The sequence below is a fragment of the Serratia sp. HRI genome, assembly GCF_010119335.3.
Taxonomy (GTDB): Bacteria; Pseudomonadota; Gammaproteobacteria; order Enterobacterales; family Enterobacteriaceae; genus Serratia; species Serratia nevei.
In genome coordinates, this window is record NZ_CP083690.1 from 3,206,159 (window position 1) to 3,263,372 (window position 57,214).

General features: G+C 56.4%; 58 protein-coding genes and 1 pseudogene (2 of these 59 cut by a window edge). 36 read left to right on the top strand and 23 right to left on the bottom strand.

The window, feature by feature from the left end:
* Positions 1-4,847, top strand: partial view of a non-ribosomal peptide synthetase gene (locus GF111_RS15340; RefSeq protein ID WP_224217729.1) — the final stretch only. 13,006 nt of this gene lie to the left of the window's left edge; only the last 4,847 of its 17,853 coding nucleotides appear in the window; the start codon falls outside the window, past its left edge; its stop codon occupies positions 4,845-4,847.
* A 53-nt stretch (positions 4,848-4,900) separates the two neighbouring features.
* On the opposite strand, the gene GF111_RS15345 is transcribed toward GF111_RS15340, so the two are convergent.
* The 5 genes from GF111_RS15345 to lpxO form a co-directional block, all read right to left on the bottom strand.
* Positions 4,901-6,106 carry an ISL3 family transposase gene (locus GF111_RS15345; RefSeq protein WP_071845341.1) on the bottom strand — a complete coding sequence of 402 codons (1,206 nt, stop codon included), beginning with the start codon at positions 6,104-6,106 and terminating at the stop codon, positions 4,901-4,903.
* A gap of 108 nt (positions 6,107-6,214) precedes the next feature.
* Positions 6,215-6,913 carry a CTP synthase gene (locus tag GF111_RS15350; protein WP_224217730.1) on the bottom strand — a complete coding sequence of 233 codons (699 nt, stop codon included), beginning with the start codon at positions 6,911-6,913 and terminating at the stop codon, positions 6,215-6,217.
* An 86-nt stretch (positions 6,914-6,999) separates the two neighbouring features.
* Positions 7,000-8,205 carry an ISL3 family transposase gene (locus GF111_RS15355; protein WP_071845343.1) on the bottom strand — a complete coding sequence of 402 codons (1,206 nt, stop codon included), beginning with the start codon at positions 8,203-8,205 and terminating at the stop codon, positions 7,000-7,002.
* Between the two features lie 141 nt (positions 8,206-8,346).
* The gene (gene lpxP, locus GF111_RS15360) at positions 8,347-9,267 is read right to left on the bottom strand and encodes a kdo(2)-lipid IV(A) palmitoleoyltransferase (protein ID WP_038879756.1); all 921 of its coding nucleotides are present in this window, start codon (positions 9,265-9,267) and stop codon (positions 8,347-8,349) included.
* Between the two features lie 297 nt (positions 9,268-9,564).
* Complete coding sequence (gene lpxO / locus GF111_RS15365; RefSeq protein ID WP_038879755.1) at positions 9,565-10,470, bottom strand: lipid A hydroxylase LpxO; 906 nt, start codon at positions 10,468-10,470, stop codon at positions 9,565-9,567.
* A 247-nt stretch (positions 10,471-10,717) separates the two neighbouring features.
* On the opposite strand from lpxO, the gene GF111_RS15370 reads away from it, so the two are divergent.
* The 5 genes from GF111_RS15370 (at position 10,718) to GF111_RS15390 (ending at position 14,800) form a co-directional block, all read left to right on the top strand.
* Positions 10,718-11,059 (top strand): hypothetical protein, encoded by a 342-nt coding sequence (locus tag GF111_RS15370; protein ID WP_016930249.1) that lies wholly within the window; start codon positions 10,718-10,720, stop codon positions 11,057-11,059.
* Between the two features lie 315 nt (positions 11,060-11,374).
* Positions 11,375-12,601, top strand: coding sequence for a site-specific integrase (locus tag GF111_RS15375; RefSeq protein ID WP_047729750.1), 1,227 nt, complete (start codon positions 11,375-11,377; stop codon positions 12,599-12,601).
* Between the two features lie 91 nt (positions 12,602-12,692).
* Positions 12,693-13,481, top strand: a complete 789-nt coding sequence (locus tag GF111_RS15380; protein WP_154235525.1) for a hypothetical protein — start codon at positions 12,693-12,695, stop codon at positions 13,479-13,481.
* Positions 13,482-13,595: 114 nt separating this feature from the next.
* The gene (locus GF111_RS15385; protein WP_071845345.1) at positions 13,596-13,880 is read left to right on the top strand and encodes an AlpA family transcriptional regulator; all 285 of its coding nucleotides are present in this window, start codon (positions 13,596-13,598) and stop codon (positions 13,878-13,880) included.
* 143 nt (positions 13,881-14,023) lie between these two features.
* Positions 14,024-14,800 (top strand): antA/AntB antirepressor family protein, encoded by a 777-nt coding sequence (locus tag GF111_RS15390; RefSeq protein WP_047729753.1) that lies wholly within the window; start codon positions 14,024-14,026, stop codon positions 14,798-14,800.
* 241 nt (positions 14,801-15,041) lie between these two features.
* Here GF111_RS15390 and GF111_RS15395 read toward each other — a convergent pair whose 3' ends face one another.
* Complete coding sequence (locus GF111_RS15395) at positions 15,042-15,221, bottom strand: hypothetical protein (RefSeq protein ID WP_071845347.1); 180 nt, start codon at positions 15,219-15,221, stop codon at positions 15,042-15,044.
* 139 nt (positions 15,222-15,360) lie between these two features.
* On the opposite strand from GF111_RS15395, the gene GF111_RS15400 reads away from it, so the two are divergent.
* From GF111_RS15400 to GF111_RS15440, 9 genes are all read left to right on the top strand, one after another.
* A complete protein-coding gene (locus GF111_RS15400; protein ID WP_224217854.1) occupies positions 15,361-15,624 on the top strand; it encodes a host cell division inhibitor Icd-like protein in 264 nt (87 codons plus the stop codon).
* A complete protein-coding gene (locus tag GF111_RS15405) occupies positions 15,614-15,814 on the top strand; it encodes a hypothetical protein (protein WP_047729754.1) in 201 nt (66 codons plus the stop codon). Before GF111_RS15400 ends, GF111_RS15405 begins: the two co-directional genes overlap by 11 nt.
* On the top strand, positions 15,807-16,043 hold the full coding sequence (locus GF111_RS15410) for a hypothetical protein (RefSeq protein ID WP_047729755.1): 237 nt from the start codon (positions 15,807-15,809) through the stop codon (positions 16,041-16,043). The genes GF111_RS15405 and GF111_RS15410 overlap by 8 nt, the downstream gene beginning before the upstream one ends.
* Complete coding sequence (locus GF111_RS15415; protein ID WP_047729756.1) at positions 16,036-16,224, top strand: hypothetical protein; 189 nt, start codon at positions 16,036-16,038, stop codon at positions 16,222-16,224. Before GF111_RS15410 ends, GF111_RS15415 begins: the two co-directional genes overlap by 8 nt.
* Positions 16,217-16,471 carry a hypothetical protein gene (locus tag GF111_RS15420; RefSeq protein ID WP_047729757.1) on the top strand — a complete coding sequence of 85 codons (255 nt, stop codon included), beginning with the start codon at positions 16,217-16,219 and terminating at the stop codon, positions 16,469-16,471. The genes GF111_RS15415 and GF111_RS15420 overlap by 8 nt, the downstream gene beginning before the upstream one ends.
* Positions 16,468-16,806: a hypothetical protein gene (locus GF111_RS15425; RefSeq protein WP_047729758.1), complete on the top strand. Its 339-nt coding sequence runs from the start codon at positions 16,468-16,470 to the stop codon at positions 16,804-16,806. Before GF111_RS15420 ends, GF111_RS15425 begins: the two co-directional genes overlap by 4 nt.
* Complete coding sequence (locus GF111_RS15430) at positions 16,803-18,533, top strand: DUF5906 domain-containing protein (RefSeq protein ID WP_047729759.1); 1,731 nt, start codon at positions 16,803-16,805, stop codon at positions 18,531-18,533. The genes GF111_RS15425 and GF111_RS15430 overlap by 4 nt, the downstream gene beginning before the upstream one ends.
* 584 nt (positions 18,534-19,117) lie before the next feature.
* On the top strand, positions 19,118-20,260 hold the full coding sequence (locus GF111_RS15435) for a Fic family protein (RefSeq protein WP_047729760.1): 1,143 nt from the start codon (positions 19,118-19,120) through the stop codon (positions 20,258-20,260).
* A gap of 221 nt (positions 20,261-20,481) precedes the next feature.
* Positions 20,482-21,258 carry a serine dehydrogenasease gene (locus tag GF111_RS15440; protein WP_224217731.1) on the top strand — a complete coding sequence of 259 codons (777 nt, stop codon included), beginning with the start codon at positions 20,482-20,484 and terminating at the stop codon, positions 21,256-21,258.
* Between the two features lie 45 nt (positions 21,259-21,303).
* Here GF111_RS15440 and GF111_RS15445 read toward each other — a convergent pair whose 3' ends face one another.
* Entirely contained in the window at positions 21,304-22,272 is a 969-nt protein-coding gene (locus tag GF111_RS15445) for an IS5-like element IS903B family transposase (protein WP_000654805.1), read from the bottom strand.
* Positions 22,273-22,473: 201 nt separating this feature from the next.
* Here GF111_RS15445 and GF111_RS15450 point away from each other — a divergent pair, with 201 nt between their 5' ends.
* Positions 22,474-22,647: a hypothetical protein gene (locus GF111_RS15450; RefSeq protein WP_154235527.1), complete on the top strand. Its 174-nt coding sequence runs from the start codon at positions 22,474-22,476 to the stop codon at positions 22,645-22,647.
* A gap of 114 nt (positions 22,648-22,761) precedes the next feature.
* Here GF111_RS15450 and GF111_RS15455 read toward each other — a convergent pair whose 3' ends face one another.
* Complete coding sequence (locus GF111_RS15455; protein WP_047730834.1) at positions 22,762-23,217, bottom strand: hypothetical protein; 456 nt, start codon at positions 23,215-23,217, stop codon at positions 22,762-22,764.
* 112 nt (positions 23,218-23,329) lie between these two features.
* On the opposite strand from GF111_RS15455, the gene GF111_RS15460 reads away from it, so the two are divergent.
* From GF111_RS15460 to GF111_RS15490, 7 genes and pseudogenes are all read left to right on the top strand, one after another.
* Complete coding sequence (locus tag GF111_RS15460) at positions 23,330-23,671, top strand: hypothetical protein (protein WP_154235528.1); 342 nt, start codon at positions 23,330-23,332, stop codon at positions 23,669-23,671.
* An 8-nt stretch (positions 23,672-23,679) separates the two neighbouring features.
* The gene (locus GF111_RS15465) at positions 23,680-24,450 is read left to right on the top strand and encodes a hypothetical protein (protein WP_224217732.1); all 771 of its coding nucleotides are present in this window, start codon (positions 23,680-23,682) and stop codon (positions 24,448-24,450) included.
* 21 nt (positions 24,451-24,471) lie between these two features.
* The gene (locus tag GF111_RS15470) at positions 24,472-24,966 is read left to right on the top strand and encodes a hypothetical protein (protein ID WP_047729762.1); all 495 of its coding nucleotides are present in this window, start codon (positions 24,472-24,474) and stop codon (positions 24,964-24,966) included.
* Positions 24,959-25,165 (top strand): annotated as a pseudogene (locus tag GF111_RS26760) (phage tail protein); the annotation flags it as partial. The gene GF111_RS15470 and the pseudogene GF111_RS26760, both read left to right, overlap by 8 nt.
* Before the next feature lie 277 nt (positions 25,166-25,442).
* Positions 25,443-25,946 carry a hypothetical protein gene (locus tag GF111_RS15480; protein WP_154235530.1) on the top strand — a complete coding sequence of 168 codons (504 nt, stop codon included), beginning with the start codon at positions 25,443-25,445 and terminating at the stop codon, positions 25,944-25,946.
* Between the two features lie 2 nt (positions 25,947-25,948).
* Entirely contained in the window at positions 25,949-26,479 is a 531-nt protein-coding gene (locus GF111_RS15485) for a tail fiber assembly protein (RefSeq protein ID WP_047729763.1), read from the top strand.
* Between the two features lie 371 nt (positions 26,480-26,850).
* The gene (locus GF111_RS15490; protein WP_047729764.1) at positions 26,851-27,435 is read left to right on the top strand and encodes a hypothetical protein; all 585 of its coding nucleotides are present in this window, start codon (positions 26,851-26,853) and stop codon (positions 27,433-27,435) included.
* 170 nt (positions 27,436-27,605) lie between these two features.
* Here the strand turns inward: GF111_RS15490 and GF111_RS15495 are convergent, their stop codons facing one another.
* The gene (locus tag GF111_RS15495) at positions 27,606-28,055 is read right to left on the bottom strand and encodes a P22AR C-terminal domain-containing protein (RefSeq protein ID WP_162420262.1); all 450 of its coding nucleotides are present in this window, start codon (positions 28,053-28,055) and stop codon (positions 27,606-27,608) included.
* Positions 28,056-28,269: 214 nt separating this feature from the next.
* On the opposite strand from GF111_RS15495, the gene GF111_RS15500 reads away from it, so the two are divergent.
* Positions 28,270-28,575 (top strand): DUF1889 family protein, encoded by a 306-nt coding sequence (locus tag GF111_RS15500; RefSeq protein ID WP_047729765.1) that lies wholly within the window; start codon positions 28,270-28,272, stop codon positions 28,573-28,575.
* Positions 28,576-28,739: 164 nt separating this feature from the next.
* On the opposite strand, the gene fis is transcribed toward GF111_RS15500, so the two are convergent.
* The 11 genes from fis to GF111_RS15555 form a co-directional block, all read right to left on the bottom strand.
* Positions 28,740-29,036 (bottom strand): DNA-binding transcriptional regulator Fis, encoded by a 297-nt coding sequence (gene fis / locus GF111_RS15505; protein ID WP_000462905.1) that lies wholly within the window; start codon positions 29,034-29,036, stop codon positions 28,740-28,742.
* Positions 29,018-30,022: a tRNA dihydrouridine synthase DusB gene (dusB, locus tag GF111_RS15510; RefSeq protein WP_004936856.1), complete on the bottom strand. Its 1,005-nt coding sequence runs from the start codon at positions 30,020-30,022 to the stop codon at positions 29,018-29,020. The genes fis and dusB overlap by 19 nt, the downstream gene beginning before the upstream one ends.
* Positions 30,023-30,415: 393 nt before the next feature.
* A complete protein-coding gene (prmA, locus tag GF111_RS15515; protein WP_033636181.1) occupies positions 30,416-31,297 on the bottom strand; it encodes a 50S ribosomal protein L11 methyltransferase in 882 nt (293 codons plus the stop codon).
* 11 nt (positions 31,298-31,308) lie between these two features.
* A complete protein-coding gene (gene panF, locus GF111_RS15520) occupies positions 31,309-32,754 on the bottom strand; it encodes a sodium/pantothenate symporter (protein ID WP_038879752.1) in 1,446 nt (481 codons plus the stop codon).
* Complete coding sequence (locus GF111_RS15525; protein ID WP_147190903.1) at positions 32,744-32,986, bottom strand: YhdT family protein; 243 nt, start codon at positions 32,984-32,986, stop codon at positions 32,744-32,746. The genes panF and GF111_RS15525 overlap by 11 nt, the downstream gene beginning before the upstream one ends.
* A gap of 152 nt (positions 32,987-33,138) precedes the next feature.
* Positions 33,139-34,488, bottom strand: coding sequence for an acetyl-CoA carboxylase biotin carboxylase subunit (accC, locus tag GF111_RS15530; RefSeq protein ID WP_004936886.1), 1,350 nt, complete (start codon positions 34,486-34,488; stop codon positions 33,139-33,141).
* 12 nt (positions 34,489-34,500) lie between these two features.
* Positions 34,501-34,968 (bottom strand): acetyl-CoA carboxylase biotin carboxyl carrier protein, encoded by a 468-nt coding sequence (gene accB, locus GF111_RS15535; RefSeq protein ID WP_038879746.1) that lies wholly within the window; start codon positions 34,966-34,968, stop codon positions 34,501-34,503.
* Positions 34,969-35,000: 32 nt separating this feature from the next.
* Entirely contained in the window at positions 35,001-35,453 is a 453-nt protein-coding gene (aroQ, locus tag GF111_RS15540; RefSeq protein ID WP_004936891.1) for a type II 3-dehydroquinate dehydratase, read from the bottom strand.
* A 287-nt stretch (positions 35,454-35,740) separates the two neighbouring features.
* Positions 35,741-36,340, bottom strand: coding sequence for a protein-methionine-sulfoxide reductase heme-binding subunit MsrQ (gene msrQ / locus GF111_RS15545; protein WP_004936895.1), 600 nt, complete (start codon positions 36,338-36,340; stop codon positions 35,741-35,743).
* Complete coding sequence (gene msrP / locus GF111_RS15550; protein ID WP_047729767.1) at positions 36,341-37,342, bottom strand: protein-methionine-sulfoxide reductase catalytic subunit MsrP; 1,002 nt, start codon at positions 37,340-37,342, stop codon at positions 36,341-36,343.
* Positions 37,343-37,497: 155 nt separating this feature from the next.
* On the bottom strand, positions 37,498-38,475 hold the full coding sequence (locus GF111_RS15555) for an MDR family oxidoreductase (protein ID WP_047729768.1): 978 nt from the start codon (positions 38,473-38,475) through the stop codon (positions 37,498-37,500).
* A 204-nt stretch (positions 38,476-38,679) separates the two neighbouring features.
* On the opposite strand from GF111_RS15555, the gene csrD reads away from it, so the two are divergent.
* The 10 genes from csrD (at position 38,680) to GF111_RS15605 (ending at position 52,866) form a co-directional block, all read left to right on the top strand.
* Positions 38,680-40,614: an RNase E specificity factor CsrD gene (gene csrD / locus GF111_RS15560; protein WP_038879736.1), complete on the top strand. Its 1,935-nt coding sequence runs from the start codon at positions 38,680-38,682 to the stop codon at positions 40,612-40,614.
* A 413-nt stretch (positions 40,615-41,027) separates the two neighbouring features.
* A complete protein-coding gene (gene mreB / locus GF111_RS15565; RefSeq protein ID WP_003855260.1) occupies positions 41,028-42,071 on the top strand; it encodes a rod shape-determining protein MreB in 1,044 nt (347 codons plus the stop codon).
* Between the two features lie 94 nt (positions 42,072-42,165).
* Positions 42,166-43,191, top strand: coding sequence for a rod shape-determining protein MreC (mreC, locus tag GF111_RS15570; protein ID WP_038879731.1), 1,026 nt, complete (start codon positions 42,166-42,168; stop codon positions 43,189-43,191).
* Positions 43,188-43,676: a rod shape-determining protein MreD gene (mreD, locus tag GF111_RS15575; protein WP_004936918.1), complete on the top strand. Its 489-nt coding sequence runs from the start codon at positions 43,188-43,190 to the stop codon at positions 43,674-43,676. Before mreC ends, mreD begins: the two co-directional genes overlap by 4 nt.
* 10 nt (positions 43,677-43,686) lie before the next feature.
* Positions 43,687-44,271, top strand: a complete 585-nt coding sequence (locus tag GF111_RS15580) for a nucleoside triphosphate pyrophosphatase (RefSeq protein ID WP_048234865.1) — start codon at positions 43,687-43,689, stop codon at positions 44,269-44,271.
* 38 nt (positions 44,272-44,309) lie between these two features.
* Positions 44,310-45,779 carry a ribonuclease G gene (gene rng, locus GF111_RS15585; RefSeq protein WP_025304418.1) on the top strand — a complete coding sequence of 490 codons (1,470 nt, stop codon included), beginning with the start codon at positions 44,310-44,312 and terminating at the stop codon, positions 45,777-45,779.
* Between the two features lie 86 nt (positions 45,780-45,865).
* A complete protein-coding gene (yhdP, locus tag GF111_RS15590; protein ID WP_134267783.1) occupies positions 45,866-49,666 on the top strand; it encodes an AsmA2 domain-containing protein YhdP in 3,801 nt (1,266 codons plus the stop codon).
* Entirely contained in the window at positions 49,663-50,523 is an 861-nt protein-coding gene (gene nit1 / locus GF111_RS15595; RefSeq protein ID WP_047729770.1) for a deaminated glutathione amidase, read from the top strand. Before yhdP ends, nit1 begins: the two co-directional genes overlap by 4 nt.
* Before the next feature lie 7 nt (positions 50,524-50,530).
* On the top strand, positions 50,531-51,976 hold the full coding sequence (gene tldD, locus GF111_RS15600; protein WP_047729771.1) for a metalloprotease TldD: 1,446 nt from the start codon (positions 50,531-50,533) through the stop codon (positions 51,974-51,976).
* Positions 51,977-52,083: 107 nt separating this feature from the next.
* Positions 52,084-52,866: a CDP-diacylglycerol diphosphatase gene (locus GF111_RS15605; RefSeq protein WP_147190907.1), complete on the top strand. Its 783-nt coding sequence runs from the start codon at positions 52,084-52,086 to the stop codon at positions 52,864-52,866.
* Positions 52,867-52,893: 27 nt separating this feature from the next.
* On the opposite strand, the gene GF111_RS15610 is transcribed toward GF111_RS15605, so the two are convergent.
* Both GF111_RS15610 and GF111_RS15615 read right to left on the bottom strand, forming a co-directional pair.
* Positions 52,894-54,576, bottom strand: coding sequence for a PglL family O-oligosaccharyltransferase (locus GF111_RS15610; protein WP_147190902.1), 1,683 nt, complete (start codon positions 54,574-54,576; stop codon positions 52,894-52,896).
* A 691-nt stretch (positions 54,577-55,267) separates the two neighbouring features.
* Positions 55,268-56,209 carry a nucleoside hydrolase gene (locus tag GF111_RS15615; protein ID WP_080491176.1) on the bottom strand — a complete coding sequence of 314 codons (942 nt, stop codon included), beginning with the start codon at positions 56,207-56,209 and terminating at the stop codon, positions 55,268-55,270.
* A 207-nt stretch (positions 56,210-56,416) separates the two neighbouring features.
* On the opposite strand from GF111_RS15615, the gene GF111_RS15620 reads away from it, so the two are divergent.
* Both GF111_RS15620 and GF111_RS15625 read left to right on the top strand, forming a co-directional pair.
* On the top strand, positions 56,417-56,692 hold the full coding sequence (locus tag GF111_RS15620; RefSeq protein ID WP_038879708.1) for a zinc ribbon domain-containing protein: 276 nt from the start codon (positions 56,417-56,419) through the stop codon (positions 56,690-56,692).
* Positions 56,689-57,033, top strand: a complete 345-nt coding sequence (locus GF111_RS15625; protein WP_038879702.1) for a hypothetical protein — start codon at positions 56,689-56,691, stop codon at positions 57,031-57,033. The genes GF111_RS15620 and GF111_RS15625 overlap by 4 nt, the downstream gene beginning before the upstream one ends.
* On the opposite strand, the gene aaeR is transcribed toward GF111_RS15625, so the two are convergent.
* Positions 57,024-57,214: the end of an HTH-type transcriptional activator AaeR gene (gene aaeR, locus GF111_RS15630; protein WP_004936950.1), read on the bottom strand. The gene runs 721 nt beyond the window's last position; 191 of the gene's 912 nt are visible here — the last part of the coding sequence; its start codon lies off the right edge, out of view; the stop codon is at positions 57,024-57,026. The two genes, GF111_RS15625 and aaeR, sit on opposite strands and share 10 nt — an antisense overlap.

A 57,214-nucleotide genomic window follows, 5' to 3' on the forward strand; every position in this document is an offset into this window, starting at 1 on the left:
GGATTTATCTGCTGGATGCGCATGGGCAACCGGTGCCGCTCGGCGCGACCGGCGAGATCTACATCGCCGGCCCCGGGGTGGCGCTGGGTTATCTCAACCGCGCAGAGTTAACGGCAGAGCGATTCCTGGCGGATCCGTTTAACCCAGGCGAGCGGATGTACCGCACCGGCGATCTGGCGCGCTATCTGCCGGACGGCAATATCGACTACCTGGGACGCAACGATCGGCAGGTGAAAATTCGCGGCTTCCGCATCGAATGCGGTGAGATCGAGGCGCGAGTGGCCGGTCACCCGGCGGTGCGCGAAGCGGTGGTGGATGTCCTCGGCGAAGCGGACAATAAGCGGCTGGTGGCCTGGGTGGTGCCGGAGGCTGACGCGGATCGCCAGGCGTTGGCGGTGACGCTGCGACAGTATCTGGCGGGGATGTTGCCGGAGTTTATGCTGCCGGCGGCCTGGGTGGCGCTGGATACGCTACCGCTGACGCCGAACGGCAAACTGGATCGGCGCGCGCTGCCTGAGCCGCAGGAGGACGCCTACGTGCGTGAGGTTTACGCCGAACCTGAAGGCGAACTGGAAACGCTGCTGGCGGGGATCTGGCGCGAGCTGCTGGGCCTTGAGCGGGTCGGGCGCCACGATAACTTCTTCGAATTGGGCGGCCATTCGCTGCTGGCGGTGAAGTTGATGGCGCAGCTGCGCCGTGTCGGGCTGAGCGCCGGGGTGCAAACGCTGTTCACCGCGCCGACGCTGTCAACGCTGGCGCAGACGTTGGTCACGCAGCAAGAAGTGAGCGTGCCGGCCAACGCTATCCTACCGGGCTGCGTAGCCATTACGCCGGAGATGTTGCCGCTGGCGACGCTGAGCCAGCCGGAGATCGACGCGGTGGTGGCGCAGGTGCCGGGCGGCGTGGCCAACGTACAGGACATCTACGCCTTGTCGCCGCTGCAGGAGGGGATTTTGTTCCACCATCTGCTGGCGGAACGGGGCGACCCGTACCAGCTGTCCGCGGTACTGCGTTTCGACAGCCGTGCGCGCCTGGACGCCTGGCTGGCGGCGATGCAGCAGGTGATCGATCGCCATGACATTCTGCGCACCGCGTTCATCACGCAGGGCGTGTCCTCGCCGGTGCAGGTGGTGTGGCGCAAGGCCGAGTTGTCGCTGCGAGAACTGCGGCTCAATCCGGCGGAGGGCGAGATCGGTTCGCGGCTGACGGCGGTGTTTGATCCGCGCCGCGTGCGGCCTGATCTGACGCGCGCACCGTTGCTGAGCTTTGTTGCCGCACAGGGGGAAGAAGGCAGTTGGTGCGTGCTCCAGCAGTGGCATCACCTGATCGGCGACCACTCGACCCTGGCGGTGATGCAGGAGGAAATCAACCTGATCCTGGCCGGGCGCGGGGACGAACTGGCCAAGGCGCCGCCGTTCCGCAACGCGGTGGCGCAGGCAAGGCTCGGCGTCAGCAAGGCTGAACACGAACAGTTCTTCCGCACTATGCTGGCGGATATCGATGAGCCGTCGTTGCCGTTCGGCCTGAGCGACGTGCATGGCGAAGGGCGGGATATCTCGACGGCGCACCTGGCCTTACCGCATGCGCTCAACCAACAGCTGCGGCGGCAGGCGCGGCGGCTGGGCGTCAGCCTGGCCAGCCTGTGCCACCTGGCCTGGGCGCAGGTATTGGCGCGCGCTACCGGCCGCGATGAGGTGGTGTTCGGCACCGTATTGTTGGGTCGTATGCAGGCCGGAGACGGGGCGGAACGGGCGCTCGGATTGTTTATCAATACTCTGCCGCTACGGCTGGATGTCAACGAGGTCGGCGCGGAATCGGCGGTGTTGCAGGCGCACATCCGGCTGAGCGGGCTGCTGGCCCATGAGCATGCGCCGCTGGCGTTGGCGCAGCGCTGCAGCGGCGTCGCCGCGGGCACGCCGCTGTTCAGTGCCTTGCTGAACTACCGGCATAACAGCGGCGAGGACACCGCATTGCCGACCGGCGTGACGCTGCTCGATAGCCAGGAACGCACCAACTATCCGTTCGTGCTGTCGGTCGAGGACGGCGGTGATTCGCTGGGCCTGACGGCGCAGGTCAGGCAGCCGATTGAAGCGCAGCGCGTGTGCGGCTATATGGCGCAGGCGTTGAGCGCATTGGCGCAGGCATTGGAGCAGGCGCCTCAGACACCGGTCTGCGAACTGGAGGTCATGCCGGATGAAGAGTATGCGCTGCAGCTGTGCCGCTGGAATCATACGGCGGAAGCTTACCCGGCGGATACCTGCGTGCACGAACTGTTTGAACAGCAGGCGCGGCAGACGCCGCAGGCCATCGCTTTGATCCAGGATGCGCAACGGCTCAGCTACGCACAGTTGAATGCGCGCGCCAACCGGTTGGCGCATCGGCTGATTGAGCGCGGCGTACAACCGGGCGACCGGGTCGCGGTGCGGCTGGCGCGCAGCATCGAACTGGTCTGCGCCCAATTGGCGGTAATCAAGGCCGGGGCGGCGTATGTCCCCATCGATCCGCAACTGCCGGCCGCGCGCCAGGCTTGGATCGCCGATGACAGCGGCGCCTGCCTGATGCTGACGGACGCCGTCGGCGACGAAGGCATTCCGCAACTGACGGTCGAGGATCGCGAAGCTGAAGGTCATGACGGTAACCCGGCGTTGCGCGTGTCGAGCGGCGCGACGGCCTACATCATGTATACCTCCGGCTCGACCGGGACGCCGAAAGGCGTCATGACGCCGCACCAGGGGATCTCGCGTCTGGTGCGCAACAACCGCTACGCCACCTTTGACGCCGACGACCGCATCGCCTTTGCCGCCAACCCGGCGTTTGATGCCAGCACGATGGAGGTTTGGGCCGCTCTGTTGAATGGCGGTGCGCTGGTGGTGATCGCGCCGGAAGTGATGATGGAGGCCGAGCGTCTGGCGGCCGAACTGCAACGCCATCGCATCACCACGCTGTTCTTGACCACTGCGCTGTTCAATCAGTATGTGCACAGCATCAGCGGCGCACTGGCGCAGTTGAAATATCTGATTAGCGGAGGGGAGAAAGAGGATCCGGGCGCTTATGCGCGGCTGTTGCAAGAGCGGGGGCCGGTGCACCTGATCCATGCCTATGGGCCGACGGAGACCACCACCTTTGCGACAACGGCACGTATCGAGCGGGCTGAAGGGGAGGCGCGCTTGCCGATTGGGAAACCGATCGGCAATACCCGCGCTTACTTGCTGGACGCCCGCGGGCGCCCGGTGCCGATGGGGGCGGTGGGGGAATTGCACATCGGCGGCGTGGGGGTGGCGTTGGGCTACCTGAACCGACCGGAACTGACGGCACAGCGCTTCCTGAGCGATCCGTTCAATCCGGTCGGTGGCGGCCGCATGTATCGCACCGGCGATCTGGCGCGTTACTTGCCGGACGGCAGTCTTGAATACCAGGGGCGATGCGATCAGCAGATCAAGCTGCGCGGGTTCCGCATCGAACCGGGCGAGATTGAGGTGCAGCTGGCGGCGAGCCCGTGGGTGCGGGAAGCGGTGGTGCAGGTTTGTTCGACGGAACACCATCCGCGCCTGGTCGCCTGGATCGTACCGACGGCCGACGTTGACCGCAGCGCGTTGCAGGGACAGCTACGGGCCTATCTGAGCGAACGTTTGCCGGAGTACATGGTGCCGTCGGCTTATGTCTGGCTGGATGCGCTGCCGTTGACCGCCAACGGCAAGCTGGATCGGCGCGCCTTGCCGGAGCCGGAGCGCGCGGCAGTCGGCATTCGGGAGTATGCGGCGCCTCAGGGGGAGACCGAAACGACGCTGGCGCGGGTATGGTGTGAGCTGCTCGAGGTTGGCCAGATAGGGCGCCACGACAATTTCTTCGAGCTCGGTGGCCATTCGCTGCTGGCGGTACGTCTTTCCAGCCAGCTGCGTCAGCAAGGCATCACCTTGCCGGTACAGGCGATCTTCAACCATCCGATATTGGCCGAGCTGGCCGAGCGGATAGATCGTCGCACCGCCGAGGCTCCGCTGCGTAAAGCGGTGCCGGCTCGCAGCAGCGGCAGCCGGCCGCCGCTGTTCTTCGTTCCGACCGGCTTTGGCGACCACTCCTACGTGTTTGAATTGGCCAAGGAGATCGACGAGACCTTCCCGGTCTACGCCGTGCCGTGGCCGGCGGTGGAGGAGAAGCCGGCCACCATGTCCGATATGGCCGCCAGCGCCGTGGCGTTGATTCGCGAAGTGCAGCCGCAGGGACCATACCATCTGGCGGGGTACTCTTCCGGTGGGGTGTTGGCCTATGCCATCGCCGAGCAGCTGCAATCGGCCGGGGAAGCGGTCGCTTTCCTGGGGTTGATCGACACGTTGCGGCCGGTGGCGGCGATGCACAGCCCGGTCCAGCTGTTGCTGAACTGGGTGGAGTCAACGCAGGAAAGGCCGGATCCGCAGTTCTGTCAGCAGTTGGCTGAGCTGCCGTTGCCGGAGGCGATCGCGGCCGTGCAACGCGCCGGGATCAAGACTCAGCGTGAGGAAGTGGCCGACGAGGCGGCGCTCTGGCAGCAGCGGCACCACTACGCCAAACTGGTGGAAGCGACCCTGGTGCAGCCCGCATCGCTGAAAATCCATCTGTTCAAGGCGAAGCAGGAGCAGGTTTCCGTCAATTCGCAGAACGCACAGTTCCAGGCGTATTGGCAGAAGATCAAACAGGCGGGATATTGCCGCGAAGACGCTTCCGCGTTGGGGTGGGATAGGCTGCTGCCGCCGGCGACCGTCCGCGTCAGCCAGGTCAACGGCGATCATGTGTCGATGATGGAGCATCCGGTTCATCGGCGTGAGCTGGGGCAACACTTCAATCTGGCGTTGCGCGAGCTCGAACAGGCGTAAGCCGGCGGGATGTATCCGATGAGAAAGCCCTCGCAAGAGGGCTTTTTTTTGGTTCATCGCGCTTTACCGGGGAACGCTGCTTTGATTTTCAGGAAGAAGTAAGCGTTATCCCGGTATCCATAGGCCATCCGCTTCATCACTTTTATCTTATTGTTCATCCCTTCCAGCACGCTGGTATTCAACCTGTGTCTGGCACTCGCGATGATGCCACCGGCATACCCTTTCAGTTTCTCGGCGAAGTGTTGCAACGCCTTGATTCCGCTTTCCTGAGACTGCCTGTACCAGCTTGTCCAGCGCCTCCATGCCTCTTGTTCACTCGGGGCGTACCACAGTTCTTTCAGCGCGGTTTTCATCAGCCAGACCACATTCAACGGCTGATTCGCCTCCAGCAACTCCGTGAGCTTTACCTCATGCCCTTCGGGCAGGTTTTCTGGGTTGCGCAGCAGCAGCCAGCGGCTGCGTTTGATGACCTGACGCGATTTTGGGTTATCACGGAGTTGATTGGCCTGGTCGACGCGGACCCGGTCGATAACCTCCCGGCCATACTTTGCCACCACATGGAACAAGTCATAGACCACTTCCGCCTGCGGGCAGTGATGCCTGACCTCCAGGTCTAACGCCGTATTCATATCCATGGCGACAGACTGGATAGCGGCACAGCCTTCAGCGCCCAGCCAGACGAAGAAGGGGCGGAAGGCCGCTCTGCTGCGGCCTTCGCCCACCCACAACACCTGTTGCGTATCCGCATCCATCACCACGGTGGCATAACGATGTCCTTTGAACAGGGCGAACTCATCCATCACCAGACGGCGGAGGGTATGGCGCTGCGGCTCTGTCCGTTCCCGCAGCAGACGCCGGTAGTCGATATTCTTGACCGTATGCCAGTGCAGGCCGGTGAGTTGTGCAACGTGCTTAATCGGCAGTAAACGGGTCAATGACTCAACCCATACGGATAGCGTCGTGGTATATCTCTGGCGCTCAGGCAACCAGCTGATTTTTTCGGTGGTGACCCCGCAATGGGGGCAACACAGGCGCCGGACGGGGACGTTGAGCCAGACGACCCAATCAAGCAGCTGGCGTTCACGCACTCGGCGGAAGGAAACATCATGCACAACAGGCACCCGCCGCTCACAACGACGACAACAGGGCATGACGGCAGCGTCAGGCTGGAGCTGGATAAGCAGGGAGTTGGCAGAAGGATGCGAGAAGGAATTGACGATAAAGCCTTCCCAGAACAGGGAGCAAAGGTTAGCATTCATAGTGACGGCAGTTTTGAAAGTTTAGGGTGTGTTTTGGCGAATACAAACCTAAACGTTCTGACTGCCGTTTTCTATTGGTTCACGCTAAAGCGCGATGAACCTTTTTTTTTACCCGTTGGCGGCGGTTTTGACGAGCTCGACCACCAGCGGCGATAGCTCGCCGCGCAGCGCGGCGCGTTCCGACTGGAACAGCGTAGCGACGTAAAAACGGTGAGCCGGCAGTTCGATGGCGCGCACGTCGCCTTCGCTGTCGTAGCCGCTGATGATCAGCGGGAAGCGTTGCAGATCGACGACGAATTCCGGATTGACGCCGAAGTTGCAGTGGTAGCCTTCATGGGTGTTCAGGCTGCCGTAGGCCCGTGCGACGCGGGTGTCAGGCTGGAAAACGATGTCGCCGGTTTTTTCCACCAGCGAGCAGCTAAGCGGAGCGATCACCAGCCGGCCACCGCTGTCGGTTTCCGCATGACCGGCGTCGTGCCAGCCCATCACGTTGCGGGCGTACTCGATGATGGCGTACTGAAAGCCGCCGCAGGAACCGAGGAACGGCACGTCGTTTTCCCGCGCATGACGGATCGCCATAAAGGCGCCGTCGTCGTAACGATACGGACTGCCCGGCACCACCCAGATGGCATCGAAATCTTGCAGGATGTTGGGGGAGGTCAAGGTTTCGGTCGGTAGCCACTGGGGCTGCACGTCGATGTCGAGATGGGCGGCGGCGAGCCGGAGCGCCACGGGGATGGCCTGATGGGCCACGGCTTGCGGGTTGTAATCACCGACCAGAGCAATGCGAACCTGAGCTTTCATCATTTCCTTTCCTGTGCGGGTAAAAAAGGAGATTACAGGAAAGTAGAGTGTCGAGCCGCCGCTTTTTAAACGTGGCGCAAAAAAAAGGTTCATCGCGCTTTACCGGGGAACGCTGCTTTGATTTTCAGGAAGAAGTAAGCGTTATCCCGGTATCCATAGGCCATCCGCTTCATCACTTTTATCTTATTGTTCATCCCTTCCAGCACGCTGGTATTCAACCTGTGTCTGGCACTCGCGATGATGCCACCGGCATACCCTTTCAGTTTCTCGGCGAAGTGTTGCAACGCCTTGATTCCGCTTTCCTGAGACTGCCTGTACCAGCTTACCCAGCGTCTCTGCGCCTCTTGTTCACTCGGGGCGTACCACAGTTCTTTCAGCGCGGTTTTCATCAGCCAGACCACATTCAACGGCTGATTCGCCTCCAGCAACTCCGTGAGCTTTACCTCATGCCCTTCGGGCAGGTTTTCTGGGTTGCGCAGCAGCAGCCAGCGGCTGCGTTTGATGACCTGACGCGATTTTGGGTTATCACGGAGTTGATTGGCCTGGTCGACGCGGACCCGGTCGATAACCTCCCGGCCATACTTTGCCACCACATGGAACAAGTCATAGACCACTTCCGCCTGCGGGCAGTGATGCCTGACCTCCAGGTCTAACGCCGTATTCATATCCATGGCGACAGACTGGATAGCAGCACAGCCTTCAGCGCCCAGCCAGACGAAGAAGGGGCGGAAGGCCGCTCTGCTGCGGCCTTCGCCCACCCACAACACCTGTTGCGTATCCGCATCCATCACCACGGTGGCATAGCGATGTCCTTTGAACAGGGCGAACTCATCCATCACCAGACGGCGGAGGGTATGGCGCTGCGGCTCTGTTCGTTCCCGCAGCAGACGCCGGTAGTCGATATTCTTGACCGTATGCCAGTGCAGTCCGGTGAGTTGTGCAACATGTTTAATCGGCAGTAAACGGGTCAGTGACTCAACCCATACGGATAGCGTCGTGGTATATCTCTGGCGTTCAGGCAACCAGCTGATTTTTTCGGTGGTGACCCCGCAATGGGGGCAACACAGGCGCCGGACGGGGACGTTGAGCCAGACGACCCAATCGAGCAGCTGGCGTTCACGCACTCGGCGGAAGGAAACATCATGCACAACAGGAACCTGCCGTTCACAGCGCCGGCAGCAGGGGGGGACGGCAGAATCAGGCTGGAGCTGGATAAGCAGGGAGTTGGCAGAAGGATGCGAGAAGGAATTGACGACAAAGCCTTCCCAGAACAGGGAGCAAAGGTTAGCATTCATAGTGACGGCAGTTTTGAAGGTTTAGGGTGTGTTTTGGCGAATACAAACCTAAACGTTCTGACTGCCGTTTTCTATTGGTTCACGCTAAAGCGCGATGAACCAAAAAAAAGCCCGGCGTCGGCCGGGCTGAAAAAAAGAGGGTTAGTACAGCGAGGGCGCGCCGACCGGCCGAGTTTTGAAGCGGCGGTGCAGCCACATGTATTGCTCCGGTGCCCGCATGATCTCTTTCTCGATCACTTTGTTCATGTAAGCCGCCGCCGCCTGTTCGTCTCTGAGCGGGTAGTCTTCCAGGGCCGGCTGGATCAGCAGGTCGTAGCCGCGGCCGCGTTCGCGGCGGATCAGCACCACCGGCACCAGCGCCGGGTTGGCCATACGCGCCAGCATGAAGGTGCCGCTGGTGGTGGCGGCCTGATCGACGGCGAACAGCGGCGCGAATACGCTGCCGCGCGGGCCGTAGTCCTGATCCGGCGCGAACCACACCGCCTCGCCGCGCTTGAGTGCGTGCACCATGCCGCGCAGATCCTTGCGATCGATCATTGCCTTGTTGGAGCGCATGCGGCCCTTGGTCTGGGCCCACTCCATCGCTTTATTGTTGTGCGGGCGGTACATTGCCATCATCGGCTGGCACAGGCCCATAGCCCGGCCGCCCAGCTCCAGCGACATGAAGTGCACGCCGATCACCAGCACGCCGCGATCGTCGCGCTGCGCCATTTTGAGGTGGTTGATGCCGGAGACGTTGAACCAGCGCTTGACGCGTTTATCCGACCAGAACCAGGCCATGCCGGTTTCCAACAGGCCCATGCCGAGGGACTCGAAGTTGCCTACCACCTTACGCTCGCGCTGCGCTTCGTCCATCTCGGGGAAGCACAGCTCGAGGTTGCGACGGGTGATGGTGACGCGGCGCTTGAGAAAACGCATCGAGGTGCGTCCCATCCATACGCCAAGGCGGTTAAGCAGCGGGTAGGGGAGTTGCACCAGCAGGAACAACAAGGCCAGACCGAACCAGGTCAGCCAGTAGCGCGGGTGCAGCAAGGAAAGTTGAAATCTCTTTTGGCGTTTCATAGCAGCTCGTTTATGCGTTAGGGGGTAGCAACCTGTAGCGCATAAAGGATCCACTCGATAGCGATACGACTACTCAGACACCCGGGGAAGGCCAGGGTTTAGTCAGAATTCCATAATTGACTAAACATTTACATTCGAAGGGCGGTTTGCGCTGCTATCAGGCTTCGGAGGGATAGCTGTTGGCCAGCGGAGGCGGCTCTAGGAATGCATATGCTAGCACAGGGTACGGGGTGTGGCGGAAGAGGGGCATGCGAATATTCTCATTCGCGTTGCCCCTAAGTTGAAGATTGGCGCGTTTTATAGGCTGGGAATGATAATCGCGGCGAAGATTGCAGCGATCACCAGCCATTTCAGCAGGTAGTAACCGCGGCGGTTACGCGCTTTCAGACGCTGACCGGCATCGCGCACCGCGTTGACGTATTTGAAAATGCGGTTGATGCCGCCGGTGCGGTCCTGATCGTCGTTCGGCGAGCTGGCCGCCGACATCAGCGTTGAACCGACCCAGTGGTTGACCGCCTGCGCCCAGCGCCACTTCATCGGCCGTTCGACGTCGCAAAACAGAATGATGCGCGTCTGGTCGGTGGCGTTCTGCGCCCAGTGCACGTAGGTTTCGTCGAAGATCACCGCCTCGCCGTCGCGCCAGCTGTGGGGCTCGCCGTCCACTTCGATGAAGCAGCGATCGTCATTGGGGGTCATCAGCCCCAGGTGATAGCGCACCGAGCCGGCGTAAGGATCGCGGTGTTTACCCAAATGGCTGCCGGGCGGCAGCTCGGCGAACATCGCCGCCTTGACCGACGGGATGCGGTTGAGCAGCTCGACGGTTTTCGGGCACAGCGTCTGCGCCGAAGGGTGACTGTCGCTGTACCATTTCAGATAGAAACGCTTCCAGCCGCGTTTGAAGAAGGTGTTGAAGCCGGCATCGTTGTGCGACTGCGCTTTTTTGATGTGATCCTGCAGGCGCACCGCTTCTTCGCGGATCACCTGCCAGTTGTCGGTCAGCGTCTGCAGCTCCGGGAAGCCTTTTTCGTCGAAATAGGGCTGTTTGGCGGGCAAACGGGAGAAGCCGGTCATAAACATGTTGATCGGCCCCATAAAGGTGGAGTGATCGAACAGTTGGCGGGTAACCTTTTGTTTCTCTTTGCCGCGGGAGTGCGCGTAGAGGAAGCTGACGATGAAAATGCCGATAATGATCGCGGCAACCATAGAATCCATCCCTGCTAATGCTTGTTAAAAATTCATACAAATTATAGTTTTGTGACAGGAAAAATTTAACGTTTTCGTGCTTTTTGACCAAGATTCTCTCGAACGGCATAAAAGAATGAGAAATTTATTTTTAATAAAATTTTATGTCGATTTTTTTGGTTTTAGTCCTATTCTTAAATCGTTCAAGGGGCGTTTCATGCCATCTTGTTTCATGACGAATGGCACGTATCTGAGAAAAGAGGGACTTATGAAGAAATCAATCATTGCCTTGTCTGCACTGCTGCTCGCTTCCCCGGTGTTCGCCGCTGAGACCGCGACCGACACCGCCGCTCACGCCAGCAACGAGGTCGTTGCCGAAGCGCACAAAGGGGCGGATACCGCCAAAGAAAAGCTGCACCAGTCTCAGGACAAGGGTGAAGAGCTGAAGCTGAAAGCCAAGCACGCCGCCGAAGGCAAGAGCGACAGCGTCGGCAGCAAAGTGAGCGAGGGCTCGCAAAAGGCCTGGCACTCCACCAAACAGGGTACGGAGAAGGCTTGGGATAAGACCAAGCAAGGGGCGGAAAGTCTCAAGAACAAAGCGACCGAATAAGGTCTCCGCTTTACCCCAAGGGCCGCGCTGCGGCCTTTTTTATTGCCCGCAAACCGGGTATGCCCCAAAAGAAAAAGGCGCCGCCTCTTGCAAGGTTGCGCCTTTTCAACACGTTAACTGACTAGTATCAGTTCATGCCGTACTGTCAGATTAGCTGTTTTCATGCTTTGGGGTGGTTTTTGTATTTTATTTAAAATCAATTAGTTATATGAAAATATGACTGTATATTGTTCCAGTGCTTTTTGTTGTTTATGCTATTATGCAAGCAATTCTGTATAAACATTTGTATAAACACTTTGGGCTGGGTGGTGGTCTATGGCTGGCGAACTTAACAAACTGAGCGACAGGAAGTTAAAGGGATTACATGGCATCCCGGCCAGTAAGATTGAGTTTTATGCTGATGGTGCCGGGTTGAGCGCTAAGATAACGAAAGCTGGTGGCATTAGCTGGGTGTTTACTTACCGACTCGACGGGCAGAAGCTGCATCGGCTGACTCTGGGGCGCTACCCTGATATGAGTCTCAAAGAGGCCCGTTCCTCGCGTGATAAATGTCGTCAGTGGCTGGCCTCTGGTAAAGACCCAAAGCACCAGTTGGCGCTAACTATCCAGGAAACGCTTAAACCGGTCACGGTGCAGGAAGCTATCGAATACTGGATACGTGAATATGCGGAAGAAAACCGTGCGAACGTCGAGCGACATAAAGCGGAGCTACGCAAACATATTTACCCTTACATTGGGAAAATGGCGCTTGCTGACTGCGAAACCCGATACTGGCTTGACTGCTTTGACAGGATGAAAAAGAAAACGCCAGTTGCTGCGGGTTATGTATTCCAGATGTGCAAGCAGGCTCTGAAATTCTGCCGCGTTCGCCGTTACGCCGTCAGTACCGCCCTTGAGGATTTGAGTATTCCCGATGTTGGTAAAAAGCAGGCGAAAAAAGATCGGGTACTGAAAGATAAAGAGGTTGGGGGATTGTGGGCTGCTATATCGTCCGGCGATGTTTTTCTGCCCTACTACACAAACTTGCTCAGGATCACCACTTTGTTTGGTTGCCGTACCCAGGAGGCCAGATTGTCAGAGTGGGCCGAATGGGATATGGAGGCTTGGGTGTGGACAGTACCAAAAGCGCATAGTAAAGGCGGTGAAAAGATTGTGCGTCCAGTTCCAGAGGCGATGCGATCATTTATTGAAATGCTCCACGATGAAACAAAATCATCCGGCTACCTTCTTGGGGTTGTGAAGAATAGCGAGGCAGTTAGCCAGTGGGGCCGTAGCGTTTATAAAAAACTGGGGCATTCTGAACCCTGGACATTGCATGATCTACGGCGAACGCTTGCAACGCATATGAATAATATGGGTATCGCTCCGCACGTTGTTGAACAGTTGCTGGGCCACTCAATGCCGGGAGTTATGGCGATTTATAACCGTAGCCTGTACTTGCCGGAGAAGCTGGACGCGCTGAACAAGTGGTATGACCGCTTAGAATTTCTTGCGAATAATCATCAGAATGTAGTTCTGTTACCTGTATCGAATAGAAGTTAAACTGATATTGTGGGCCTAGGTCGGCCAACCGAAAAGCGGGAAACCCTACCCGCCTGGCTCGCAAGTCATTAGGGCGTTGAGGGTGACGATTATGGGAATGCCATTGCGTGAATATTACCCTGTGGCTCGCGCAGCTGAGTTACTTGGTTGTAAAATAGAAGATTTATTCCATTGGGCTTCTGTTGGGGGTATTAATATATACCTGTCGATTGAGTTAGGCATGGGATACATGCACTTCTGTAATGAAAATGATGAGTTAGAAGAACAATTTGAAGAAAAAGCATTAGCTCGTGATGGATTTTCAACTGTAAGTGCTATTTATATTTTGGAGGACGATGCTGCTAAAGCTTTCTTCCAGAAAGAGCCACCTTTCGAAGGGTTCAAGCCATGCACATTTAATGGGTTGTGGGCTTTGCCTCGTTCAGCGTATTGTTATGATGATTTAATGGAATTTAAACCCAGTTTTTTTGATTTATGGCTGTCGTCAAATAGTTTGATGTTTATAGCTTTTGAAGATGATAGCTACTTAAATCCTCTTGAAAGTGATCTTTATTTAATGAAGTCTGATTTTTTATTAATTTCAAAAATAATAAATGGTGTTGAAATTACAAATTCTTTTAAGGAAATCCCAAACTACTTTAATGAAGGTAGGGAACGTCTAAATTTAGATTCTAACAAAAGCGATAATTCAATTTCTCAAGTTAGAAACTCAAGAACCGCTAGGGACGCAATAAAAATCATGGCAAAAAAACATTATCCGGAAATTGCTGGGAATTATAAAAAGCTTGCAGAGGTGTTGAGTGCGGAGGCTAACGAGATTGAAGGGATGGCGGGGATTAGGTTTGATGATTCTACAGTAGGCCGCTGGATGAAAGACTAGCACTCATTAAGTGCCTCATTTAGGATAGGGGGCCTTATTAAGGCCTCTATTCATTGAAAGCCCAGTCCAGATCTCAGATGCTTTCCCTGTCAACACGAATACAGAGAGAGCAACATGAAAAATACCGCATTTACCCCGCCAAATCCTGAACAACGCCGCACCCTTCTGGAGGATTACGGCTTTAAGTTCGATCGCCGAATCCGTGAAGAAGAATGTTGCGAAATTACCAGTCTTTCCCGCTCCAGTCGCTGGAAGATGGAGCAAGAAGGCCGCTTCCCTTCTCGCTGTCATTTTGGCCGTAACAGCTGTGCCTGGCTTCTTTCAGATGTGCTCTGGTGGGTTCGCAATCCCCCTGTCGTACCTAACGTTAATAACCCATATAGCCGTAAGTCGGCCTAACAGAAAACGAAAGCAACTACCCGCAACTTCGTCTGATCAGCGAAAAGAAAATTTGTTGCGTGGAGTTGCGTTAGAAATATTGCAGCATACCTAACGCTGTCGCGGCGGCTCTGAATAACAACTTTTGGAGCGATAGAATAGAAATGACTCAGAAAAAATTAACTGCCTTGACCGGCAGTAGACAGACTCAACCTGAAATCAGACAGAAGGATAATTATCCAGAAATTATCCCGTTAGTTTTGGGGGCTATCGGAGGCAAAACGTCAATGGTGACTAATGCACGTAACCTGCATGAGTTTCTTGGTAGTAAGGACAGGTTTGCAGACTGGATTAAGCGCCGCATTGAACAATATGGGTTTGTTGAAAATGTAGACTATCAGGCTTTTTCGGAAAGTACCGAAAAAGGTCGCCCACGTACTGAGTACTGCATTAGTTCCGATATGGCGAAAGAGCTTTCTATGGTTGAACGTACCGAACGTGGCAAAGAAGCTCGTCAGTACTTTATCGACTGCGAAGAACGCCTGCGCCGTGTAGCGCCAAAGGAACATGAGGCGGCGTTGCTGACATGGCGTAAAAATCGTGTAGCTGCTTGTGAAGATCATAAAAGCATGGCTGCCGCAATGAAAGGTTATATCGAGCGAACCGGAGACGTGCAGCATGGCTTTGCTTATAGCAATGAATGCTCATTCCTCAATGGTCTTGTTCTGGGATTACATCCGCGAACCTGGGCTAAACAGAAGGATATTTCGGTTAAGCAGGTACGTGACCACATGAACGTAGATCAACTGGCGTTGCTGGCATATCTGGAAAGCCGTAATTGTACCTTGCTGGATTTGGATACCCTAACGACGGTTCGTAAGACGAAACTCACTGAACTGGCTCAGAGATGGCTGGTTAAGCGAGTGGGAGGTAGCGCATGATCTCACATAAAACAAAAGCGGCCTTGCCGGGCCGCTGTTGTCAAAGCACAAAACTTAAGCCAATTCAGAATAGCACGCTGGTGGATCTGGTCAATATGACCGAGGGGGGAATTCCTCCCTCGCCTAACGATCGTACGGTTACTGCAACTGCTGGAGGTATTTCTACAGATCTGCATGGGGTATATCCAAAACTCGATACACCCCAAAAATACAAGGTATGCGAGATTTTCCGCACACCTCATCAGCCCTTTGGCTCGATGCCACGTTGCTTTAGCTCCTTGCGGATGATGCGTTTAATCCAGGCCGCAAGTGATTCATCACCATCTTGCCGCTGTGCTTCTTCCATCGAATCACGTAGTTCAGGATCTAACCGAAATTGGAATGGCGGATTTCCACGTCTTTCATTTTTGTGTGTTGACACGTTAAGTACACCAGATGTAATGTGTTTATGTGTAATGACACATTACATGCACATGAATGAAAAGGCAACGCCCCGGAGTGCTGTAACACTGCCGAGGCGTCTCACCAAACCGTTATACGAGGTAACGATCATGGCTGACATGCAGTCTACCCAAACTCGCTCTAAATTTACATTCCTGTTCCTGGCTACCCCAGACCATACGCCCGAATGTGCACCGGTTGTGCTGCGCTTTGATGCCGATACAGAAGCGGCCGAGCGTGATGCTTTCCCTGGTTGGGATCTGATATTTGCCGCAAAAATCCGTACTCAACCTCCTTGTCGTGTCGCCTTCTTTGACTATGCCACCAGGAGTGGTTGGGAGTTTGACAGCGCAGCGGTTCAGGAGGTGGCACATGGCGCATGAAATCACGTTATCCAAAGCAAGCCGCCAGGCGGACCAGCTCAGTGCCTTGCTGACAGCAATGAGCACCGCGGTTAGTGAGCTCGAAGTAACTGACATGAGCACCTTAATCACATTGGCGCTGGATTTAGCCGGCGGACCAGCGTGTTGGTTATTGGAAGAACAATACCAACGGGAGGCTAATCATGCGTAAACAACATGGCGCATTCGCCGCTTTCACTATTCGGCACATCGATATTTCAGACTTACATGAAAAGGCGGATCAGGTCGAAGTACTGTCTCTTGCTGTTAAAAGACTTCTGTCTCTGCGAGCTATGGAAGATATCGATATCGAAACCCTGTTGGAACTTCAACAGAATCTAGCGGCTGAAATTAGTAATGGTCTACAAGGTGTTATGGACCAGGAGGTGAAAGATGCGTGATCCCATTCCTCTTGATACAGCAGCATTCCGTGCCAGTTTGCTTGGCTCTCTGTTCGAAGTTGTCATGGAAAAAGCGGACAGTGAAGGTGTTTCAAACGCATTAACAGACCTTATTAGCATCGCGTGGGGCATGAGCGAAGAGATCCGCAAGTCCTTAGATAAGGAGGTTGGCAATGTGTAAATCAACACTTCGCTATGTCGCTGATGACCATACCTTGGCGAAACATGAAGAGACATTGCGTATTGCTGCGCTGAGTGCGGCACAGGTAAAAATCGTTTCGACTATGCTGGTTTGCTACCCGAACGAGATGACTTCCGACGAGTTTTCTGTCTTGGGGCAATTGTTTGAGTCTTTGGCCTCCAACGTGGATGAGTTCCTCAAGGCGGAGCGTGAGCGCTTTGATAATAATGCGGAGGCTCATCCATGATCAGCCAGGTAAAATTCAACGAACTGGAAAAGCGCGTAGAAGCGCTTGAGCTGGCGTTGTCGGCTATGCAGCGCAAAGGTGATATGCCGGAAGGCATGGCGCCACTAACGACGCTGGCGGCAGAAATGGGCCTATCTACCAGCAAGGCAGAAGAACTGGCGCGTAACTGTGGCGTGATGATTGTGAAGCAGGGGAGCGGCCACATTGTGCATGAAGCCAAATTCCGCGAGGCAGCGTTGTTAGTGATCCGCGGTGCAAAGCGCAAATACGGCAGTAAATACTGGTTCCACCCGTTGATCGGCAAATTCATTATGGTCAAGGGGGCGCAGGCATGAGCAACGCGAAGAAGGTGAATATCAATCAGTGGCCTGATGCCCTGTTCTCTTGTGTTTACCGTTGGGTAGTTGGTAGACCGATTGAAATGGAAGAGGCGGAGGCTGCGCAGCTACGTTCCCAAGATAATACGGCTATTGGCAATCTAGCTGTGAAACTGCGTTCATTTGCTGTCGGGAATGTAACACCTGAGTGGTTGACCGATAACGGCTTCTATTCTGCTAAGGCCCCCGAGGCAGCCAGGGAAAAGCGTGAGGCAGTTGTGCTGGAATTTATCAGCCGGAAAGAGCTGGTGGACGTGCTGGCGGATGCCGCTCGTATTAACCGTATCTTCAACGCTATCCCCCCAGCTGTTGAGCCGGCGGTAACACCAGCTTTAAATCAAATGGGCGCCAGCCAGCGCGGTGAGGTTTTATTGGCTCGCTATGATGGGGCTTTGGCCATACATGGCGATTCTGACACTGTTCACCATTACGATGGCGTGATCTGGAAGCCAGTACCAGACAAAGAACTGCAGCGGGAAATGGCCGCCATCTTCATTGAGTCTGAGATCTCCTACTCTCAGAACGGCATTAAATCGGCCGTAGATACGATGAAACTGAGCCTGCCGCTGATGGGTAATACTGCTCGCAACCTGATCGGGTTCAGCAATGGTGTATTTGATACCAAAGTCGGGGAGTTCCGATCGCATCGCCGTGAAGATTGGTTGCTGATCGCTAGTGGTGTCGAGTTCAACCAGGCTGAGGCAGGGGAAACACTGGCAAGTCATGCGCCGAACTTCTGGAAGTGGCTCACTCGTTCCACTGGCGGTAATACTCGTAAGGCAGATCGGGTTCTATCGGCGCTGTATATGGTGATGGCCAACCGTTATGACTGGCAGCTATTCCTTGAGATAACCGGTCCTGGTGGTAGCGGTAAGAGCGTGTTGGCGGAGATCTGCACCATGCTTGCTGGCAAGGCTAATACCGTTTCGGCCAGTATGGCGGCATTGGAGAACCCAAGGGAGAGGGCGCTGGTGGTGGGCTATTCGCTGATCATCATGCCGGATATGTCTCGTTACGCCGGTGACGGGGCAGGTATCAAGGCGATCACTGGCGGCGACAAGGTTGCCATCGATCCCAAACACAAAGCGCCTTACTCCACTCGCATCCCTGCGGTAATTTTGGCAGTCAACAACAATGCTATGAGTTTTAGCGACCGCAGCGGGGGGATCAGCAGGAGGCGGGTTATCTTCAATTTTGCCGAGGTTGTGCCGGAGAATGACCGTGATCCGATGTTGGCAGAAAAAATTGAAGAGGAGCTGGCCGTCATCATTCGTCACCTGTTGACCCGGTTTGCTGACCAGGGCGAGGCCAAACGGCTGTTGTTCGAGCAGCAGAAATCAGAAGAGGCATTGGCTATCAAGCGTGAGGGTGATTCGCTGGTGGACTTCTGCGGCTATCTGATGGCCTCTGTGCAGTGTGATGGCATGTTTGTCGGTAACGCCAGCGTGATCCCGTTCAGCCCCCGCAAGTATCTTTATCACGCCTACATGGCGTATATGCAGAGCAATGGGCTGAACAAACCTGTGTCCTTAACCCGATTTGGTACGGATATGCCTGGCGCAATGGCTGAGTATGGGAAGGAGTATCTCAGGAAGAAAAGCACCAAGGGGAACATTCGATCCAATGTCAGTTTGAGCGACGATGCGGAGGAATGGCTGCCAGCAGCAACAGGGGGTACGGAGTAGAAGTTATTAGATAAGTGTCCACCTCTGTCCACCCAGTAAATTATATTTTTAAAAACATATGGTTAATGGGTGGATAGTTTAATTTTAACTCTCCACTAAGTATCCACCTCTCCACCTATTTTGAAAAAGGGTGGTGAGTTGGAGTGGAGACTTACGGACACTTAAAAATGAACTGACCACCTATCAAAACCATGATTTAATTGATAAAAATAAGGAAAGTGGATAGGTGGACAGTTAAACGCATAATTTTATTTTTTTATACGGGAAGGGCTATATTGTGAACTATCGAGGTAGGTAGTTGTAGGGTGAGAATGGGAAACTGTAGTCAGTTGCCAGGCTACCCGATATTGGTAATCAGGGGTACAAAATCGCATTAACTATATTTAACATTTAGTTAACAAGTGGTGATTTAGCTGTTCATCTAACCAGTGTTTAAATTTGTTCACTAAGCATATTTGAGTTACCTAACTGGTGGTTTTTGAGATGTTGAACAGTGGTGTATTTTCGATATTATTGTTATTTAACTGCTTTTTATTGTTTTTTTGAGATAGTATTTAACTACTAGTTAAGATAGGTTAACTTCGATGCCGCAATTCACACACTTTGATCTCAACTTGCTCAACCCTAGCTTTGACTCTCCTTTAGTTGATGTATTAACTGAGCTTGAGCTTTTACGCCATTTACGTCTTGAAACCGATGTGCACCCATTGCTTTTTGTACAGTTGAAGGCCGTTTTCCACATGCTCGAGAGTCTGGGGTCCGCCCGTATTGAGGGGAACCATACAACCTTAGCAGATTATGTGGAAAGTAAGGTCGATGGCACGGAGTCTTCCAGCGACCAGCTCAAAGAGATCGGTAACATTGAAAATGCGATGAACTTCATTGATGAACACCTTAAATCTGGTGACGATATTACCGAGCATTTTGTTCGCGAGCTACATGCGATAGCCGTTGTCGGATTGGAACGGGAAGGGGATAGAACTCCAGGAGCTTATCGGCAGCATGGTGTGAGCATTGCGCAATCAGAGCATCTGCCCCCAGACTTCATCCATGTTGCTGGCTACATGCAAGAGCTGACGGAATTCATCAATCGCCAAGACAGACCAAAGTATGACCTGATGAAGATAGCTCTGGCACATCACCGATTTGGTTGGGTGCACCCATTCGGCAATGGTAATGGCAGGACTGTTCGACTACTCACGTACGCCTTGCTGATCAAATATGGTTTCAACGTCCAGGCTGGTGGCCGCGTGTTGAATCCTACGGCTGTGTTTTGCAATGACAGAGAACGCTATTACTCAATGCTTGCAGAAGCAGATACTGGAACGGAACAGGGCCTGGAAAACTGGTGCTTGTACGTTCTGGCGGGTATATCGTCCGAGCTGAAGAAAGTTGACCAACTGACCAACCATCAGTTTCTTAGTTCAAAGATTCTATATCCTGCTATCGATTTTTCCCAAGGCCGAGGACTTATCAATGAAACAGAGACTCAGGTATTAAAGCGTACAGTAGGTATGGGAACCGTCAGGGCAGGTGACTTAAAAGAAGCTTTGCCGGGGATGAAATCTGCGCAGATCACTTATCAAATCGGTAAGTTGGTGGATCGCGGGCTATTGCAACCTGTCGAGCCTGGCGCACGAACATATACGGCAAAATTCTCGAATTCTTACCTTATCCGCGGAGTGATAAATGCATTGAAATATGAGGGGTTCATACCAGAGCTATAAAATTGATATAATTCATAATGTTAAGGATTTAAAGAATCTACTCGGTGTCAGGATTATTTTGATTTTTACGTGCTAAGGCTGAAAGTACTGATTATTTATCAGGATTTCAATGATGTCAGCATAAGGATAGGATTATTTTTAATTAGTGGTGCCGATTTTGACATCACCTCTATATTAAAAAGAGTTTTGTTCATTACTAACTTACCAGAATGGAGACTTGCTTGAGCAGTCTAGATGATACCTTAGAAGGATTTATAGAATTCAAAGTTAATGAATTCAAAGAAAATTATTTCCCTAATTCTGACGTAATAGTCTATTATGGTGGAATAACCGAATGGGCAAAACATGTCTATCAGCCCAAACTTGAAGCGATTGGCCGAGAAGCAAAGAAAAGCGGAACGAACTCTCTAGTTATCATTTTATCTACAGGTGGCGGCGCAGTAGAGTCTGTAGAGAAAATGGTAGAAATAACAAGGCATTTCTATGATGAAGTGAATTTTATTGTCCCTGATGCTGCAATGTCTGCAGGTACTATCTGGTGTATGTCAGGTGATAAGATATTTATGGATTATGCATCATCTCTTGGTCCGATTGACCCACAGGTCCAGTCATCCGAAGGGAAGTGGGTACCTGCTCTGGGTTACTTGGATAAAGTAGAAGAAATTATAAATAAGTCTCGTGAAGGGGTCGTTACGCAAGCTGAGCTTATGATGCTTAATAGCTTGGATCTGGCTCAACTTCGTAGATATGAACAGGCAAGAGAGCTTTCAAAAGATCTTCTGAAAAAATGGCTCGTTGAGTATAAGTTCAGAAATTGGAATGTTCGAGAAAGATCTCAGCAACCCGTTACGCTCGATGATAAAATTGCTCGGGCTGAAGATATTGCTGTAGCTCTGAGTGATAATAAACGCTGGCATTCTCATGGACGTTCAATAGGAATTGATACTTTAGTGAAAGGTATCAATCTACAAATTGAGGACTATACTGGGCTTTGTTGAATAAATCAGATTTCGGGTAAGTCTCCCCCGTAGCGGGTTGTGTTTTCAGGCAATACGCACGCTTTCAGGCATACCTGCTTTCGTCATTTTGTTCAGCGCTCGTACCAGGGCCATAGCCTCCGCAACCTGACCATCGTAGTCACGCAGCGTCAGTGAACCCCCGAACAGCTGTTTTACCCGGTACATCGCCGTTTCCGCTATCGAGCGACGGTTGTAATCTGTTGTCCATTTCCACCGCGCATTACTCCCGGTCATTCGCTGATTAGCCACTGCACGGTTACGGTCTGCATATTCACCGGGCCAGTAACCCGCACCTTTTCGGGGAGGGATAAGCGCGCTGATTTTCTTACGCCGCAGTTCATCGTGACAGAGCCGGGTGTCGTAAGCGCCGTCTGCCGATGCTGCCCTGATTTTTCTGTGAGTCTGCCGGATAAGACCCGGGAAGGCTTCTGAGTCCGTCACATTGTTCAGCGACAGGTCTGCACAGATGATTTCATGTGTGTTGCTGTCAACTGCCAGATGCAGCTTACGCCAGATACGGCGGCGTTCCTGGCCATGCTTTTTGACTTTCCACTCGCCTTCACCGAAGACCTTCAGCCCGGTGGAATCAATCACCAGATGCGCGATTTCACCCCGGGTGAACGTTTTGAAACTGACATTAACCGACTTTGCGCGCTTGCTGACACTGGTGTAATCCGGGCAGCGCAACGGAACATTCATCAGTGTAAAAATGGAATCAATAAAACCCTGTGCAGCCCGCAGGGTCAGCCTGAATACGCGTTTAATGACCAGCACAGTCGTGATGGCAAGGTCAGAATAGCGCTGAGGTCTGCCTCGTGATGAAGGCGTTGCCGACTCATACCAGGCCTGAATAGCTTCATCATCCAGCCAGAAAGTTATGGAGCCACGGTTGATGAGGGCTTTATTGTAGGTGGGCCAGTTGGTGATTTTGAACTTTTGCTTTGCCACGGAACGGTCTGCGTTGTCGGGAAGATGTGTGATCTGATCCTTCAACTCAGCAAAAGTTCGATTTATTCAACAAAGCCACTATACTGACAACGAGGAGTTGTCTGAGGCGATACGTGAGCTTGATAAAATGCTCACAGAGTTCCGGTTTAAGGTGTCCAAGGAAATTGTTGTTATCACATCGTATCCTGATGACAACGATGGGGAAGAGTGATAACGTTGCTTGCCTTTAATGCGAGAGGTTGCCATATGACAGACAAACGATCACTACTTGAACAAGTTGTTGCGATAGGTAGCCAAGTTAAATCGGATACTCAACTCGCAATGATTAAGGAATTGAAAGATAACGGTTTATTGGTGACGCCTACGTTTAATTTAGCGTATGGGCCATTGTCATTTGCAGCGCCGCAAAACAAGCAATAAACACGATCATTCATAAGGTTATTGTCTGCTTTTGTTCCTTAACGGCATCGTCTTGTTCTGCGACGATGCCGTCTGCATAGACATAGGTAGTTACCTTAGTTTTTGCTCAATGCCTTAGTGACTGCTTTTATACTTCAATCGACGCTTCAAACTATCAACTGTGCTGGTAGTCCACATGCCACCACGAGCAGGCCGTAACCCCATTTCGTTTAGCCTGGCAATAATCGTTTTATTGCTGGACTGGATACCAAGCCGCCTGGACTCTTCGACCATCTGAGCAATGACTTCCTTTGCGGTTAACGCCGGTTCGTTGATCGGTAGGGGGAGGTTCTGTGCTTTGTTGTCCGAATCTACAACACCATGCAGTAACCCTTCCATTTTGCCTATGAGCATCTCAAGACGTGATTCAGGCGAACAGTAGCCATCCTGCTTGCCTAACGTCTCCAGCACGGCGCTGAGCAGCCATGCGGATTTATCTTTTCCCGAACGCCTTACGGCTGCATCAATTTCTTGTGCTACATCGCCGGGAACCCGGAAAGAAAACAGCTTGCTTGGTTGCTTCTGTGCCATCTGCGTAAACCTTGTAAACAGTTGTGGGGTGTAGGGGTAACGCTTGCATGTATACGTGTATACAGCCTCAATCTGAGCATATCCCATCTGCATTAAACAAATAAAATTAATCTTGACGATTAAAAATATTGATCATAAAGTCACCTCATCAAACGTAGTACTGTTCATCCAAACAGTTACTGGAGGCCCCAAGATGGCAGTTGTTAACAAAAGACCCATCCTTGTAGATCAGCTCATTCTTGATGGGTTAAAGCGTCTACGGGAAGAGGAGAGTAAGCGATCAACGGTTGGCGCTGCTCCCAGCATTCAGGAGCTGGCGCGGCACATTTTGCGCCAGGGCATCAGCAAACACGCTGCTTGCCAGGAAGAGATAGGCGTAACTGATGAGCAATCAGAAATGGTGTCTGTACCTTCTGAGCAAGTTGTCAACGAAAGCTCAGAGATCGGCCGTTGATGGCGCATATGAGCCTGTCTACGCTTCTTCCCGCCCTGCATGGCGCCGGTAACAAGCGGATAACCCACCAATTATCTGAGGAACAATTCCCTATGTTCAACTTTTCACACCTTTTGGGTCACTCTAAAGCCAAAGGCGCAAACAGCGGTGACGACACTGAGATCAAGCTTGTTGACGATGAACCGATCAAGGTGGCCAAACCCACTCAGCACAGCCGTGAGCATAACGTAGCGGTTTCTGATGAAGCGAAGGCTAATCCAGTGCTGGCCATCCGGTTGCTGAAGGATACTGACCTCTCATCCAAGAAAATTAAGGCGAAACTGGCTACGGCGCCACAGGCACTTTCCAAGTTCACGCAGAACTTTATGGAAGAGAACGATCCTACCTGGGAATTCCAGAGCGATGAAGAGAAGGCCCGAACTGCGCTGACTTACTCTGTGCAGAACAGCGATAAGAACGGTTACAGCGCTGCCAGTATCAGCGCCACCAAGGCATTGAAGAAAATGGAAGAGCCACTGACCGAGGACGAAGTTAAGGCACTGGCGGAGCGCACGACTCAACTGCTAAACGACTCCAACCCTAACACTGCAGATAACGTTAATGCTCGCCGACAGGCTGATGAGGATTATAAGCAGGAAGTGGCACAGGCAATGGCTCGTCGTAATGATCGCATTCGCGCCACTGGTCAGATGTTGCCTGGTGATGCCAAGCGCGTAAACGGCAAGGTTGAAGGTCCCGCAGGCGAAATTGACCGCCTTAAGTCGCAGATCTCCCTCTAATGTGGCGCTGAGGTGTTCGCTATGAACTATCAACATTTATGTTCAATCCAACCAAAAGCATACGGGACTGGCTCACTGGGACGTCACATGCAGCGTCTGGAGCGATTGTCACAGCCAGAGGTTGATGTCATTCCGGCGGTCGATAGTCATTCTGATGCCCACAAGATAGCGGTAAGCCAAGAGGCCAAGAGTAATCCAGTGCTGGCGCTACGGCTTATTCAGCAAGGTAAGCCGTATCAGCAAGCCCAGCAGAAGCTCCAGTCCAGCGCTCGTCACCTCAGCCGATTCACTCAGCGGATAATGGCAAAAAATTATCCTGGCTGGGAGTGTCTTGATACCGAAGATCAAAATATGGCGGCCTTCCAGCACAGCATGTTGAACAATGATTCAAATGGTTACCACGCTGGGCTTAAGGCTGCGCTGGTGGCTCTTGAGAAGTTCGTAGAGCCATTAACGCTAGACGACGTTCTTAAACTGCAAAGCCGCCATAGTTCTGGAGATAACAATCATGCGTAAAGTAAGCGCGGTTACAGATACCGCTGATATTAATGGTGAGTTCACAGAAGGCAATGTCGCTCAAGGTGTTCCACCGACGATACTAAAGGCTGATATATTTAATACATGGCAACGAGAGTTGGTAAATATTGTCACATCATCAGGAATGGATTTAGATCCAAACGATGATGGGCAAATTTTAAAAGCTATAAATAAACTTTTGTCTGTGGCAGCAGCTGTAACGAGTGTGAATAACAAGAAGGGCGCCGTTACTTTGAGTGCTGGCGATGTTCATGCATGGGATAAAACAGAAGCAGACGCCCGTTTCATCTTTAAAACAAGCGATACTATGAGTGGTTCGCTTACAGCTAAGTATGTTGCGAGTACACCTAGCGTTATGCCAGAGGGGGGCTGGATCTTTTTCCGCTCAACTGGATAGTAAAGCCCCATTTTATCAGCCAAATTGGCAATGGCCAGTTACCTCCGGCGGTATTTATGTGCCGATTGTTAAAGGTGCTGTCACTCGCCAAGGGCAAGGCTATCCTACAGCCTTGAGCTTCGGCTACCTGCTTAATGGTACACCCAGTTTTGCTGTTCCCTGCATTCATGCAAAAGGGGATAACATTGATGTTAATTGGAGGTTTGACCCCAATTCTGGCCAATTTTATTCGCCAGGAAATATTTTGGCTAGTGGAGCCATACTTCATACCGATGGAAATATTACCGGTAATATCTGGGTGGGCTACCTCAGTACATGGTTGAATAATAATATTTCTAACGCTCAAAATAACGCGCAAAACTGGGCATATCAAAATCTAGTGCAAGGCGTACGTCTGTCTGGTCGGACGGTTATACGTGATTCCGGTGGGAGAATTGATCTTCCTTCAGGCTGTGTTTATACCGGTATGTCAGGTTCGAACTATAACCCAGATATATGGGCTGCGTACTCTGCGGTTCAGGTCTTGATTAACGGCCAGTGGGCCACTATAGGAACCGTTTAACAATGAAACACTTAAAAAACCTTAAAAAATACATTCCCGCTGAACCAGCATTAGGCAGAACTGTTTCATATCTCTGTGATGAAGATGGCCGCGATTGGTATGAAAGCCAAAAGGATTTTTCTAACGACACAATAAAAGTTGTTTATGATGCTGATGGCATCATATTGTCCGTGGCGAGTGATGTTTCGATGCTTTGGCCGATTAATTTATCTGTTGTTGAAGTAAGTATGCAAAATGCGCCGAAAGGACTGTCAGATAGTGGGGAGTGGGTTTTTAATGGTTCTGCCATTGTTCCGCGAGTGTACAGCACTGAAGAAATACAGTCTCAAACGGGACAGAAAAAGGCTCGACTGATTGATGAAGCTTATGCGGCAATGAAACCGTTGGAACTGGCGGTGAAGCAAGATATGGCCACCGATGAGGAAAAGGCGCGACTCGATGCCTGGGAACGATACAGCGTGCTGCTGAGTCGCATTAACCCAGAGATGAAGGTAGAAGATATAAGCTGGCCGGAAGTGCCGGAAACAATCTAACGAGGCAATGAAGGTGGCGCCGCATACGTCTTCCCCCCGCCCCCAGAAAAAAATGGGTCCTTCCTGGCACTTTTTTATCTCACGGGCATTGCGCGCCGCGTTCTGCGTCTAGCTATGAAATTTTGAATTTGATTGACACTTTACACTTGACAGTTTGGGGCACTGAGTCGCCGGAATCCGCGCAGAGCAAGGGATTACAGCAAGTTGGTAGGGGATTTTGATTGACAGTTTGATTGACACTTTTCGGGCTGAAAGCGTCAAGTTGACAGAAAAAGTGTCAAGCGGTTGACACTTTACATTTTGATTGACACTTTGCCGCCGGCAGGTTGACACATTGCGCTAGTGGCCAGGTCAGAACGGGAGTAAACAAGATGGGTCTGATGAGCGTAAGCCAGTATGCAAAACACGCCGGTATGAGCCGCCAGGCGTTGTACAGCTGGGAGGCCAAGCAGGGTTTCCCGGCCCGAGTGGAGGGCAAGATCGATCAGGTGGCCAGCGACGCTTACTTGGCTCGATATCGGGATAGTCATGATCTGCGCACGAAAAATGCGAAGGGCAAACTGGCGCCAGCTAGAGGTAAAGCTAAAGTGGGTAACGAGCTGATGGAAATGAGCGTAACCGATATCAAGCAGAATTTGGCTGCATGTGTCGGTCAGGCGGCAGGGATGGACCAGAGCGAGCGCGTGAAGCTGGCGGCCAAGGCTGTGGGTCTCTTTTTGAGTGAGGGGCCTGATAACCCTCCTGTGACGTTTGGGGGCTATCGCCTCTCGATCGTTGAAACCCCAACATGTGAAGTTGGGCAGATCATCGCTGGCGGCGCTTTTGGGCTATCTGCTGATGAGGTGATTTATGAGTGTCGGGATTACACCCTGATTCTGATGAGCGATGAGGTAGAGGATAGCGCCATGCGCGAAGTGATCCCTTCGCTGCTGTATGTACTGTCTGACGATAACTAGATGGGCGTGAAAGCCCGCATGCTCCTGCATTTGCCAGCTTAGCCGCTGGCTTTTTTATACGAGTGGTGTTGCTACCAAGCCACGATCCTCGCCTGAATGGGCTGGCGTATGACGCACATGTTAGTCACCGACAGATCAGCCAAATAGTCAACATGTTGACTGTTAAGGAGTTACTCTTTACGTAGATGAGGGAGCATACGCGACCAGTTATTATCTTCGAAGGGGGAATAAGTAATGTGCATTGTCTCCCTCCGCAACATTCTCTTGGCTTCGTTTATCGTTCTGGGATACTCATGAATTATGGAGTAGAACCGCGGGGCCATTCTATGCTCTGCCGCTTTCAGGAGAGGGTAAATCTGGGCGATATCATCAACAACCATGTTAGCTATATGCCATAACCAACCAAGTTTGCATAGTTCTTCATCACTAAACTGGGTTGATCTGGGAGTGTCTTGGCTGGTAATGATTTTCGAGATTCTTTCTCTTTGCGATTTGTATTCCTGCGATTCAGATTTTAGCATCGATGCTAGGTATCCAACGACTATGTCCAAGTCACTTTTTGATGAAATACCTAATATACTCATTACCTTACGGTAATTCTTTGGTTGCGTGTTATCCATCGCCATACACTCCTTTGTTGGTTTATTTTTAACCGCTTTAGGTAAGGCACCTAACATTGAACTTTGTTCACAAAATGATCATGTATAGGCTGGGACGCATGTTCCACATGCTTCGCGTTGGGGGAGTGTGAACGTAACAGAGAGGCGTAATGTATGTTCCTCATCTGGTCATAGTTCGGTAGCATTAAGACCACATAAAAAGAAGGGATAATTTATGAATCCGATCTTAGAGAGAGCCTTGGAACATCTGAATAGCATCAATAATTCTTCGGCAGGAATGTTGTCTCATCCGCTAGATGAGAGCAGAACGAAGGAGATGCTTAAGTTTTTGAACGCAGAAGGCGTTGAGCTTGATCATAGCGAAATCTTAGCGTGGGGCAGAGCTAAGGGATGGGAACCGCGTAATGCCAAGGAGTTGGCAGATTTGGCCGATAGGATTGGTGCAGGTGGTCGGGTGGTTATCAAATATCCAGGTCGTCTGGGAGATAAAATCAAGGCCGAGCTTCGAGCGCTGAAGTAATCGTTGTAGTGGTACACCATAAGGTCGCTGATGCGGCCTTTTTTCGTTTCTATGTTTTCTAAATCGTTTGAAGATTAATGTATAAACTTTTGTATAAACAAATAAAGAAAAAGGCGCTTATCAAATGAGATAAAGCGCCTTTTCAACACGTTAACTGACTAGTATCAGTTCATGCCGTATTTTTTCAGCTTCTTACGCAGCGTGCCGCGGTTGATGCCCATCATCAGGGCTGCGCGGGTCTGGTTGCCACGGGTGTATTGCATCACCATGTCCAACAGTGGCTGTTCAACTTCAGCCAGTACCAGCTCATACAGGTCATTTACGTCTTGACCGTTCAGTTGAGCAAAATAGTTCTTCAGTGCTTGTTTAACCGAGTCACGCAGAGGCTTTTGAGTCACCTGATCTTGTGAGTTAACGGTAGAAACGGTCAGTACGTCAGAATTTACGCGTTGTTCGAACATAGTTCTGTCAGCTCTTTTTTTACGCTAAGATTTTCGAAATATGCCTCCAACGCCTCCAGCTGTTCGCTGGCATCCTCTATGGCGTTGAATGTGCGCCGAAACTGGTCATTCGGAGCGTGTTCCTGGAGATACCAGGACACGTGCTTACGAGCAATCCGGAATCCCTTGCCTTGGCCATAGAAGCCGTGCAATTCCCGAATGTGCCCAATCAACAAGCGCTTCACCTCGCCAAGCGGCAGCGGCGGCAGCAGCTCTCCAGTGTCCAGATAATGCTGGATTTCCCGGAAGATCCAGGGTCTCCCCTGAGCAGCGCGGCCTATCATCAGGGCGTCGGCCCCGGTGTAGTCGAGCACTGCTCTGGCTTTATGCGGGTCAGTAATATCCCCATTCGCGATAATCGGAATGGAAACACTCTGCTTAACTGCCCGAATGCTGTCGTATTCCGCGTCGCCGTTAAACAGACAGGCGCGGGTTCGGCCGTGAATCGTCAGGGCCTGAATACCACAGTCTTCGGCCAGTTGGGCAATCTCTACACAGTTACGATGCTCTGGCGCCCAGCCGGTGCGAATCTTCAGCGTTACCGGCACATCCACCGCGTCAACCACCGCGTGGAGGATCCGTTTTACCAGATCCGGGTACTGCAACAAGGCGGACCCGGCAAGCTTCCGGTTCACTTTTTTGGCAGGGCATCCCATATTGATGTCGATGATCTGCGCGCCGCTGGCCACGTTGATACGCGCGGCGGCGGCCATATCATCAGGATCGCATCCGGCAATCTGCACGGATCGGATCCCTGGTTCATCGCTATGCACCATACGCAGACGCGACTTATCCGTCCGCCACACCTCCGGGTTGGAGGAGAGCATTTCGGATACAGCCATCCCAGCACCCATTGCATGACAGAGGGTTCTGAACGGGCGATCTGTAATACCGGCCATCGGGGCCGCAATCAGGCAATTAGTAAGCTGGTGGTGTCCAATGCGCATAGACAAAGAGTGACCATACTGTGTCCGCAAGGGCGCGTATATTACGCATTTTTGCGCCGAGATGAAAGGCCAAACTTTAACCAATTGGCCCGATATTAGGACGAAAAATGCGCTACGCGGTGATTCATAAAAATATTATATATATTTTACAATAAGTTGACGAAAAGTGCTTATTTTGTGTGCGGCAAAATATTCGCCTTTGCGCAGAATATTATCTGCATTCACCCGCGTTTTTTGCCGAGATAGCCTGTCTGGAAGGCGCATTGTCAGGGCGATCCGTCGTTGAGCGGCGAAAAATTGCATAAAATTTTGTCTCGCCCGCAGGCCGATCGCCAGGCAAAAAAAATCCACCGGCGCAGGGCCGGTGGATGAGGGGGCAATAGACCGTGACGCTTACTTGCGGCGGCCGGTGATGCGACACCACTCTTCACGCTCGGCGACCGGGTCGAGCGTGAACTTCTCTTCGTAGGCTTGCGCAACGCTGCTGGCCTGGCTGGCCAGCACGCCGGACAGCCCCAGATGACCACCGGCCTTCGGCAGGCAACCGATCAGCGGCGCCAGCTCGCGCAGCGGGCCGGCGAGGATGTTGGCGACCACCACGTCAGCCAGCAGGTCTGCCGGCTGGTCTTTCGGCAGATACAGCTCCAGACGCTCTGAAACGCCGTTACGCTGCGCGTTGTCGCGGCTGGCCTGAATGGCCTGGGGATCGATATCGATGCCGATAGCGCGCGCTGCACCCAGCTTCAGGGCGGCGATTGCCAGGATGCCGGAACCGCAACCGAAGTCGATAACGGTTTTGCCGGCCAGATCGAGGCCGTCCAGCCACTGCAGGCACAGCGCCGTGGTCGGGTGGGTACCGGTGCCGAATGCCAGGCCCGGATCGAGCATCACGTTGACTGCGTCGGGATCCGGCACGTCACGCCAGCTCGGGCAGATCCACAAGCGCTCGCCGAAGCGCATCGGGTGGAAGTTGTCCATCCACTCGCGCTCCCAGTCCTTGTCTTCCAGCTGTTCTATCTTGTGACGGAAACCGGCGCCCAGCAGCGGGTGCTGTTCCAGCATCGCCACCACCTCGGCCATATCGGTTTCCGCGTCGTACAGACCGATCACGTCGGTATCGCCCCACAGCAGGGTTTCACCCGGCAAGGGTTCGAACACCGGGTTGTCGTGGGTGTCCTGGAAGGTCACCGACACGGCGCCGCTTTCCACCAGCGCGTCGCTCAGGTCTTCCGCCTGGCTGCCGGTGGTGTTCAGTTTGAGTTGGATCCAAGGCATAGCAATTCTCTTCAAGAGGGTAATGATGACGCCGCCCGGCGCTTTTCGCCGACGACGTTACCGAGATAAAACGCCAACAGGCTGAGCAACAGCGAAGGCACGATAGGGTGCAGCCCCGCCGGCTGCAGGTTGAAGCTGGCCAATAGCGTATAGCATACCGCACCCGACACCATTGAGCTAAGCGCTCCCTGAGCATTGGCGCGTTCCCAATACAGGCCCAGCACCAACGGCCACAGGAACACCGCCTCCAGCCCACCGAAAGCCAGCAGGTTGAGCCAGATGATCATCTCCGGCGGTCGCCAGGCCGCCAGCAGCACCAGCAGGCCAAGGATCAGCGTGGTCAGGCTGGAGAAGCGCTTGATCAACCGCTCGTTGTGGATCTGCTGCGGCCGCACGCCCAGGTAGAGATCCTTGATGATGGTGGCGGAGGATTGCAGCAGCTGGGCGTTGATGGTCGACATGATCGCCGCCATCGGCGCCGCCAAAAAGATCCCGGCGGCGTACGGCGGCAGCACGGTGATCATCAGCGTCGGGATCACCTGATCGGGGATCTTGAGATCCGGCAACACCGCGCGGCCGAGTGCGCCGGCCAGGTGCATGCCGAACATCAGCACCGCCACCACCACGGTGCCGAGCAGAATGCCGCGATGCACAGCCTTGCTGTCCTTGTAGGAAATACAGCGCACGGCGGTGTGCGGCAGGCCGATCACCCCGAAGCACACCAGGATCCAGAACGACGCCATAAACGGCAGGCTGAGGATCTGATCGCCGCCCTGCGGCGACACCAGCGCCGGATCGATCTGCTGCAGCTTGTGCACCGCGCTGTCCAGTCCGCCGGCGGCGTGGATCACCGCCACCAGCAGCAGTACGGTGCCGAGCAGCATCACCAGCCCCTGCATCGCGTCGTTCAGCACGCTGGCGCGGAAGCCGCCGAAGGCGGTGTACAGCGCGATGCTGATGCCGAAGATCAGCAGGCCGGTGTCGTAAGGAATGCCGGCGGCGGTCTCCAGCAGGCGGGCGCCGCCGATAAACTGCACCGTCATGGCGCCGAGAAACGCCACCAGCAGGCTGAGGCTGGCCAGCCACACCAGCAGGCGGCTTTGGTAGCGGCCATACAGCATGTCATTGAGGGTGATGGCGTTGTAGCGCCGCGCCAGGATGGCGAATTTCTTGCCCAGCACCCCGAGCGACAGCCACACCGCCGGCAGCTGAATCATCGCCAGCAGCACCCAGCCCAGGCCATATTTGTAGGCGGCGCCGGGGCCGCCGATAAACGAACTGGCGCTGATGTAGGTGGCGGTCAGGGTCATCGCCAGCACAAAGCCGCCCATCGAACGGTTGCCGAGGAAGTATTCGCTGAGAAAATTCCCGCTCTGGCGGCGGCTGTAGGCGTACACCGACAGGCCGAACACCAGCAGCAGGTAGGCGACCAGCGGCAGGATCACTTCAGTTTGCATCGCGGTCCTCCAGCGAAATGTCGTGGAACACCGTGCGCACCATCAGCCAGCACAGGCCGATGAACAGCAGCGGCACCAGCAGGCAGGCCATTTCGAACCAGTGCGGCAGGCCGGTGACGCCGATAGCGCTGTCCGGCAGGTAGGCCGCCAGCCCCCAGGCCAGCAGGTAGAGCAGCGTCAGCCCCAGCGCCCAACGCGCTTCGCGGTGCGCCTGGATAAAACGTTTGTCCATCCGTGTCTCCCATAGGTTTACGGTGATGGATTCATCAAAGGTAGGGAATTTTACGGCATGACGGCGTTTTGCCAAGCCGTTACTGGCGGCAACGCCAAAGAAAAAGGCCGGTGATTAACCGGCCTTTCGTCAGACGATGCTGCGTGGCTGCCTTAGGTTTCCTGCAGACCCAGCTTCTTCTCCAGATAGTGGATATTGGTGCCACCGTGCTGGAAGTTTTCGTCGTTCATGATCTTCTGCTGCAGCTCAACGTTGGTTTTGATGCCGTCGATGATCAGTTCAGCCAGGGCGTTCTTCATGCGGGCAATCGCCACGTCACGGTTTTCGCCGAAGGTGATCAGTTTGCCGATCATGGAGTCATAGTACGGCGGTACGGTATAACCGGCGTAGATATGAGATTCCCAACGCACGCCGAAACCGCCTGGCGCGTGGAAACGGGTGATCTTGCCCGGGCTTGGCAGGAAGGTGTTCGGATCTTCGGCGTTGATACGGCATTCTACCGCGTGGCCGTGGATCTTCACTTCTTCCTGTTTGATCGACAGTGGTTGACCGGCAGCGATGCGCAGCTGCTCTTTGATCAGGTCCACGCCGGTGATCATTTCGGTAACCGGGTGCTCTACCTGAATACGGGTGTTCATTTCGATGAAATAGAACTCGCCGTTTTCATACAGGAACTCGAAGGTACCCGCACCGCGGTAGCCGATTTCCACGCAGGCTTTCGAGCAGCGCTCGCCGATGTAACGGCGCATTTCGCTGGTGATGCCCGGTGCCGGCGCTTCTTCGACCACTTTCTGGTGGCGGCGCTGCATGGAGCAGTCGCGCTCGGCCAGATAGATGGCGTTGCCCTGGCCGTCGGCCAATACCTGAATCTCGATGTGGCGCGGATTCTCCAGGTATTTTTCCATGTACACCATGTCGTTGTTGAAAGCCGCTTTGGCTTCCGCTTTCGTCATGTTGATGGACTGCTCAAGGTCTTTGTCGCTGCGCACGACGCGCATGCCGCGACCACCGCCGCCGCCGGACGCCTTGATGATCACCGGATAACCGATGCGCTTGGCGAAGGCACGGTTTTTATCCATGTCGTCGGTCAGCGGGCCGTCTGAGCCAGGTACGCAAGGCACGCCGGCTTTCTTCATGGCGTTGATCGCGGAAACCTTGTCGCCCATCAGGCGGATGGTTTCGGCTTTCGGGCCGATGAAGATGAAGCCGGAGCGTTCCACCTGCTCGGCGAAGTCGGCGTTCTCGGACAGGAAGCCGTAGCCCGGGTGGATCGCCACGGCGCCGGTGATTTCCGCCGCCGAAATGATGGCCGGGATGTTCAGGTAGCTTTTTACCGATGGCGCAGGACCGATGCAGACGGTCTCGTCGGCCAGCAGCACGTGTTTCAGATCGCGGTCGGCCGCGGAGTGAACCGCAACGGTCTTGATGCCCAGTTCTTTACAGGCACGCAGGATGCGAAGCGCGATCTCGCCGCGGTTGGCGATAACAATTTTATCAAGCATGGGGGCGCCTCGTTATTCGATGACGACCAGCGGCTCGTCATATTCGACCGGCTGGCCGTTTTCCACCAGGATGGCCTTCACGACGCCGGACTTGTCCGCTTCGATCTGGTTCATCATTTTCATGGCTTCAACGATGCACAGGGTATCACCGGCGTTCACTTTCTGGCCCACTTCCACGAAGGCTTTCGCGTCCGGGCTTGGGGTGCGGTAGAAGGTGCCTACCATTGGCGAACGAACGACGTGGCCACTCATGGCCGCCGGTGCCGCCGGGGTTTCTGCCGCAGGTGCGGTAGCAACGGCGGCAGCCAGGGCCGGCTGCTGCTGTGCCGGCATCGCATAGGCCTGTTGCATGACAGGGTAAGCCTGCGCCGGTGCGGCACGGCTGATGCGAACCGATTCTTCGCCTTCAGAGATTTCCAGTTCAGAAATGCCTGATTCTTCAACCAGTTCGATCAGTTTCTTGATTTTACGAATATCCATGAGTGTGATTCCGTACTCTTTTTGTGGAGCAATTAGTGGGTTTTCGACAGACGGTTAACCGCTGCCTGTAAAGCGAAAGCGTAGCCATCCGCGCCGAGGCCGCAAATCACGCCTACCGCCACGTCTGAGAGATAGGAGTGATGGCGGAAAGGTTCGCGGGCGTGCACGTTGGACAGGTGGATCTCGATGAACGGGATCTGCACCGCCAGCAACGCATCGCGCAGCGCCACGCTGGTATGCGTGAACGCCGCCGGGTTTATCAGAATGAAATCGGTGTTGCCGCGCGCCTGATGAATGCGATCGATCAGCTGATGCTCGGCGTTGGATTGCAGATGGCTCAGGGTAATATCCAATGCGGATGCCTGGTTTTCCAATCCGTTAACAATCTCTGTCAGCGTCGTGCTGCCGTACTTCTCCGGCTCACGCGTCCCCAGCAGATTGAGATTGGGGCCGTTCAGAAGCAAAATGTGAAACTTATCCGCCATTGTGCTGGTATCTCCGGCAATAAAACCATCATCGTAGAAAATAACCCGATGTTATCGATTTGTCACCTGTTAAGGGGCCAATTCACCCTGAGAACAGAAACAAGGTCGGGCATTATAACGATATCGTAGCAATTCGCAGCTAAATACTGGTCTTATCAGCGAAGATATTCAACCCCAAATCGACGAACTCGGGGATCCGTGACAGGAATATGAGCGCTGGAACACAGAAAAAGTTCCGGCCGGCGGCGTGCGTTTTTCAACGACAATAACGCGCGCCGCCGCGTGATTCAGCGCCACCAGGCGCGGAATTTCTTGTAACGCAGGCCCAACAGCGCCACCGCCAGCAGCGCGTAGATGAACGGCTGGGGGGAAAACGTTTTGACCGACCACAGGTAGTGGATGGGGGCGAGGATCGCCGCCAGATAGACGAAGTTGTGCAACGTTTGCCATTTGGCGCCCAGTTTGCGCATCGCCCACAGCGTTGAGGTGGCCGCCAGCGCCAGCAGGATCAGCCAGGTAAGGATGCCGAGCGTCAGATAGGGTCGGTTCACCAGCTCGCTGCCCAGCAGGCCGAGGTTGCTCAGCCCCAGCTCCAGCGTGGAGTAGCTTATCAGGTGCAGCGTGCCCCAGGCAAAGCACCACAGCCCCACCAGACGGCGGCAGCGGATCAGGAGCGGCTGGCGGGCGTAGCGCGCCAGCGGGGCGATCATCAGCGTGGCCAGCAGCAGTTTCAGCGTCATCCTGCCGGTAAAATGTTGAATGTCCTTGGACGGATCGGCGCTGAACCAGCCCTGATCTACCGCCAGCACCAACCACAGAAAGGGCAAAAACGCCGCCAGATGCAGGGCGGCTTTCAGCCATTTGATATGAACAGGCGTCAGGCGCACTTAGAAATTCTCCCGCAGATCCATGCCGCGATACAGCGACGCCACCTGATCGGCATAGCCGTTGAACAGCAGCGTCGGTTGGCGTTTGACGTCGAGAATGCCGCCGGAGCCGATGAAGCGCTCGGTGGCCTGCGACCAGCGCGGATGATCGACGTGCGGGTTCACGTTGGCGTAAAAACCGTACTCGTTCGGCGCGGATTGGTTCCAGGTGGTCGGCGGCTGATCGCGCACCAAACGGATATGCACGATCGATTTGATGCCTTTGAAGCCGTATTTCCACGGTGTGATCAGCCGCAGCGGCGCGCCGTTTTGCGGCGGCAGGGTTTTGCCGTACACGCCGACGGTCAGCAACGCCAGCGGGTGCATCGCCTCGTCCAGCCGCAGCCCTTCGACGTAGGGGTACTTCAGGCCGCCACCGATAAAGCGATCTTTCTGGCCGGGCATCTGCTCCGGATCGTACAGCGTCTGGAAGGCCACGTAGCGCGCGTTGCTGTTCGGCTCGGCCAGCTTGAGAAGCTTGCCCAGTTCGAAACCGATCCACGGCACCACCATCGACCAGGCCTCGACGCAGCGCATGCGGTAAATGCGCTGTTCCAGCGGGAAACGCTTCATCAGATCGTCGATATCCAGCGTTATCGGCTTCGCCACTTCGCCGTCGATGCGCACCTTCCAGCCTTCGGTTTTCAGCCCGCCGGCGTTGGCGGCCGGATCGGCTTTGTCGAGGCCGAATTCATAGAAGTTGTTGTAGCCGGTGACCTTGTCTTCCGGCGTCATTGCCAGCTGCGCCTGCCAGGCGGCCGGCTTGCTGAATTCCAGCGCTTTGCCCGGCGGCGCCTTGGGGCGATCGTTGCCTTTGAACCACGACAGCAGATCCGCCCGTGCGCCGGTAGGCAGCGCCAGCGTAGCGGCGGTGATGCCGAGCGCCTGCAGCACTTTGCGCCGCTGGTGGAACACGCTCTCCGGCGTGACGTCGGCCTCGGTCAATTTCGGGTGTTTGTTCATGCTTATGTTCTCCGCGACTGATTCCCGCCGCCTGCGAGCGGCTAACGGGTCCCCATGAAATAAGCATGGCGCTAAAGCCGGCCGGAAGCGAGGGGACGCGGAAAAATATGAAATTTCGCAGAAGCGGGTGAACCCCCGTTGCCGGGGGGAGAAGGTCAGCGGATTTTCACCAGGGTGCGGCCGGTGATTTGGTTGTTCAGCAGCGCGGCGGCGGTGGCCGGTGCCTGCTCGAGGGTGATTTCATGCGTGGCCTGCTGATAGAAGCTGTCCGGCAGAATACCGGCCAGCCGTTCCCAGGCGGTTTGGCGGCGGTGCAGCGGCGTATGTACCGAATCCACGCCCTGCAGACGCACGTTACGCAGAATGAACGGCATCACGGTGGTCGGCAGCTGATAACCGCCCGCCAGGCCGCAGGCGGCGACGGTGCCGTTATAGTTCATCTGCGCCAGCACCCGCGCCAGCAGTTTGTCGCCGACGGTGTCCACCGCGCCGGCCCACAGCTGTTTCTCCAGCGGGCGCGGCGTGTCGATATAGCCATCGCGCGACATCACCTCTTTGGCGCCGAGCGCTTTCAGGTAGTCGGTATTGCTGTCGCGGCCGCTGATGGCGGTCACCCGATAGCCCAACGCCGCCAGCAGGGCGATGGCGGTGCTGCCCACGCCGCCGCTGGCGCCGGTAACCAGAATATCGCCGTCGTCCGGGTGCACGCCGCCTTCCTCCAGCGCCATCACGCACAGCATGGCGGTAAAGCCGGCGGTGCCGATGATCATCGCCTTGCGTTCATCCAGGCCGTTCGGCAGCGGTACCAGCCATTCGCCCGAGACGCGCGCCTGCTCGGCCAGGCCGCCCCAGTGATGTTCACCCACGCCCCAGCCGGTGAGCACCACGCTTTGCCCCTCTTTGAAGCGATCGTCGCGGCTGTGGCGCACGGTGCCGGCGAAGTCGATGCCCGGCACCATCGGGAAGTTGCGCACGATCTTGCCTTTGCCGGTGATCGCCAGCGCATCCTTATAATTTAGGCTGGACCAGTTGATGTCGACGGTGACATCGCCTTCCGGCAACCGATCGCTGCCGATATCTTTGATTTGAGCCAGAGTTTGGTCGTCTTGTTGTTCCAATAACAGTGCACGCATGTCACTCTTCCTCTCGTTTACACTTTTCTATCAATGGCTGAATCACATTTATTTGACTATATGCATAATAAGCGGCCCAAGTCCTGATAAAGGACAAAAACGGCGCTTGCAGGTTTAATTCTTCAGCAAGGCTTGTTAGGGTTGGACGGCCCCTTTTAGCTAAAGGGTGAACACTCACTTAACCATAGCGGACAAGGCACAGGGATGCGATTTACCACCAAACTCTCTGCATTGATCACTCTGTTGGTCGCGCTGGCGATGTTTTTGATGCTGATGGGATGCTCATACAGCTTCTTTTACGTTACCCAGGATCGCCAGGAGCGTCGCTTTGATTCGCTGGTTACCTCGCTCGATCAGGCCATGTTGCACGAATCGCCGCGCGATCAGGAGAAATGGTTGCCGATCGTCATGCGCCCGCTCGGCATCGTGTCGATCCGCGTAGAGGCCGGCACCAGCCAGTTTCTCAACTATAAATTGCCGACGCTGAAAAAAGAGCCATGGGATGCGCTGAACGGCTATCGTCAGGTCTCGCGCCCCCTGTTGCAACATCCGGGCAGCACGCTGTACATCACTTACCTCGATCCCTTCGCCAGCGACGTGCGCACGTTGCAGTCCACCGCCGCCGTCACGCTGTCGATCGTCGTCATGGTGGTGGTTTTGCTGTTCAGCCTACGCTGGCTGCGTGAGCAGGCCGACGGTGAAGATCGCCTGGAACGCCGCGCGCGGCGCATTCTGAACGGCGAGCGTGAAAACGTCATGCAGGGCGACGTGCGTGAGTGGCCGGCCAACGTCAGCGGCGCGCTCGACCACCTACTGGCCGATCTGGCGGAAGCGCGGGAAGAGCGCAGCCGGGTCGATACGCTGATCCGCGCCTTCGCCGCGCAGGACGCCAAAACCGGGCTGAATAATCGCCTGTTCTTCGATAATCAATTGACCACTCAGCTGGAAGACGAAGGTTCGCACGGCATCGTGATGATGGTGCGGCTGCCCGATTTCGAGACCCTGCGCGACACGCACGGTAGCGTGGCGGTACAGGAGCTGATGTATTCGCTGGTCAACCTGCTGTCTACCTTCGTGATGCGCTACCCCTCGGCGCTGCTGGCGCGCTATTTCCACAGCGATTTTACCGTGCTGTTGCCGCATCGAACCCTGAAGGAGGCCGACGGCATCGCGTCACAGCTGGTCAACGCCATTGATGCCTTGCCTTCCACGGCGCTGATCGATCGTGAGGCCTTCCTGCACATCGGCATCGTGGCGTACCGCAGCGGGCAAACCACGGAGCAGGTGATCGATTACGCGGAGCAGGCGACGCGCCACGCGACGCTGCAGGGCGAGAACGGCTGGTATGTGTACGACAGCCAGGTGCCGGAAAAGGGGCGCGGCAGCGTCAAGTGGCGCACGTTGCTGGAACAGGTACTGGCGCGCGGCGGCCCGCGGCTGTATCAGAAACCGGCGGTGACCGTGGCAGGCGAGGTACACCATCTTGAGATCATGAGCCGGATTTATGACGGCTCCCAGGAGTTGCTGCCTGCGGAATATATGCCGCTGGTGCAGCAGCTGGGGTTGGCGGAGAGTTACGATCGCCAACAGGTGAGCCGCATCATCCCCTTGCTGGCGCAATGGCCTGAGGAAACGCTGGCGTTTCCGCTGTGCGTCGACTCGATTTTGCAGCGTTCTTTCCAGCGCTGGCTGCGCGATACGCTGTTACAGTGCGAAAAAAGTCAGCGTAGGCGAATTCTGATTGAACTTGCGGAGGCAGATGTGTGTCAACATATCGACCGTTTGCGTCCGGTGCTGAAGTTGCTGTCAGGGCTGGGCTGCCGCCTCGCGGTGTCCAAAGCGGGTTTAACCGTGGTCAGTACGTCCTATATCAAGTCGTTGCAGGTGGAGATCGTCAAGCTCCACCCGGGGCTGGTGCGGAGTATCGATAAGCGGGACGAAAATCAGCTGTTCGTGCAGAGCCTGACGGGCGCCTGCGCGGGCACGCACGCGCAGGTGTTCGCCGCCAGCGTACGCACGCGCAACGAGTGGCAGACGCTGAAAGAGCGTGGTATCCACGGCGGGCAGGGCGACTTTTTCGCATCGCCGGAACCGATCGACGTGGGGCGTAAAAAATATTCACGTCGTTATCGTGTTTAAGCTGATTGCCGGACAAAAATTGACGTAGAATGAGCGCCGGATCCATCTGGGCCATGTCACCCGTCATTTTGGAGTTTTCTCCAATCTGCCTGCGACAACGACGCCTATTTGAGATAGGCTCTTGTCAGCTTTTATCTGGTTGACGTTGGTAGGTGCTTACCATCGGCGGCAATCAGGGAATATGTTAGATTTTATGAGCTGTGTTACGCCGTTTCGTGCGTTGACAGGGTGGTAAACTGAGCCTTTGTTCAGGGAATTCAGGCCTCATCCAATTTCCGTGCATTCGAGCAGAAACAATACAGACTATTTTTCACCGAAGTAGAACGTTTTTGCGCCTTGTCGCTGCTTCGTGTGGTTGGTAAAGTAGGCGGATTTTATTTTCCGCCCCCAGCTTGCAGGATTATCCTTTCGTTATGTTTAAGAAATTTCGTGGCATGTTTTCCAACGACTTGTCCATCGACTTGGGTACCGCCAATACCCTGATTTATGTTAAAGGGCAAGGCATCGTACTGAATGAACCTTCGGTGGTTGCCATTCGCCAGGATCGTGCCGGCTCCCCAAAGAGCGTAGCGGCCGTCGGTCATGACGCCAAACAGATGCTGGGCCGCACCCCCGGCAACATCGCGGCTATTCGCCCGATGAAAGACGGCGTGATCGCCGACTTCTTCGTGACCGAAAAAATGCTGCAGCACTTTATCAAACAGGTTCACAGCAACAGCTTCATGCGCCCAAGCCCGCGCGTGCTGGTCTGTGTACCGGTCGGCGCAACCCAGGTTGAACGCCGCGCTATCCGCGAGTCCGCCCAAGGGGCCGGCGCGCGTGAAGTGTTCCTGATTGAAGAGCCGATGGCGGCGGCGATCGGCGCAGGTCTGCCGGTTTCCGAAGCGACCGGTTCCATGGTGGTGGATATCGGTGGCGGTACCACTGAAGTGGCGGTGATCTCGCTGAACGGCGTGGTGTACTCCTCTTCCGTGCGCATCGGCGGCGACCGCTTCGATGAAGCCATCATCAATTATGTGCGCCGTAACTACGGCTCGCTGATCGGCGAAGCGACCGCCGAGCGCATCAAGCACGAAATCGGTTCTGCCTATCCGGGCGACGAAGTGCGCGAAATCGAAGTCCGCGGCCGTAACCTGGCCGAAGGCGTACCGCGCGGCTTTACCCTGAACTCCAATGAAATCCTCGAAGCCCTGCAAGAGCCGCTGACCGGCATCGTCAGCGCGGTGATGGTTGCGCTGGAGCAGTGCCCGCCAGAATTGGCCTCCGACATTTCCGAACGTGGCATGGTCTTGACCGGCGGCGGCGCGCTGCTGCGTAACCTCGATCGCCTGCTGATGGAAGAAACCGGCATTCCGGTCGTGGTGGCGGAAGATCCGTTGACCTGCGTAGCGCGCGGCGGCGGCAAGGCGTTGGAAATGATCGACATGCACGGCGGCGATTTGTTCAGCGAAGAATAGTCAGCCCCTGGAAGGAGGAATCGTATCGGATGAATGCGCACAGCGAAAATCGGGTACGGTTCCTCTTTCTGTTGTCGAGGAACTCGCATAATTTATGAAGCCGATTTTTAGCAGGGGGCCTTCCCTGCAACTGCGACTTTTTTTGGCGGTGATCGCGGCCATTGGCCTGATCGTTGCCGACAGCCGGCTCGGCACGTTCGTGAAGATACGCAACTACATGGACACCGCAGTCAGCCCTTTCTATTTTCTGGCCAACGGGCCACGTAAAGTTTTGGACAGCGTGTCAGAAACGCTGGCCACCCGCCAACAGCTGGAGCTGGAAAACCGAGCTCTGCGGCAGGAACTGCTGCTGAAAAACAGCGATATTCTTCTTCTTGGCCAATTCAAGCAGGAAAACGCCCGCTTGCGCGAGCTGCTGGGTTCTCCGCTGCGCCAGGACGAACATAAGATGGTGACCCAGGTGATCTCCACCGGTTCCGATCCGTATAGCGATCAGGTGGTGATCGACAAAGGGTCGGACAACGGCGTCTATGAAGGCCAGCCGGTGATCAGCGACAAGGGCGTGGTCGGCCAGGTGGTGGCGGTGGCGAAAGTCACCAGCCGCGTGCTGCTGATCTGCGATGCCTCGCACGCGCTGCCGATCCAGGTGCTGCGCAACGATATTCGGGTGATTGCCGCAGGCAGCGGCTGCGCCGACGATCTGCAGCTGGAGCACCTGCCGAACAACACCGATATCCGCGTTGGCGATGTGCTGGTGACCTCCGGCCTCGGCGGCCGCTTCCCGGAAGGCTATCCGGTGGCGGTGGTCTCCTCGGTCAAGGTCGACAACCAACGCGCTTACACCGTGATTCAGGCGCGTCCGACCGCCGGTCTGCAGCGCTTGCGCTACCTGCTGCTGCTGTGGGGCGCCGATCGCAACGGCGACATGCCGCTGCCGCCGGACGAAGTGCACCGCGTGGCCAATGAACGCCTGATGCAGATGATGCCGCAGGTGCTGCCGCCTGCCGGTTCGGTCGGGCCGCAGCTGCCGGCACCGGCTACCGGCGTGGCGCCGCAAACCGCCGCTCCGGCGTCTGCCCAGTCTCAAGCTCAGCCTGCTGCGGCGGGAGTGGTGCAATGAACAGCTACCGCAGCCACGGGCGCTGGATAATCTGGCTGTCGTTCCTGGTGGCGTTGGTGCTGCAAATCATGCCGTGGCCGGAGCAAATCTACATGTTCCGGCCTTCCTGGCTGGTGTTGATCCTGATCTACTGGGTGATGGCCTTGCCGCACCGGGTCAACGTCGGCACCGGCTTCGTGCTGGGGCTGATCATGGATCTGATCCTCGGCTCCACGTTGGGCGTGCGCGCGCTGGCGCTGGGCATCATCGCCTACCTGGTGGCGTTCAAATTCCAACTGTTCCGCAATATGGCGCTGTGGCAACAGGCGCTGATCGTCGTGCTGCTGTCGCTGTCGATGGACGTGGTCGTGTTCTGGGCTGAGTTTTTAGTGATCAACGTCTCTTTCCGCCCAGAGGTGTTCTGGAGTAGTGTGGTAAACGGCATTTTGTGGCCGTGGTTGTTCCTGTTGATGCGCAAAATCCGCCGTCAGTTCGCCGTACAGTAAGGGTATCTCAATGACTTCGCTTTATCTGGCCTCCGGCTCCCCACGTCGACGTGAACTGCTGACCCTGCTGGGCGTATCGTTCGACATTCTGCTGACGCATACCGAAGAGCAGCGCCGGGAAGGCGAAGCCGCCGAAGCCTACGTGCGCCGTTTGGCGCAGGACAAGGCCAAAGCGGGTGTGGCGTTGGCGCAGGAGGATCGGCCGGTGCTGGGCGCCGACACCATCGTGGTGCTCAACGGCCGGGTGCTGGAGAAGCCGCACGACGAAGCCCATGCGGCGGACATGCTGGCGGCTCTGTCGGGCAAACAGCATCAGGTGATGACGGCGGTGGCGATCGCCGATCGCCACGACGTGCGCTGCCAGCTGGTGGTGACCGACGTGACGTTCCGCAGCCTGTCACAACAGGATATCCGCGACTATATTGCTACGGGCGAACCGATGGATAAGGCGGGCGCCTATGGAATTCAGGGAAAGGGTGGTTGTTTCGTCAGAGCGATAACCGGGAGTTATCACGCGGTGGTCGGTCTGCCGCTGGTCGAAACACATGAGCTGCTCAGTAATTTTGTCGCATTACGTGATGTAAGAACCGGTTGATGGGCGCTGCCATTATCGACCGGCTCTGAGGAGAAGGCATGACAGCTGAGCTACTGGTTAATATCACACCGTCTGAAACGCGGGTCGCCTATATCGATGGCGGCATTCTGCAAGAGATTCATATCGAACGCGAATCCAAACGCGGCATCGTCGGCAATATCTATAAAGGGCGCGTCAGCCGCGTCCTGCCGGGCATGCAGGCGGCATTCGTCGACATCGGCCTGGACAAGGCCGCCTTCCTGCACGCCTCCGACATCATGCCGCATACCGAATGCGTCGCCGGCGACGAGCGGAAAAACTTCCACGTGCGCGACATCGCCGAGCTGGTGCGCCAGGGGCAAGACCTGATGGTGCAGGTGGTGAAAGATCCGCTCGGCACCAAGGGCGCGCGCCTGACCACCGACATCACGCTGCCTTCGCGCTATCTGGTCTTCATGCCGGGCGCGGCGCACGTCGGCGTTTCGCAGCGTATCGACAGCGAAGCCGAGCGCGAGCGCCTGAAATCCATCGTTGCGCCGCACTGCGACGAGCTGGGCGGTTTTATCATCCGCACCGCGGCGGAAGGCATCGGCGAGGAAGAGCTGGCGCAGGACGCCGCGTTCCTTAAACGCCTGTGGACCAAGGTAATGGAGCGCAAGAAGCGCAACCAGACCAAATACAAGCTGTACGGCGAGCTGGCGTTGGCGCAGCGCATCTTGCGCGATTTCGCCGGCGCGGCGCTGGATCGCATCCGCGTCGATTCGCGGCTGACGCACGATCTGCTGGTGGAGTTTACCGGTGAGTACATTCCGGACATTACCAACAAGCTCGAACTCTATACCGGCAGCCAGCCGATTTTCGATCTGTACGATGTGGAAAACGAGATCCAGCGTGCGCTGGAACGCAAGGTGGAGCTGAAGTCCGGCGGCTATCTGATCATCGATCAGACCGAGGCGATGACCACGGTCGACATCAACACCGGCGCCTTCGTCGGCCACCGCAACCTCGACGAAACCATCTTCAATACCAACATCGAGGCGACGCAGGCCATCGCGCGCCAGCTGCGGCTGCGTAACCTGGGCGGCATCATCATCATCGACTTTATCGATATGAACAACGAAGAGCATCGCCGCCGGGTGCTGCACTCGCTGGAGCAGGCGTTGAGTAAAGATCGGGTAAAAACCACGATCAACGGCTTCTCTCAGCTAGGCTTAGTTGAAATGACGCGTAAACGAACGCGTGAAAGCATTGAACATGTGCTCTGTCACGATTGTCCTACTTGCAATGGGCGCGGCACCGTGAAAACGGTGGAAACCGTGTGCTACGAGATCCTGCGCGAGATTGTGCGCGTGCACCATGCTTACGATTCCGATCGCTTCCTGGTGTACGCTTCGGCGGCGGTCGGCGAAGCGCTGAAGAGCGAAGAGTCGCATGCGTTGGCCGAAGTGGAGATCTTCGTCGGCAAACAGGTGAAGGTGCAGATCGAACCGTTGTACAGCCAGGAGCAGTTCGACGTCGTCATGATGTAGCCCGCCCGACATCGTAAGGGCCCGGATGCCGGGCCCGTCAGTGCATAGATATTCCCGTTGCCAGGCAGCGGAGCAAGGAGAACTGCGTGAGGCGACTGCCTGGGATTCTGTTAGCAACAGGCGCCACCCTAATCGTGATTGTGGCGCTGCTGATCAGCGGGCTGCGCCTGATGCTGCCGAAGCTGAACGACTACCGTCCCCAACTGCTGGCGCAGGTGGAGAAGCTGTCCGGCGTGCCCGTGCAGATGGATTTCCTGCAGGGCAGTTGGGAAACGTTCGGCCCACAGCTTGAAGTGCGTAACCTGAGCGTTACGCTGCCCAAAAGCGATGTGCATATTGAACGCGTGACGCTGGCGCTGGACGTGTGGCAATCGCTGCTGCACTGGCGCTGGCAGTTCCGCGATCTGACCTTCTATCAATTCCGGCTCGATCTTAACGCCACGCTGGGCGGCGACCGGCAGGGCGAAGGCCTTGAACCGGGTAAAATCAGCGATCTGATGCTGCGCCAGCTCGACCACTTCGATTTGCGCGACAGCCGTATCTCGTTCCTGACGCCCGCCGGCGCGCGCGCCGAATTCGACATTCCTCAGCTGACCTGGCTCAACGGCCGCGATCGTCACCGCGCCGAGGGGCAGATCAGCCTGTCGACGCTGAACGGCCAACACGGCGTGGTGCAGCTGCGCATGGACCTGCGCGATAATCAGGGCCTGTTGGACACCGGCACGGTTTACCTGCAGGCCGATAACATTGACATGAAACCCTGGTTTACCCGCTGGCTGCGCGCCAACACCGGGCTGGAAAGCGCCGACTTCAGCCTGGCGGCCTGGCTGCAGGTGCAGAACGGCGAGATTGCCGGCGGCCACGCGTTGCTCAAGCAGGGGGCGGCCAACTGGGATACCGGCGCCGCGCAGCACCGGCTGGACGTGGACAATCTGGCGCTGGCGCTGCGCCGCCAGGGCACCGGTTGGCAGCTCGACGTGCCGCAGCTGCGGTTGAGCACCGACGGCCAGGCCTGGCCGCAGGGCACGCTTTCCGCCCTGTGGCTGCCGGAAAATACCGAGTTCATGGGGCCGGCGCAGAATGAAGAGCTGCGGGTGCGCGCGACTAACCTTCAGCTGGAGCGCCTGTCGGCGCTGCTGCCGACCTTCTCGTTCCTCAGCCCGGACGTGCTCGATCGCTGGAACGATCTGCAGCCACAGGGGACGATGGAGGCCTTGGCGCTGGACATTCCGTTGAACCAGCCGGAAAAGAGCCGTTTCCAGGCGCTGTGGCGCGATGTCAGCTGGCAGCGTTGGGAACTGCTGCCGGGCGTCAACCACTTCTCCGGGGCGCTGAGCGGCGGTGTGGAGAACGGCCGCCTGACGCTGGGGCTGGCAGGCAGCACCTTGCCTTACGGCGATATGTTCCGTGCGCCGCTTGAAGTCAGCAGCGCGCGCGGCGCGCTGACCTGGCGTTACAACGATCGGGGTTGGGAGCTGGCGAGCCAGGGGTTGGACGTCAAGGCGAAGTCGCTGTGGGTCAACGGTGATTTCCGCTATCAGCAGCCGGCCAAGGGCGATCCGTGGCTGAACATTCTGGCGGGCATCCGCCTGTATGACGGCGCCGATGCCTGGCGCTATTTCCCGGAACCGCTGATGGGCAAGCATCTGGTGGACTACCTGAGCGGCGCCATTCAGGGCGGCCAGGTGGATAACGCCACGCTGATTTATTCCGGCGATCCGCAGCACTTCCCGTACCGTAAAAACGAGGGGCAGTTTGAAGTCTTCGTGCCGCTGCGCCACGCCACCTTCCAGTTCCAACCGGGCTGGCCGGCGCTGACCGATTTGGCGATCGACCTCGACTTCGCCAACGAGGGGCTGTGGATGCAGGCGCCGCAAACCCGGTTGGGCAAGGTGGCGGGCAAAAATATCAGCGCGGTGATCCCGGATTATCTGAAAGAGCGGCTGCTGATCGACGCCGAGGTGGCGGGCGCGGGCAGCGACGTGCACGACTACTTCATGCAGACGCCGCTGCACGATTCGCTGGGGGCGGCGCTGGATCAGCTGCAGATTGGCGGTGATGTCAGTGGGCGCTTACATCTCGATATTCCCCTGGACGGCGAGCAGGTCAGAGCGACCGGTGAAGTGGCGCTGAACAATAACTCGTTGCTGATCAAGCCGCTGGATAGCGAACTGCAAAAGCTCAGCGGCAAGTTCCGCTTCGACAACGGTAACCTGCAGAGCGACCCGCTGTCGGCCACCTGGTTCGGGCAGCCGGTGGCGGTCAACTTCTCCACGCAGGAAGGCGCTCGCGACTACAAGATTGACGTCGGCCTGAAGGGCGATTGGCAGCCGGGCAAGTTCCCCGGCCTGCCGAAAGAGGCCGCCGATGCGCTCAGCGGCAGCGCGCCCTGGCAGAGCCAGGTGGCCATCACGCTGCCGCATCAGGGCTCGGCCAGCTACGATATCGGCATCGACGCGGATTTGAAGAAAGTGAGCAGTCACTTACCTTCACCGCTGGACAAAACGCCGGGCGAGGCGTTGCCGGTGAACGTCAAGGTCAAAGGTGGCCTGAACGGCTTCATGTTGACCGGCAGCGCGGGCAAGCAAAACCGCTTCAACAGCGAATGGAACTTCGACAAAAAACAGGTGAATCTGGCGCGCGCCGCCTGGCAAACCAACGGTGGCGGCACGCCGCCGCTGCCGGCCGGCAAGTCGATGACGCTGAACCTGCCGGCGCTGGACGGCGAGCAGTGGCTGGCGCTGCTGGCGCCGGCGCTGAAACAGGGCGGCGGCAGCGGTCAGGTGGGCGGCTTCAGTTTCCCCACTACCGTGGCACTGACCACGCCGCAGCTGCTGTTGGGCGGCCAGGCCTGGCATAAGCTGACGCTGTCGGCCGAAAAACAGCTGGGCGCCACCGTGGTGAGCGCCAAGAGCGATGAAGTGGACGGCAGCCTGCGGGTGGCCGATCGCGGGCCGTGGCGCGCCGATATCAACTACCTGTATTACAACCCGCAGTTCGCCGAGACGAAAAACGCGGCGGGTACGCCGCCATCGGCTGAGAAAGTTTCCTTCCGCGACTGGCCTTCGCTGATGCTGCGCTGCAAGTCGTGCTGGGTGCTGGGGCAGAACTTCGGCAGGGTCGAGGCGGATCTGAGCAATCGAGGGGATACCCTGACGCTGGATCACGGCCTGATCGACACCGGCAAAGGGCGCATGAGCGCCAGCGGCCTGTGGAAGCAAAATGCGCAGGAAGAGCGCAGCTCGCTGAAAGGCAAGCTGCTCGGCGGCAAAATCGATGAAACCGCGGCCTTCTTCGGCATCACTATCCCGCTGAAAGGTGCGCCTTACGACGTGGACTTCGATCTGTACTGGCACGGCGCGCCGTGGCAGCCGCAGGTCAATACGCTGAGCGGCGCGCTGCAGGTCAAGATGGGCAAGGGGGAGATCGACAGCATGGGCGGCGGCCGCGCCGGTCAGTTGCTGCGATTGGTCAGCTTCGACGCCTTGCTGCGCAAGCTGCAGTTCGATTTCAGCGATACCTTCGGCAAAGGCTTCTACTTTGACTCCATCCGCAGCACTGCCTGGCTGAAAGATGGCATAATGCATACTGATAATCTATTGATCGACGGCCTGGCGGCGGATATCGCCATGAGTGGCCAGATCGATCTGGCGCGCCGCCGCATCGATATGGAGGCGGTGGTGGCGCCGGCGATTTCGGCGACCGTCGGCGTGGCCACGGCGTTTGTCGTCAACCCGATCGTCGGCGCGGCGGTATTTGCCGCCTCGCAGGTGCTGGGGCCGCTGTGGAGCAAGATTTCGCTGATTCGTTACCATATCAGCGGCGATCTCGACCAGCCGAAGATCAATGAGGTACTTCGTAAGGCAAAGGAGGATAAGGCGTCATGAGGAATGCTAACGTTGCGTTGTTGCAGTTGTGCAGTGGCGATCAGGTGCGCGATAACCTGGCCCAGATTGAACAGCAGATCAAACAGCTCAATGCCGGGGTAAAACTGGTCATGACGCCGGAGAACGCGCTGCTGTTCGCCAACTCTGCGGCCTACCGCCAACAGGCGGAAAAACAGGGCGACGGTCCGCTGCAAAACGCGGTGCGCGAGCTGGCGCGCCGCTATGGCGTGTGGTTGCTGGTGGGCTCGATGCCCTTGATCAGCCGCGAAAACCCGGAGCTTATCACCACCAGCAGCCTGTTGTTCGACGAACAGGGCGAGATCCGCGCCCGCTACGACAAGCTGCACATGTTCGATGTGGACATCAACGATGCGCACGGCCACTACCGCGAGTCGGATACCTACCAGCACGGGCAGCACCTGACGGTAGTGGATACGCCGGTCGGGCGTTTGGGTATGACCATATGCTACGATCTGCGCTTCCCCGCGCTGTTCCAGGCGCTGCGGGCGCAAGGGGCCGAACTGATTTCGGTGCCGGCGGCCTTTACCCGGGTCACCGGCGAGGCGCATTGGGAAATTCTGCTGCGCGCTCGGGCGATCGAGAACCAGTGCATGATCCTGGCGCCGGCGCAGGTGGGGCGCCACGGGCCGACCCGCCGCACCTGGGGCCACTCGCTGGCCGTCGACGGCTGGGGCAAGGTGCTGGCTGAGAACGCGGACGCCGTGGCGGCGCTGAAGGTGCGCGTGGACACCGCAAGCCTGCAGCCCTTGCGCCAACAGATGCCGGTATTGCAGCACAACCGATTCCAGACGTCGCTGACGGCGCCGTCTGACAAGTTATCCTCCAATCAAGAGTGAAACCATTATGAGCCTGACGTTTGTCAGTGAGCAGTTACTCGCTACCAACAAGCTGAGTCATCAAGACCTGTACAAGGTACTGGGTCAACTGGCAGAACGCCGTATCGATTACGCCGATCTCTATTTCCAGTCCAGCTATCACGAAGCCTGGGTGATCGAGGACGGCATCATCAAGGATGGCTCTTACAATATCGACCAGGGCGTCGGCGTGCGCGCCGTCAGCGGCGAGAAGACCGGCTTCGCCTATGCCGATCAGATCACCCTGAATGCGCTGCAGCAGAGCGCCCAGGCGGCGCGCAGCATCGTGCGTGAGCAGGGCGACGGGCGGGCGCACACCTTGGGCGAGATCGGCTATCGGCCGCTGTACCCGCTGCTCGATCCGCTGCAAAGCCTGCCGCGCGAAGAGAAAATTGCTCTGCTGCACCGCGTCGACAAGGTGGCGCGCGCCGCCGATGCACGGGTGCAGGAAGTGAACGCCAGCATCACCGGCGTTTACGAGCAGGTGTTGGTGGCTGCCACCGACGGCACGCTGGCGGCGGACGTTCGCCCGCTGGTGCGCCTCTCCGTCAGCGTGCTGGTGGAGCAGGATGGCAAGCGTGAGCGCGGCTCCAGCGGCGGCGGCGGCCGTTTCGGCTATGACTACTTCCTGGAAACCGTCGACGGTGACGTGCGCGCCGATGCTTACGCCAAAGAAGCGGTGCGCATGGCGCTGGTCAACCTCGGCGCGGTGGCGGCGCCGGCCGGCAATATGCCGGTGGTGCTTGGGGCCGGCTGGCCGGGTGTCCTGCTGCACGAAGCGGTGGGCCACGGCCTGGAAGGCGACTTCAATCGGCGTGGCACCTCGGTGTTCAGCGGCCATATGGGCGAGCTGGTGGCTTCCGAGCTGTGCACCGTGGTGGATGACGGCACCCTGCAAGGGCGGCGCGGTTCGCTGGCGATCGACGACGAAGGCGTACCGGGCCAGTACAACGTGCTGATCGAAAACGGTGTGCTGAAAGGCTACATGCAGGACAAGCTCAACGCGCGGTTGATGGGCGTCGCGCCGACCGGCAACGGCCGTCGCGAGTCCTACGCGCATCTGCCGATGCCGCGTATGACCAACACCTATATGCTGGCGGGCCAATCGACGCCGGAAGAGATCATCGCCAGCGTCGAGTACGGGCTGTACGCGCCGAACTTTGGCGGCGGCCAGGTGGACATCACCTCCGGCAAGTTCGTGTTCTCCACCACCGAAGCCTACCTGATCGAGAAGGGCCGCATCACCAAACCGGTGAAAGGGGCGACGCTGATCGGCTCCGGCATTGAGGCGATGCAGCAGATCTCGATGGTCGGCAACGACTTGGCGCTCGATAAAGGCGTGGGCGTGTGTGGCAAGGAAGGCCAGAGCGTGCCGGTAGGCGTCGGCCAACCGACGCTGAAACTGGATACGCTGACCGTCGGCGGCACGGCGTAATCTTTCCTCAAGGGGCCATGCACTGGCCCCTTGTTCATTCCCCATTTTGAGTTTTTTCTCGCCCACGCAAAGAGTGCTGTGCGGCGATGATGCCGAGAAAGATGACGATGGCGTGCTTTGGTGTGTCTACCCAGCGTTGGTTGCTGTTGCTGGGCGTTCTTTCCCTGACGGGCTGCGCCCGTTCCGATGCGCTGTGGGGCGTGGTCGATAAGCTCTGCATGGTCAACTATCAGCAAAAGCGCGATCCGGCCCCGTGTGAGCAGATTTATATGCCGCAGGGGAAAGCGCAGGGTTTTAGCGTGCTGCAAAACCCGCGTTACCCCTATCACTTCATTCTGGTGCCGACGGCGCCGCTTTCCGGCATTGAAAGCCCGCAGTTGCTGGCCGGAGAGCGGACGGACTATTTTGGCTATGCATGGCTGATGCGTTACCGGCTGGCCGCCGAGTATGGTGGGCCGGTGCCGGACGACAAGCTGGGTATGGCGATCAACTCCGCTTATGGACGCAGCCAGAACCAATTGCATATTCACCTGACCTGTCTGCGCGAAGATGTACGGCGCCAGCTGCAGGCAGAACGCCCCTATATTCAGGAACAATGGCGACCTTTGCCGGATAAGCTGTTGCGCCACACCTACTATGCCCGCCGCGTGATGCAACCGACCGCGATGGGTATCTACCCGATTAAGGATCTTGCAGATTATTTTCATCTGTCGCCGCAGCAGCTGGCGGAGTATGGCGTGGCCGTCGTTCCGACCACGTTTGCCGGCCAACGGGGGTTTATCTTGCTGGCCTCGAAGCGCGGCTGGGACGTGGGCAACCGCGCCTCGGTAGAATCGCTGTTGGATAAAACGTGCGCGATTTTGCCGCGTGAGTCTCAAGACGGCAGGTGAGAGCAACACGCTCTCACCTCACTTTTCCTACCTGAACCGCGCATCCCGAGAAAACAGGAAAGCGGCTTCCCGCTGGCGAGCGTCGGCTTCCGCCTGAGCACCCTGGTAGCGCAAGATCATGATCAGCGTGGCATAGACGTTGGCGTCGATACGGCGCTGCAGATAGGCGTTGGCCCACTGCCGATAGCCGGTCAACAGGGCATCATCACGCGTTTGGTTATAGACCAGCAGCGCGTGAGATTGCTCGTCGAAGGTTTTGCGCTCCCGGTAGATCCAGGCGGCCGGCGGCGGCATCTGCTCGATGCTGTCGATGGTAGCCAGCATGGTACGTTCCGATTGGGTGAGCGCCATGCGCCCTTGCCAGGCAAAGACCGCCATCACCAGTACGCCGATGGCCGCCATCGCTACCGGTAGGCTCAGGGCTTTGGCGAACGGCAGCGGGCGCGGCTCGCCGGTTTGGCCGTCCAGCAGCGCCAGCAGCAGCAGAAATACCAGCCAATGCGGCGTAGACAGATAGAAAGGGTATTCCAGCTGGGTGTGTACCAGCATTGGCAGCAGCACCAGAAACAGCCCGATGCGCGCACCGGCCGGCTGCTCGCGATCCCGTTGCCAGGCGCGTTTCAACAGCAGCGCGCCGGCGACGAGGACGATAACGATACCCGCCAGCGCCGGCAGGCCGCCCTCAACCCACCAGAGCAGGATTTCATTGTGCGGGTGCCCGGCGACTTCCAACACTTCTCGCCAGGGCATTGTCTGCAGACGGAAGTGCGCGAAGCTGTATTCAAAGCCGCCGTAGCCCCAGCCCAGCAGTGGTTTGGCCAGGATCATGGCGGCGACGTCATGGAGCATGGTCAGGCGCGCACCGTTGGAGAATTCGTAGTCATGTAAGACGGTACTCGTCTCCAGACCGAAACCGGTGAGCAACACCGTGGTACCGAGCGCCACGCCCAACAGCAGCGCACCGCCGGCCCAGCGGCTCACGGCCGGGTGCTGGCGGGCAAAACGCCACAGCATCAACGCCGCCGCCAGGGCACCGCCCAGCCAGGCGGCGCGCGACTGGATCAGCACCAGCAGGGCGGAGAAAGCGGCCAGCAGCGCGAGCAACGGGAGTTGCCGCCGCTGCGTCTGCGCAGAGAGAGGGGCAAGCAGCAGCCAGAGCGCCAAAGCCAGCCCGGTGGCGATAAAGCTGCCCAGCACGTTCGGTTGCTGAAAGACGCCGTAGACCCGGCTGCCGTTAGGAGATACCCAGGCCAGAGCAGGGGCGAACAGCTGTAGCGCCGCCAGCAACGCCTGAACGCCGACGGCGAACAGCAGGCCGAACAGCAACAGGTTGCGCTGCCGGGCTGTCAGGCGCAGCTGCAGACAGGCGATATAGAACAGCCAACCGCCTAGCAAACCGGCGCAGCGCCACAGGGCATCTTCGCGCCACTCGGGGCGGGTATACAGCAGCGGCAGCGCCAGCACGGCGATGCCGAGCAGCAACAGGCGTGCCGTGGGGGTAAGCGAAAGACGGGTACGGCCAAGGCAAACGGTGAAGGTCACGATCAGCGTGGTCAGTGCCATGACGCTCCAGGCCAGAATATTTTGCGGCAGCGCCAGGCCGCCGCCGCCCATGTTGGGGTGATAGACCGGCAGGAGCACCGCCATCCAGATCAGCAGCAGGGGCAACACGGCGATAGCCGGTGCGTTAGTGGGGGTTTTATCGAGCATGGTTAACCCGCCATGTTCCGATATCGTTCATTGAATGCATATTATGAGGATTTCCTATCCTTATCCTGGTGTTTAAATTCGCTGAAGCTTCAATGCCTAAAATATTTTATGGGAATTGAAAAGGCTTCATGTTGAAGCGATAAATAATTTTTGCCCTGTGAGCGTGGTGCGAATCATATAAAAAGGGGTAAGCCGAATTCCAGTTGCCTGCAAAGGGAGTTTTATTTGTTTGAAAAAAGCAGGGCTGTCATTTTCTCAAATTCATCTTGCTCCAGTCAATTTCTAATCTTTTATTTTATTTTTATATTTAAATCAATGCGTTGAAATTGTATTGTGCGTAATGAAACGCCGTGTGTGCGACAACGAGCTTCTGGGGCGGCAGGCGATGTAGCCAATGAGATAAGCATTTTCTTGTTAAATTGTTGTTGCCAATGGCGGTGTGGCGGGCGTGGTTTTATTTATCGCCGTTCATTATTTTATTTCATATTTTCTTTATCATGCCTGTTTTTTTATTTTTATTAAGACTCTTCCTGTCATTATTGGTTGTTTTTTAATTTCATTAAAATATATTTTGTTAAGATTGTTCTGTGAATATGGAAATAACGGGGCGATGGTCTGCCTATCCCTGTTGCCGTGACGAAAGACGGACCAACGCGCCTGTAAAAGCGCGTTAATCCACGTTTCACAGATCTCACTCCACTTCGCCAATCCGCTCCAGCGCATCTACCACCAGATCCCAGAATTTATCCTGATCCAGCTTGACCGCCACCTGGGTGTGGCAGTCTGGCGGCGGCGGCGCGCGGAAGTCCGCGACCGTCATGCCCAGCGTCAGGGTGCCGGTCAGTTCGATATCCACCGGCGCTTTGCGCACCGTCATCACGCTCGGATCGATCACGTAGGCGACTGCGCAAGGATCGTGTACCGGCGGGGCACTGAAGCCCTGCGCCTGTTGGTACATACGGCCAAAGAATGCCAGCAGTTCGCCGACGAAGGCGGCCGGCCGGGTGCCGAGGGTGGCGATGCGCTCGCAGACTGCCGGCGTGGCCAAAGCCTGGTGGGTGAGATCCAGCCCGACCATGGTCAGCGGCCATTTTTCGTTAAACACGATGTGCGCCGCCTCAGGATCGATTTTGATATTGAACTCCGCCACCGCGCTCCAGTTGCCCACGTGGTAGCCGCCGCCCATCAGCACCACTTCCTTGACCCGCTCGGCAATGCGCGGCTCTTTGCGCACTGCCATGGCGATATTGGTCAGGCCGCCGGTCGGCACCAGCGTCACGCTGCCGGGCGGGTGAGCCATCACGGTATCGATGATCAGATCCACCGCGTGGCGCGAGTCCAGCTGCAGGTGGGGTTCCGGCAGCACCGGGCCATCGAGGCCGGAATCGCCGTGAATGTCGGGTGCCACTTCGATATTGCGCACCAGCGGGCGCGGGCAGCCGGCGGCGAAGGGCACGCCGGTGATATTGGCGATGCGTGCCACCGCCAGCGCGTTGCGCGTCACTTTGTCCAGCGTCTGATTGCCCACCACGGTGGTGACCGCCAGCAGGTCGATCTGCGGATTGCCCCAGGCCAGCAGCAGGGCGATGGCGTCGTCATGCCCCGGGTCACAGTCCAGTATGATTTTTTTCATGGCTATTCCTGATGCAGGGAGAGGTTCCCGCAGCATAACGCAGCGCGGCGGCGTGGGATAATGCCGATGGTGCTTTTGTTAACGACATCAAAGCCTTGCCAATTTTTCGGTGTAATGAAACGTAAATCCTCATCGCCGGGCTTTACCCTGGAGTTTACTCCAGGGTTTACAGTGAGCTTCAGCGTCAATGTACAGAGGAGAGGCGGGATGAGCTTACTGAAAAGGTTGTTGGGTCAAGGCGGTGTTAACGGCGGTCATCAGCGCGCGGGTCACCGCGGCGGGCATCATGGCAACCGCTATAACCAGCATGGCGAGCCGGGGTCGCAGTGTTCGGAATGCCAGGCGGTGAATAAACCGGGCGCACGTTATTGCCATCGCTGCGGTCAGCCATTTGCCGCGGTGAGCGCCACCTGCGGCCAGTGCGCCGCGCCGTTGCCGCCGGGCAGCCGCTTTTGCCCGCAGTGCGGCGGCGGTGTACCGTGAACCGGGGCGGTTGGACAGCCGCGCTGCTGCTGGGTGCCATGGCGCTATGGACGCTGCTGGCCTGGGGCGTGGCCGGCGTGCTGGCCTGGCTCCCGGCGTTGGCGGAGGCAGCCGGGAATGCATCGTTGCCGGTGAACGGTGCGCTGAGCCTGGTGCCGCAGACGGTGCTGGACGCCTGGCTGCCGTGGCTGAAACAGCTGGGCAGCGGGCTGGCGAGCTATTTTCCTCTGCTGCTGAACTGGGCCGGCTACGCCGTCTGGCTGCTATGGGGCCTCGGCATGCTGGCGCTGATGCTGCTGGGCGCGCTGGCGCACCGCTATTTGAGCGCCGCTCAGCGATAGCCCTGATAGACCGCCGCCACGCGTTCGAAATAGTCGGTTAGGTAGTTGATACACACCTGCACCTTCAGCGGCAGTTTGTCCTTCTCGGTATAGAGCGCGTAGATCGGCCGCGGATCCGAATGGTAGCTTTTGAACAGGATCTCGATCTCGCCGCGCTTGATCTCTTCGATCACCCACATCA

Coding starts and splice junctions, on each gene's coding strand:
- GF111_RS15525 (WP_147190903.1), bottom strand. CDS start 32,986: ATGGACAAACGTTTTATCCAGGCGCACCGCGAAGCGCGTTGGGCGCTG.
- GF111_RS15385 (WP_071845345.1), top strand. CDS start 13,596: ATGAAAAATACCGCATTTACCCCGCCAAATCCTGAACAACGCCGCACC.
- GF111_RS15400 (WP_224217854.1), top strand. CDS start 15,361: ATGCAGTCTACCCAAACTCGCTCTAAATTTACATTCCTGTTCCTGGCT.
- GF111_RS15450 (WP_154235527.1), top strand. CDS start 22,474: ATGACAGACAAACGATCACTACTTGAACAAGTTGTTGCGATAGGTAGC.
- GF111_RS15380 (WP_154235525.1), top strand. CDS start 12,693: ATGGGAATGCCATTGCGTGAATATTACCCTGTGGCTCGCGCAGCTGAG.
- prmA (WP_033636181.1), bottom strand. CDS start 31,297: ATGCCTTGGATCCAACTCAAACTGAACACCACCGGCAGCCAGGCGGAA.
- tldD (WP_047729771.1), top strand. CDS start 50,531: ATGAGCCTGACGTTTGTCAGTGAGCAGTTACTCGCTACCAACAAGCTG.
- GF111_RS15455 (WP_047730834.1), bottom strand. CDS start 23,217: ATGGCACAGAAGCAACCAAGCAAGCTGTTTTCTTTCCGGGTTCCCGGC.
- GF111_RS15435 (WP_047729760.1), top strand. CDS start 19,118: ATGCCGCAATTCACACACTTTGATCTCAACTTGCTCAACCCTAGCTTT.
- GF111_RS15465 (WP_224217732.1), top strand. CDS start 23,680: ATGAGCCTGTCTACGCTTCTTCCCGCCCTGCATGGCGCCGGTAACAAG.
- GF111_RS15490 (WP_047729764.1), top strand. CDS start 26,851: ATGGGTCTGATGAGCGTAAGCCAGTATGCAAAACACGCCGGTATGAGC.
- GF111_RS15615 (WP_080491176.1), bottom strand. CDS start 56,209: ATGAAAAAAATCATACTGGACTGTGACCCGGGGCATGACGACGCCATC.
- GF111_RS15495 (WP_162420262.1), bottom strand. CDS start 28,055: ATGGATAACACGCAACCAAAGAATTACCGTAAGGTAATGAGTATATTA.
- msrP (WP_047729767.1), bottom strand. CDS start 37,342: ATGAACAAACACCCGAAATTGACCGAGGCCGACGTCACGCCGGAGAGC.
- lpxO (WP_038879755.1), bottom strand. CDS start 10,470: ATGGTTGCCGCGATCATTATCGGCATTTTCATCGTCAGCTTCCTCTAC.
- GF111_RS15420 (WP_047729757.1), top strand. CDS start 16,217: ATGTGTAAATCAACACTTCGCTATGTCGCTGATGACCATACCTTGGCG.
- GF111_RS15410 (WP_047729755.1), top strand. CDS start 15,807: ATGCGTAAACAACATGGCGCATTCGCCGCTTTCACTATTCGGCACATC.
- GF111_RS15345 (WP_071845341.1), bottom strand. CDS start 6,106: ATGAATGCTAACCTTTGCTCCCTGTTCTGGGAAGGCTTTATCGTCAAT.
- fis (WP_000462905.1), bottom strand. CDS start 29,036: ATGTTCGAACAACGCGTAAATTCTGACGTACTGACCGTTTCTACCGTT.
- GF111_RS15375 (WP_047729750.1), top strand. CDS start 11,375: ATGGCTGGCGAACTTAACAAACTGAGCGACAGGAAGTTAAAGGGATTA.
- GF111_RS15415 (WP_047729756.1), top strand. CDS start 16,036: ATGCGTGATCCCATTCCTCTTGATACAGCAGCATTCCGTGCCAGTTTG.
- dusB (WP_004936856.1), bottom strand. CDS start 30,022: ATGCGCATTGGACACCACCAGCTTACTAATTGCCTGATTGCGGCCCCG.
- lpxP (WP_038879756.1), bottom strand. CDS start 9,267: ATGAAACGCCAAAAGAGATTTCAACTTTCCTTGCTGCACCCGCGCTAC.
- accC (WP_004936886.1), bottom strand. CDS start 34,488: ATGCTTGATAAAATTGTTATCGCCAACCGCGGCGAGATCGCGCTTCGC.
- GF111_RS15500 (WP_047729765.1), top strand. CDS start 28,270: ATGAATCCGATCTTAGAGAGAGCCTTGGAACATCTGAATAGCATCAAT.
- csrD (WP_038879736.1), top strand. CDS start 38,680: ATGCGATTTACCACCAAACTCTCTGCATTGATCACTCTGTTGGTCGCG.
- GF111_RS15580 (WP_048234865.1), top strand. CDS start 43,687: ATGACTTCGCTTTATCTGGCCTCCGGCTCCCCACGTCGACGTGAACTG.
- GF111_RS15620 (WP_038879708.1), top strand. CDS start 56,417: ATGAGCTTACTGAAAAGGTTGTTGGGTCAAGGCGGTGTTAACGGCGGT.
- panF (WP_038879752.1), bottom strand. CDS start 32,754: ATGCAAACTGAAGTGATCCTGCCGCTGGTCGCCTACCTGCTGCTGGTG.
- GF111_RS15470 (WP_047729762.1), top strand. CDS start 24,472: ATGAACTATCAACATTTATGTTCAATCCAACCAAAAGCATACGGGACT.
- mreB (WP_003855260.1), top strand. CDS start 41,028: ATGTTTAAGAAATTTCGTGGCATGTTTTCCAACGACTTGTCCATCGAC.
- GF111_RS15485 (WP_047729763.1), top strand. CDS start 25,949: ATGAAACACTTAAAAAACCTTAAAAAATACATTCCCGCTGAACCAGCA.
- GF111_RS15610 (WP_147190902.1), bottom strand. CDS start 54,576: ATGCTCGATAAAACCCCCACTAACGCACCGGCTATCGCCGTGTTGCCC.
- GF111_RS15355 (WP_071845343.1), bottom strand. CDS start 8,205: ATGAATGCTAACCTTTGCTCCCTGTTCTGGGAAGGCTTTGTCGTCAAT.
- accB (WP_038879746.1), bottom strand. CDS start 34,968: ATGGATATTCGTAAAATCAAGAAACTGATCGAACTGGTTGAAGAATCA.
- GF111_RS15350 (WP_224217730.1), bottom strand. CDS start 6,913: ATGATGAAAGCTCAGGTTCGCATTGCTCTGGTCGGTGATTACAACCCG.
- GF111_RS15405 (WP_047729754.1), top strand. CDS start 15,614: ATGGCGCATGAAATCACGTTATCCAAAGCAAGCCGCCAGGCGGACCAG.
- aroQ (WP_004936891.1), bottom strand. CDS start 35,453: ATGGCGGATAAGTTTCACATTTTGCTTCTGAACGGCCCCAATCTCAAT.
- mreC (WP_038879731.1), top strand. CDS start 42,166: ATGAAGCCGATTTTTAGCAGGGGGCCTTCCCTGCAACTGCGACTTTTT.
- nit1 (WP_047729770.1), top strand. CDS start 49,663: ATGAGGAATGCTAACGTTGCGTTGTTGCAGTTGTGCAGTGGCGATCAG.
- GF111_RS15370 (WP_016930249.1), top strand. CDS start 10,718: ATGAAGAAATCAATCATTGCCTTGTCTGCACTGCTGCTCGCTTCCCCG.
- GF111_RS15425 (WP_047729758.1), top strand. CDS start 16,468: ATGATCAGCCAGGTAAAATTCAACGAACTGGAAAAGCGCGTAGAAGCG.
- mreD (WP_004936918.1), top strand. CDS start 43,188: ATGAACAGCTACCGCAGCCACGGGCGCTGGATAATCTGGCTGTCGTTC.
- GF111_RS15555 (WP_047729768.1), bottom strand. CDS start 38,475: ATGCGTGCACTGTTATTGGAACAACAAGACGACCAAACTCTGGCTCAA.
- rng (WP_025304418.1), top strand. CDS start 44,310: ATGACAGCTGAGCTACTGGTTAATATCACACCGTCTGAAACGCGGGTC.
- GF111_RS15605 (WP_147190907.1), top strand. CDS start 52,084: ATGGCGTGCTTTGGTGTGTCTACCCAGCGTTGGTTGCTGTTGCTGGGC.
- GF111_RS15390 (WP_047729753.1), top strand. CDS start 14,024: ATGACTCAGAAAAAATTAACTGCCTTGACCGGCAGTAGACAGACTCAA.
- GF111_RS15430 (WP_047729759.1), top strand. CDS start 16,803: ATGAGCAACGCGAAGAAGGTGAATATCAATCAGTGGCCTGATGCCCTG.